Annotated in this window: 56 protein-coding genes (2 of these 56 cut by a window edge); 14 read left to right on the top strand and 42 right to left on the bottom strand. The window is 72.3% G+C overall.

Annotation, left to right across the window (positions count from 1 at the left end):
* Positions 1-86 carry the 3' portion of an Rrf2 family transcriptional regulator gene (locus M5362_RS00510; RefSeq protein WP_260225187.1) on the top strand. The gene continues 376 nt to the left of window position 1, outside the view, so the window shows 86 of its 462 coding nt (coding positions 377-462); its start codon lies beyond the left edge, outside the window; the stop codon is at positions 84-86.
* A gap of 12 nt (positions 87-98) precedes the next feature.
* On the opposite strand, the gene M5362_RS00505 is transcribed toward M5362_RS00510, so the two are convergent.
* Both M5362_RS00505 and M5362_RS33090 read right to left on the bottom strand, forming a co-directional pair.
* A complete protein-coding gene (locus M5362_RS00505) occupies positions 99-395 on the bottom strand; it encodes an antibiotic biosynthesis monooxygenase (RefSeq protein WP_260225186.1) in 297 nt (98 codons plus the stop codon).
* Positions 396-481: 86 nt separating this feature from the next.
* The gene (locus M5362_RS33090; protein ID WP_308354838.1) at positions 482-1,678 is read right to left on the bottom strand and encodes a M28 family peptidase; all 1,197 of its coding nucleotides are present in this window, start codon (positions 1,676-1,678) and stop codon (positions 482-484) included.
* Positions 1,679-1,847: 169 nt separating this feature from the next.
* Here M5362_RS33090 and M5362_RS00490 point away from each other — a divergent pair, with 169 nt between their 5' ends.
* Together M5362_RS00490 and M5362_RS00485 are read left to right on the top strand one after the other, a co-directional pair.
* A complete protein-coding gene (locus tag M5362_RS00490) occupies positions 1,848-2,393 on the top strand; it encodes an EF-hand domain-containing protein (RefSeq protein WP_260225185.1) in 546 nt (181 codons plus the stop codon).
* Positions 2,394-2,461: 68 nt separating this feature from the next.
* Positions 2,462-2,683: a hypothetical protein gene (locus M5362_RS00485; protein ID WP_260225184.1), complete on the top strand. Its 222-nt coding sequence runs from the start codon at positions 2,462-2,464 to the stop codon at positions 2,681-2,683.
* Here M5362_RS00485 and M5362_RS00480 read toward each other — a convergent pair.
* Together M5362_RS00480 and M5362_RS00475 are read right to left on the bottom strand one after the other, a co-directional pair.
* The gene (locus M5362_RS00480; protein WP_260225183.1) at positions 2,680-4,479 is read right to left on the bottom strand and encodes a S8 family serine peptidase; all 1,800 of its coding nucleotides are present in this window, start codon (positions 4,477-4,479) and stop codon (positions 2,680-2,682) included. The two genes, M5362_RS00485 and M5362_RS00480, sit on opposite strands and share 4 nt — an antisense overlap.
* A gap of 699 nt (positions 4,480-5,178) precedes the next feature.
* Positions 5,179-5,457 (bottom strand): hypothetical protein, encoded by a 279-nt coding sequence (locus M5362_RS00475; protein WP_260225182.1) that lies wholly within the window; start codon positions 5,455-5,457, stop codon positions 5,179-5,181.
* A gap of 181 nt (positions 5,458-5,638) precedes the next feature.
* Between M5362_RS00475 and M5362_RS00470 the strand changes: the two genes are divergently transcribed.
* Positions 5,639-5,830, top strand: a complete 192-nt coding sequence (locus M5362_RS00470; RefSeq protein ID WP_260225181.1) for a hypothetical protein — start codon at positions 5,639-5,641, stop codon at positions 5,828-5,830.
* Positions 5,831-5,861: 31 nt separating this feature from the next.
* Here M5362_RS00470 and M5362_RS00465 read toward each other — a convergent pair whose 3' ends face one another.
* Positions 5,862-7,043 (bottom strand): aromatic acid exporter family protein, encoded by a 1,182-nt coding sequence (locus tag M5362_RS00465; RefSeq protein WP_260225180.1) that lies wholly within the window; start codon positions 7,041-7,043, stop codon positions 5,862-5,864.
* A 212-nt stretch (positions 7,044-7,255) separates the two neighbouring features.
* Between M5362_RS00465 and M5362_RS00460 the strand changes: the two genes are divergently transcribed.
* Positions 7,256-7,984, top strand: coding sequence for a VOC family protein (locus M5362_RS00460; RefSeq protein WP_260225179.1), 729 nt, complete (start codon positions 7,256-7,258; stop codon positions 7,982-7,984).
* A gap of 30 nt (positions 7,985-8,014) precedes the next feature.
* Here M5362_RS00460 and M5362_RS00455 read toward each other — a convergent pair whose 3' ends face one another.
* A complete protein-coding gene (locus M5362_RS00455; protein WP_260225178.1) occupies positions 8,015-8,791 on the bottom strand; it encodes a hypothetical protein in 777 nt (258 codons plus the stop codon).
* 161 nt (positions 8,792-8,952) lie between these two features.
* Here M5362_RS00455 and M5362_RS00450 point away from each other — a divergent pair, with 161 nt between their 5' ends.
* Entirely contained in the window at positions 8,953-10,530 is a 1,578-nt protein-coding gene (locus tag M5362_RS00450) for a GMC oxidoreductase (protein ID WP_260225177.1), read from the top strand.
* A 12-nt stretch (positions 10,531-10,542) separates the two neighbouring features.
* On the opposite strand, the gene M5362_RS00445 is transcribed toward M5362_RS00450, so the two are convergent.
* Together M5362_RS00445 and M5362_RS00440 are read right to left on the bottom strand one after the other, a co-directional pair.
* A complete protein-coding gene (locus tag M5362_RS00445; protein ID WP_260225176.1) occupies positions 10,543-11,022 on the bottom strand; it encodes a carboxymuconolactone decarboxylase family protein in 480 nt (159 codons plus the stop codon).
* Complete coding sequence (locus tag M5362_RS00440; protein ID WP_260225175.1) at positions 11,019-12,098, bottom strand: dihydrodipicolinate reductase; 1,080 nt, start codon at positions 12,096-12,098, stop codon at positions 11,019-11,021. The genes M5362_RS00445 and M5362_RS00440 overlap by 4 nt, the downstream gene beginning before the upstream one ends.
* A 314-nt stretch (positions 12,099-12,412) precedes the next feature.
* On the opposite strand from M5362_RS00440, the gene M5362_RS00435 reads away from it, so the two are divergent.
* Positions 12,413-13,213 carry a VOC family protein gene (locus M5362_RS00435; RefSeq protein ID WP_260225174.1) on the top strand — a complete coding sequence of 267 codons (801 nt, stop codon included), beginning with the start codon at positions 12,413-12,415 and terminating at the stop codon, positions 13,211-13,213.
* Between the two features lie 60 nt (positions 13,214-13,273).
* On the opposite strand, the gene M5362_RS00430 is transcribed toward M5362_RS00435, so the two are convergent.
* The 11 genes from M5362_RS00430 to M5362_RS00380 form a co-directional block, all read right to left on the bottom strand.
* Positions 13,274-14,857, bottom strand: coding sequence for a hypothetical protein (locus tag M5362_RS00430; protein ID WP_260225173.1), 1,584 nt, complete (start codon positions 14,855-14,857; stop codon positions 13,274-13,276).
* A 135-nt stretch (positions 14,858-14,992) separates the two neighbouring features.
* Positions 14,993-15,187: a hypothetical protein gene (locus M5362_RS00425; protein ID WP_260225172.1), complete on the bottom strand. Its 195-nt coding sequence runs from the start codon at positions 15,185-15,187 to the stop codon at positions 14,993-14,995.
* Between the two features lie 121 nt (positions 15,188-15,308).
* On the bottom strand, positions 15,309-16,010 hold the full coding sequence (locus M5362_RS00420) for an ABC transporter ATP-binding protein (RefSeq protein WP_260225171.1): 702 nt from the start codon (positions 16,008-16,010) through the stop codon (positions 15,309-15,311).
* Between the two features lie 222 nt (positions 16,011-16,232).
* Positions 16,233-17,279 (bottom strand): ABC transporter ATP-binding protein, encoded by a 1,047-nt coding sequence (locus M5362_RS00415; RefSeq protein ID WP_260225170.1) that lies wholly within the window; start codon positions 17,277-17,279, stop codon positions 16,233-16,235.
* Entirely contained in the window at positions 17,276-18,112 is an 837-nt protein-coding gene (locus M5362_RS00410) for an ABC transporter permease (protein WP_260225169.1), read from the bottom strand. The genes M5362_RS00415 and M5362_RS00410 overlap by 4 nt, the downstream gene beginning before the upstream one ends.
* Positions 18,105-19,070, bottom strand: coding sequence for an ABC transporter permease (locus tag M5362_RS00405; RefSeq protein WP_260225168.1), 966 nt, complete (start codon positions 19,068-19,070; stop codon positions 18,105-18,107). Before M5362_RS00405 ends, M5362_RS00410 begins: the two co-directional genes overlap by 8 nt.
* Before the next feature lie 23 nt (positions 19,071-19,093).
* A complete protein-coding gene (locus M5362_RS00400; protein ID WP_260225167.1) occupies positions 19,094-20,701 on the bottom strand; it encodes an ABC transporter substrate-binding protein in 1,608 nt (535 codons plus the stop codon).
* A gap of 99 nt (positions 20,702-20,800) precedes the next feature.
* Entirely contained in the window at positions 20,801-21,877 is a 1,077-nt protein-coding gene (locus tag M5362_RS00395) for an acyl-CoA dehydrogenase family protein (RefSeq protein ID WP_260225166.1), read from the bottom strand.
* A complete protein-coding gene (locus M5362_RS00390) occupies positions 21,874-23,070 on the bottom strand; it encodes an acyl-CoA dehydrogenase family protein (RefSeq protein WP_260225165.1) in 1,197 nt (398 codons plus the stop codon). Before M5362_RS00390 ends, M5362_RS00395 begins: the two co-directional genes overlap by 4 nt.
* Positions 23,070-24,035 (bottom strand): NADPH:quinone oxidoreductase family protein, encoded by a 966-nt coding sequence (locus tag M5362_RS00385; RefSeq protein WP_260225164.1) that lies wholly within the window; start codon positions 24,033-24,035, stop codon positions 23,070-23,072. The genes M5362_RS00390 and M5362_RS00385 overlap by 1 nt, the downstream gene beginning before the upstream one ends.
* A gap of 133 nt (positions 24,036-24,168) precedes the next feature.
* On the bottom strand, positions 24,169-24,774 hold the full coding sequence (locus tag M5362_RS00380; protein ID WP_260225163.1) for a helix-turn-helix domain-containing protein: 606 nt from the start codon (positions 24,772-24,774) through the stop codon (positions 24,169-24,171).
* Between the two features lie 75 nt (positions 24,775-24,849).
* On the opposite strand from M5362_RS00380, the gene M5362_RS00375 reads away from it, so the two are divergent.
* The 3 genes from M5362_RS00375 (at position 24,850) to M5362_RS00365 (ending at position 27,715) form a co-directional block, all read left to right on the top strand.
* Complete coding sequence (locus M5362_RS00375) at positions 24,850-25,815, top strand: NAD(P)/FAD-dependent oxidoreductase (protein ID WP_260225162.1); 966 nt, start codon at positions 24,850-24,852, stop codon at positions 25,813-25,815.
* A gap of 69 nt (positions 25,816-25,884) precedes the next feature.
* Complete coding sequence (locus M5362_RS00370) at positions 25,885-26,790, top strand: SDR family oxidoreductase (RefSeq protein ID WP_260225161.1); 906 nt, start codon at positions 25,885-25,887, stop codon at positions 26,788-26,790.
* Positions 26,791-26,932: 142 nt separating this feature from the next.
* A complete protein-coding gene (locus tag M5362_RS00365; RefSeq protein ID WP_260225160.1) occupies positions 26,933-27,715 on the top strand; it encodes a VOC family protein in 783 nt (260 codons plus the stop codon).
* Between the two features lie 25 nt (positions 27,716-27,740).
* Here the strand turns inward: M5362_RS00365 and M5362_RS00360 are convergent, their stop codons facing one another.
* The 7 genes from M5362_RS00360 to M5362_RS00330 form a co-directional block, all read right to left on the bottom strand.
* Positions 27,741-28,574 (bottom strand): enoyl-CoA hydratase/isomerase family protein, encoded by an 834-nt coding sequence (locus M5362_RS00360; RefSeq protein ID WP_260225159.1) that lies wholly within the window; start codon positions 28,572-28,574, stop codon positions 27,741-27,743.
* 53 nt (positions 28,575-28,627) lie between these two features.
* Positions 28,628-29,197 (bottom strand): DUF3291 domain-containing protein, encoded by a 570-nt coding sequence (locus M5362_RS00355; protein WP_260225158.1) that lies wholly within the window; start codon positions 29,195-29,197, stop codon positions 28,628-28,630.
* A 32-nt stretch (positions 29,198-29,229) separates the two neighbouring features.
* Entirely contained in the window at positions 29,230-29,919 is a 690-nt protein-coding gene (locus M5362_RS00350; RefSeq protein WP_260225156.1) for a metalloregulator ArsR/SmtB family transcription factor, read from the bottom strand.
* Between the two features lie 133 nt (positions 29,920-30,052).
* Positions 30,053-30,805 carry a PIG-L deacetylase family protein gene (locus tag M5362_RS00345; RefSeq protein ID WP_260225155.1) on the bottom strand — a complete coding sequence of 251 codons (753 nt, stop codon included), beginning with the start codon at positions 30,803-30,805 and terminating at the stop codon, positions 30,053-30,055.
* Between the two features lie 50 nt (positions 30,806-30,855).
* Positions 30,856-31,755, bottom strand: coding sequence for an SIS domain-containing protein (locus tag M5362_RS00340; protein ID WP_260225153.1), 900 nt, complete (start codon positions 31,753-31,755; stop codon positions 30,856-30,858).
* Between the two features lie 157 nt (positions 31,756-31,912).
* Positions 31,913-33,217, bottom strand: a complete 1,305-nt coding sequence (locus M5362_RS00335; protein ID WP_260225152.1) for an alpha/beta hydrolase — start codon at positions 33,215-33,217, stop codon at positions 31,913-31,915.
* A 74-nt stretch (positions 33,218-33,291) separates the two neighbouring features.
* The gene (locus M5362_RS00330; protein ID WP_260225150.1) at positions 33,292-34,755 is read right to left on the bottom strand and encodes a cellulase family glycosylhydrolase; all 1,464 of its coding nucleotides are present in this window, start codon (positions 34,753-34,755) and stop codon (positions 33,292-33,294) included.
* A gap of 170 nt (positions 34,756-34,925) precedes the next feature.
* Here M5362_RS00330 and M5362_RS00325 point away from each other — a divergent pair, with 170 nt between their 5' ends.
* Positions 34,926-36,089 carry an ABC transporter ATP-binding protein gene (locus M5362_RS00325; RefSeq protein ID WP_260225148.1) on the top strand — a complete coding sequence of 388 codons (1,164 nt, stop codon included), beginning with the start codon at positions 34,926-34,928 and terminating at the stop codon, positions 36,087-36,089.
* Positions 36,090-36,102: 13 nt separating this feature from the next.
* Here the strand turns inward: M5362_RS00325 and M5362_RS00320 are convergent, their stop codons facing one another.
* The 7 genes from M5362_RS00320 to M5362_RS00290 form a co-directional block, all read right to left on the bottom strand.
* The gene (locus M5362_RS00320) at positions 36,103-37,089 is read right to left on the bottom strand and encodes an ABC transporter substrate-binding protein (RefSeq protein ID WP_374214381.1); all 987 of its coding nucleotides are present in this window, start codon (positions 37,087-37,089) and stop codon (positions 36,103-36,105) included.
* On the bottom strand, positions 37,065-37,739 hold the full coding sequence (locus M5362_RS00315; protein ID WP_260225146.1) for an ABC transporter permease: 675 nt from the start codon (positions 37,737-37,739) through the stop codon (positions 37,065-37,067). Before M5362_RS00315 ends, M5362_RS00320 begins: the two co-directional genes overlap by 25 nt.
* The gene (locus M5362_RS00310) at positions 37,736-38,416 is read right to left on the bottom strand and encodes an ABC transporter permease (RefSeq protein WP_260225145.1); all 681 of its coding nucleotides are present in this window, start codon (positions 38,414-38,416) and stop codon (positions 37,736-37,738) included. Before M5362_RS00310 ends, M5362_RS00315 begins: the two co-directional genes overlap by 4 nt.
* Before the next feature lie 138 nt (positions 38,417-38,554).
* A complete protein-coding gene (locus M5362_RS00305) occupies positions 38,555-38,812 on the bottom strand; it encodes a DUF6381 family protein (protein ID WP_260225143.1) in 258 nt (85 codons plus the stop codon).
* Between the two features lie 124 nt (positions 38,813-38,936).
* Positions 38,937-39,323, bottom strand: coding sequence for a VOC family protein (locus tag M5362_RS00300; protein WP_260225142.1), 387 nt, complete (start codon positions 39,321-39,323; stop codon positions 38,937-38,939).
* Positions 39,324-39,436: 113 nt separating this feature from the next.
* Positions 39,437-40,267, bottom strand: a complete 831-nt coding sequence (gene nadE, locus M5362_RS00295) for an ammonia-dependent NAD(+) synthetase (protein WP_260225141.1) — start codon at positions 40,265-40,267, stop codon at positions 39,437-39,439.
* Positions 40,268-40,469: 202 nt separating this feature from the next.
* Positions 40,470-40,820, bottom strand: coding sequence for a hypothetical protein (locus M5362_RS00290; protein WP_260225139.1), 351 nt, complete (start codon positions 40,818-40,820; stop codon positions 40,470-40,472).
* A gap of 211 nt (positions 40,821-41,031) precedes the next feature.
* On the opposite strand from M5362_RS00290, the gene M5362_RS00285 reads away from it, so the two are divergent.
* Positions 41,032-44,019: a carbohydrate binding domain-containing protein gene (locus tag M5362_RS00285; protein ID WP_260225138.1), complete on the top strand. Its 2,988-nt coding sequence runs from the start codon at positions 41,032-41,034 to the stop codon at positions 44,017-44,019.
* 63 nt (positions 44,020-44,082) lie between these two features.
* On the opposite strand, the gene M5362_RS00280 is transcribed toward M5362_RS00285, so the two are convergent.
* From M5362_RS00280 to M5362_RS00270, 3 genes are all read right to left on the bottom strand, one after another.
* Positions 44,083-44,502, bottom strand: a complete 420-nt coding sequence (locus M5362_RS00280) for an STAS domain-containing protein (protein ID WP_260225136.1) — start codon at positions 44,500-44,502, stop codon at positions 44,083-44,085.
* Between the two features lie 116 nt (positions 44,503-44,618).
* Positions 44,619-45,992: a deoxyribodipyrimidine photo-lyase gene (locus M5362_RS00275; RefSeq protein ID WP_260225134.1), complete on the bottom strand. Its 1,374-nt coding sequence runs from the start codon at positions 45,990-45,992 to the stop codon at positions 44,619-44,621.
* Between the two features lie 244 nt (positions 45,993-46,236).
* Positions 46,237-47,820, bottom strand: a complete 1,584-nt coding sequence (locus M5362_RS00270) for an SDR family oxidoreductase (RefSeq protein ID WP_260225133.1) — start codon at positions 47,818-47,820, stop codon at positions 46,237-46,239.
* 133 nt (positions 47,821-47,953) lie between these two features.
* Here M5362_RS00270 and M5362_RS00265 point away from each other — a divergent pair, with 133 nt between their 5' ends.
* Together M5362_RS00265 and M5362_RS00260 are read left to right on the top strand one after the other, a co-directional pair.
* Complete coding sequence (locus tag M5362_RS00265) at positions 47,954-48,448, top strand: MarR family winged helix-turn-helix transcriptional regulator (RefSeq protein ID WP_260225132.1); 495 nt, start codon at positions 47,954-47,956, stop codon at positions 48,446-48,448.
* Positions 48,449-48,703: 255 nt separating this feature from the next.
* Positions 48,704-50,809 (top strand): MMPL family transporter, encoded by a 2,106-nt coding sequence (locus M5362_RS00260; RefSeq protein ID WP_260225131.1) that lies wholly within the window; start codon positions 48,704-48,706, stop codon positions 50,807-50,809.
* A gap of 64 nt (positions 50,810-50,873) precedes the next feature.
* On the opposite strand, the gene M5362_RS00255 is transcribed toward M5362_RS00260, so the two are convergent.
* The 6 genes from M5362_RS00255 to pcaB all read right to left on the bottom strand — a co-directional run.
* Positions 50,874-51,788 (bottom strand): amino acid ABC transporter permease, encoded by a 915-nt coding sequence (locus M5362_RS00255; RefSeq protein ID WP_260225130.1) that lies wholly within the window; start codon positions 51,786-51,788, stop codon positions 50,874-50,876.
* Positions 51,785-52,450 (bottom strand): amino acid ABC transporter permease, encoded by a 666-nt coding sequence (locus tag M5362_RS00250; protein ID WP_260225129.1) that lies wholly within the window; start codon positions 52,448-52,450, stop codon positions 51,785-51,787. The genes M5362_RS00255 and M5362_RS00250 overlap by 4 nt, the downstream gene beginning before the upstream one ends.
* Before the next feature lie 13 nt (positions 52,451-52,463).
* Positions 52,464-53,306, bottom strand: coding sequence for a glutamate ABC transporter substrate-binding protein (locus M5362_RS00245; RefSeq protein WP_260225128.1), 843 nt, complete (start codon positions 53,304-53,306; stop codon positions 52,464-52,466).
* A gap of 39 nt (positions 53,307-53,345) precedes the next feature.
* A complete protein-coding gene (locus tag M5362_RS00240; RefSeq protein WP_260225127.1) occupies positions 53,346-54,086 on the bottom strand; it encodes an amino acid ABC transporter ATP-binding protein in 741 nt (246 codons plus the stop codon).
* A gap of 159 nt (positions 54,087-54,245) precedes the next feature.
* Positions 54,246-55,391 (bottom strand): 3-oxoadipate enol-lactonase, encoded by a 1,146-nt coding sequence (pcaD, locus tag M5362_RS00235; RefSeq protein ID WP_260225125.1) that lies wholly within the window; start codon positions 55,389-55,391, stop codon positions 54,246-54,248.
* Positions 55,388-55,556: the 3' end of a 3-carboxy-cis,cis-muconate cycloisomerase gene (gene pcaB, locus M5362_RS00230; protein WP_260225124.1), read on the bottom strand. It continues 1,172 nt past the right edge of the window; 169 of the gene's 1,341 nt are visible here — the last part of the coding sequence; the start codon falls outside the window, past its right edge; it ends in the stop codon at positions 55,388-55,390. Before pcaB ends, pcaD begins: the two co-directional genes overlap by 4 nt.

Genomic DNA, 55,556 nt, shown 5'->3' with positions numbered 1-55,556 from the left:
TCGCGGACCTGGCGTCGGGGACACTGCCGGAGCTGGTCCGGGAACGGGCGCGCGAGTACACCGACGACGTACGGACGTATCCGTAGCGCCGCGCGCGGTCACCGTCCGGGGAGCCCGAGTTCGCCGCCCAGGTAGAAGCCCTCGGTCTCCTCGACGACGTACGGAGCCATGGTCTCGCGGCGCTGTCGCTCCGCGTCCGAGGACCGCCAGGCGTCGCACGCCTCCTGCGAGTCCCAGAGCGAGACACCGGTGATCTCCTCGCCGTCGAGCGTCCAGTAGGCGTACGCCCGGTGCAGACCGTCGGGAGAGAATCCGGGGCGCCAGGCCCGCTCGAACTCGTGCAGGGCGCCGGGCTTGATACGGCGCGTGGTCACCCAGACAAAGCGCTGCTCCATGGCAGCCTCCTCGGGAACGGGGATCGGTCGAGATCGCGCTCTTCGACCACGGTAGGTCCGGAGGACCGTTTCCGCCTCTGAGGCGGCTACCGCCGGTGACGGCGGGGACGGGTCGTCGCGGGCGGGCGCCACAGCGCGGCGGTCGCCGCGGTGGCCACGGCGACGGCCGTCAGGCGCTCGTAGTCGAGGGTGTCGGGGGTGTCGGTGGGCCGGTGGTAGCGGGGGTTCCGGAAGTTCGCGGTGGTGGTGAGCAGGACGGCCGGGACGCCCGCGTTCCAGTAGGCCGCGTGGTCGCTGCGGCCGAGGTGGTTCACCGGGGGCAGGGCCAGACCGGCGAGGGCGCCCAGCGGGCCGTCGGGGCGGGGGTCGCGGAGGGTGACGGCGGGCAGCGGCGGGTCCACGACCTCCGCCGCCCTGCGCCACAGGCCGGCCGCACCGTCCGAGGACCGCCGGTGGACGACGAGGACGAAGTCGCCCCGGTGCCCTGAGGCGCGTACGGCCCCGGCCGCGCCCGGGAAGACCGCGCCGAACCCCGGCGGCATGGCCTGGGTTCCGGGCGCGGTGGCGAAGCAGCCGACGGACTCCAGGCAGAGCATCCCCGCGACACGCCGGCCATCGCCGCCGGACGCGCGGGCGGCGACCCGGGCGCCTACGCATCCGAGCTCCTCCATGTCGAAGCAGACGAGCCGGACGGCGGGCGGCCGTGGCAGTCCGCCGAGCAGCCGGGCGACTTCGAGGAGTGCGGCGACGCCGGAGGCGTTGTCGTCGGCGCCCGGGCTCCCGACGACGGTGTCCAGGTGCGCGCCGACGAGCACGGTGGCCCGCTCGCCCGGTTCCGCCGGGCCGGGGCGCGCGGGCGGTTCGATCGGCTCGGGCGGTTCGACCCGCTCGGGCGGCTCGGGCGGCTCGGGCAGCTCGGCGAGGAGGTTCGCTCCGGTGAGCCGTCGGTGGAGGCGGAAGCGGAGGGGCGACAGCCGGGCACCGCCGGGGGCGTCGGTGCAGCCCGGCCGCCACCGTACGTCGAACGGCTGCCGCTCGGTCCGCCAGCCCGCCTCGGTCAGCCGGCGCGCCACGTGGGCCTCGGCCCTGACCATGGCGTCGGGCGCGTGGATCCGGCCGCGCGGGCGGTCGGCGAGGAACTCCACGTCCTGCCGCAACCGCGCCGGATCGGCCCGCCGGGTCAGCTCCCGGACGAGCGCGGACACGTCAGGCGCGGGCACGCCGGCACCGTGCGCGTCGGGACCGGGCGCGTCGGGACCGGGGCCGTAGGAACCGGGTTCCATGGCCTCGATCGTGGCGTACGCCGGCCGGCTCCGCCCGTCGGCGGTGTCCGCCCGCCGGTTCTCGCCCGCGGCGCGGCGGCGTCGCGGCGCGCGTGGGCGGAGCCGGGCAACCACACTGGGGTTTCTGCCGTCCCTCTCCATACGATCCCCTCCCTCGAAAGGACCCCGCATGGCGACGCTCGATCCCGTCACTCGAAGGCTCAGGCGCCTCTTCGCGGTCCTGGACACCGACGACGACGGATTCGTCACCTGGTCCGACCACCGGCGGATCGTCGAGGCGTACGCCTCCGCGTACGGGCTGACGACGGACGAGCCCCGCATCCAGGCGCTGGAACGGGCCTACTGGGCACAGTGGCTGGGGCTGCTCACCCAGTCGGTGCCGGGGCGGGAACGGCTGGACCAGGACGGGTTCGTCGCGGCGCACCGCGCGGTGGGCTACGACACCGACCGGCCCGAACTCCTCGACAACCTCGCGCAGGCCATCTTCCGCATCATGGACACGAAGGGCGACAAGCGGGTCAGCGGGGACGAGTTCGCCGCCTATCTCGCCGTCTGGGGCGTCACCGACGAGCAGGACCCGGTGGTCTTCGAACGGCTGGACCTGGACCGTGACGCGTACATCTCGCAGCGGGAGATCGCGCGGTCGCTGCGCGCGTTCCACCTCCACAACGACGATCTGAACAATCCGGGAGGCGTCTTCCTCGGCGTGTTCTGACGGTCCGGCGAATCGCCCGACGGGTGCTGACCGTGCGCGGCGGGCCGGGGTGTGGTCGGATCGGCGTCATGGACGTCACAGAGGCGAACGACGGTTCGCCGGGGCCCGATGGTCCCGGAGACCGGCGTCGTGCCGCTCGGCGCGCCGTCGCGAGCCGGACGACCGACCCGGCCGAGCTGGCGGAGTTCCTCGACATACTCGACCTGCGGCCCGAGGTCGACCACCTCTACTCGGGCCAGGAGTCCGGGCGCCCCCGCCGGTCCGGCGAAGGGCGCCCGGGAAGGGCCTAGAAGGTCAGGTTCCAGGCGTCGATCTTGCCGGTGTCCTGGTTGGCGTTGTCGTTGACACGGAGTTTCCAGACGCCGTTGGCGACCTCCGAGGAGGCGTTGACGGTGAAGGTCTGGACGATGTTGTCCGTGCCGCTGCCGGTCCGGTTGTGCACGGTGTAGACGGTGCCGTCGGGAGCGACCAGGTCGACCTTCAGGTCACCGATGTACGTGTGCTTGATGTCCACGCCGACCTTGAGGGTGGCCGGGGCGTTGCCCGTTACCCCGCCCACCGTGATCGGGCTCTCGACGGTGGCGTTGTCGGAGATCGTGACGTCGGCGAGGCTCTCGAAGTACGCGCCGGGAGGCGGGGTGGAGCCGCCGACCGCCTTCAGCGCGTCGACCCGGCCCTCGCCGAAGAAGCTGTTGTTGGCCGTGGTGCCGGTGCACCGGCTGTCCGAGGGGCAGGCCAGGTCGGTGGCCTGCAGGCCCAGCTTCGCGCGGATGTCCGCCGGGGTGTGGCCCGGGTTCGCGCTCGCGAGGAGCGCGGCCACGCCCGCCACGTGCGGGGAGGCCATGGACGTACCGCTGAGCGAGGAGTACTTGCCGCCGGGGACGGTGCTGTACACCGACTCACCGGGCGCGGACACCTCGATGACGTTCCGTCCGAAGTTGGAGAAGGACGCCTTCGACGAGCCGTTGGTGCCGTTCGCCGCGACCGTGACCACGCCCGGCAGCTCGGCCGGGATGTCCAGGCAGTCGTTGGTGATGGTCCGGCTGACCGGGGTGGAGTCGTTGGGCGAGGAGGTGTCGGTGGTCTTGTTCGCCAGGTCGTAGTTGGCGTTGCCGGCCGCCGCGACCTGGAGCGAGCCCTTGCCCTCCGCGTACTTCTGGGCCCGGCCCACACCCTCCAGGATGGCCGCCTGGTCCACGTTGTTCGGGCAGTTGAACTGCCACGGGTCCGTGTAGTAGCTGTTGTTGGTGACCTTGAAGCCGTGGTCACCGGACCAGACGAGCCCGCAGATGGTGTTCTCCGCGAAGAACAGCGTGCTGCCGGGCTCGGCGATGCGGACCGAGGAGATCTTCACGCCCGGCGCGACGCCGATGGCGCCCTTGCCGTTCTTGGCGGCGGCGACCGTGCCGGCCACGTGCGTGCCGTGGGTGTCGACGTCCCGCCAGGCCCCGGCCCGGGTGTCCGGCTTGCCGTACGCGCAGGAGACCGAGTCGGCGGCGTTGAAGTTCGGCGCCAGGTCCTGGTGCTGGTCGTCGACGCCGGTGTCCAGGATGCCGACCTTGACCGTGGGCGAGCCGGTGGTGACGGCCCAGGCCTGGTCGGCCTTGATCTGGGTCATGTCCGAGCGGAGCGGCTCGGTGGACGGGGCCGCGGACTGCGACGGGTTGGTCGGCAGCGCCGGGTTGTAGGCGTCCGCCGGGACGTCGGAGGTCCGGGTCGCGCCGACCTGCTGGACACCGCCGACCCCGCGCATGGTCGAGGCGAAGGTGCCGGAGGCGGAGTGCGCCACGATCACGCCGATGGCGTCGAAGTACGAGAAGACCGTACCGCCGTTGGCGGTGACGGCCGAGCGGACGGCCGAGGAGTCCCCGGGCGCCGTGATCACCAGGTAGGCACGGGTGCCGGCCGCCCAGGCCGACGAGGTGGCGCCGCGGACGTTGCGGGCGGAGGCGGCCACCGCCGCCGCCGCGGAACCGCCGGGCACCGCGGAGACGGCCGAGGGCTCCGGGATGGTCGTCGGCGCGGCCTGAGCTGCTCCGACGGGCACGGTGAGCGCGACGGCCGGGCCGAGAGCGGCGACGGCCACGGCGGAGAGTCTCAGCCGGCTGGATATGTGGGAAAACAATGCGTCCTCCGATGGCCCGGTGACGCTGGTGGCGCCTGCCGGGCCCTGTGTTGTAGGGGGTGGGACGCAAGATCCCAGAGGACGGCATGCGGAAGGAAGTCTTCAGCCGGACAAGCTTGTTGGCGTTACAGAGTGTTGATCTGGCGAGGTGCCGGTCGGGGAGGGTTTCCGCCTCGATGCGCCGGTTCGTCAGGCGCCACGCAGCAGAAGCCGGCGTGGACGGACTGCGGCGATCTCCGGTACGCGCGTCTCACCGTCGCGACGGAGTACGCCGACGCGGCGAACGGGCGGATTCTCGTGCTGCCGGTCGCGAAAGGCGACGACGGCGAGGGCGACGACGGCGAGGGCGACGACGGCAGGGGCGACGACGGCAAGGAGGACGCACGCCGAGCCGGCGCCTGGCGCCCCGGGGGGAACGGGCACCCCCTGACCCCGCGCACCGACGCCGGCCGGGCCGGCGTCCTCGCCCAGGCAAGGCCCGCGGCGCCGCCCTGCGGCACGTCGGCACGCCGGGACACCGGGACGCTCGGGACGTGGCCCGGGACCATACGGCGTACGGACGGGCCGGCTCCTGTGTGACCGACGCCGTCGGCGTCTACCTCGTCGGGCTGGAGCCGGTCCGTCCCGGCACCAGCGCGCTGGTCCGGGCGCGGCGGCCGGTCAGTAGAGCCTCGGGGACATGACCTGCGGCTCGACGCCGGGCACTTCGAGGACGCAGCGGGGGATGCCGGGCCCGGCAGCGGCGCGGATCGTGGCCTGGGTCGGCGGTTCGGTCGGCAGCTCGATGTGCACGGTCACCGGCCGGTCGGCGGCGGTGGTGGCGTACCCCGTCTCCTTGCCGTCGACGAGGACCTCCACGACGGCCTTGTGGCCGGTCTGGACCGTGACGCTGACGGAGTGCCCCGCATGGTCGATATGGAAATGGTGGCGTCGCTTCATGGGGTCGCCTCCGACCGGTTCGCCGTCCACGCCCCCTGCTCCAGCGTAGCCATCCGGCACCGGGGCAGCCTGGCAGGCGGTGGGGCGCCCGTCACCCGAACAGCCGCCCTCCGGGCGTGCAACAGGCCTTCCTTCGGGTGCACTGGAAGGGCAAGAGAGTCCGCCGAGCATGGAGACGACCATGTACGAAATGCACGTCGGCATAGCGCCCCGTGACGGGATCTTCGTCTGGCACGTGGCCGCCATCGGCACCGCGATCGCCCTGTGCGGGCAGTCGCTGCACGAGGAGCCGCTGGAGGAGCGCGACAGGACCGACCGTCACTGCACCCCTTGTATGAGTTCGTTCCAGGAGCTGATGAACGACCGGCGTTGACAGCCGGACTTTCCGATATCCCCGATGCCCCTCACACACCCAGTCGGTCGCGGAGCGCCGACAGTCTCGGCCGTCGCTCGGCGCGCTCGCGCGAGTGGCGGTCGAGCTCTTCCATGAGGCGGCGTCCGCGGTGTTCGAGGTCCAGTTCGTCGAGGATCCGGTCGATCTCGGCGAGGAGCGCTCCGTACAGCTGCCACTGGCGGGGGTCGCGCTGGACGACCTGGAGCAGCAGGTCCGCCGCGTGGTCGCGGACCGCGCGGGCCGCGCGGAGTTCCCCGGCGAGCCGTTCGTCCGCGGCGTCGGCGTCCGCGCTGACCTCGGTGGTGACGAGGACGGCGAAGCTCACGAGGGTGTCGGCGACCCGCGCCAGGAGGTCTTCGAGCGCGATCGCGACGTCGTCGGGGAAGAGTTCCGTGTCCGTGCGTTCCTTGGCGAGGTCGGTGAGGGTCCGGGCGAGGACGCGGAGCACGACGGCGCAGATCTCCAGGGTGTCGAGGCCGGTGCGCAGCACGATGCGGTGCAGCACGCCCTCCTCTTCCTTGACGCGCGGGTTGAGCCGGAGGCTGTCCTCGGCCTGGCGCAGCGCCGCGTCGACCTCCGCCACGTCGTTGTCGAGGCGACGGGCCTCGTGCAGGTGCGCGGCGGCGTGGGCGACGGGCGTGGGTGTGGTGAGTTCCTCGCCGATGCCGAGCATCAGCAGGCGCATGCGCCGGGCCAGGGCCTCGATGGACTCGCCCGCCGAGCCGACCCAGACGGGCGGCACGAGGACGATGTTGAACAGCAGGCCGACGATCGCCCCGATGAGCGTTTCGAGGACCCTGTCCCAGGCCGTGTTGGTGACCTGGGTGACGCCGAGGACGAGCATCGCGCTGATCGCGACCTCGGGCACGAACTCGCCGACGCGCACGAAGCGGCCCACCACCAGCGAGGCCAGGATGATCAGCCCGAGGCTCCACCAGGTGAGACCGACCAGGGCGCTGAACGCGATGGCGATGATGACACCGACGACCACCGAGTTGACCCGGCGGATGCCGGTGGTGAGCGTGGAGTAGAGGGTCACCTGGACGACGAGCAGCGCGGTGAGCGGGGCCGTCAGCGGGGCGGGTTCGCTGCTGAGCTGGAGAGCGACGACATAGGCGATCGTGGCCGCGGCCGTGGACCTGACGATCTGCACGACCGCCGGATCCCGGCGCCGCGCAAGCAGGTCGGCCACCCCTCGTCGTAGCGCAGCGCGCACGTCCCTCACCCTGTCAGGCTTTCCTACCGGCGGACTCTTCGCACGCCGTACCGGTACGGCTCGCCGGAATGGCGATCACTCCGGGGGTACGGTGGGATGGGAAGTGATCACGCGTCCACGACGGATGGATGAAGGTTGTGTCGACCTCGAGCCATGCGGTGTCCGGCGCCCCTTGTTGGGTCAGTCTCATGGCCCGCGATCTCGGCGCCGCCGAGACCTTCTACGGGGGTGTCTTCGGATGGGAGTTCCGGTCCACCCGACTGGGTGAGGAGTTCTCCGTCGCCCTGAGCGACGGGGCCCCGGTCGCCGGGATCGGCGCGCTGGCGCCGCGCCTCGCGGTGGCCGTCGCCTGGACCCCGTACTTCGCCGTGGAGGACGCCGACGTGACCGCGGCGCGCATCCGGGAGCGCAGCGCCACGGTGGCCGTGGGGCCGCTGCGCTTCGGGACGGGGCGCGCGGCGCTCGCCTCGGACCGCGAGGGGGCCGTGTTCGGCATCTGGGAGGGCGAGGTCATCCCCGACTGGAGCGTCGGCAAGGGCGGTGCCCCCGCCTGGCTGGAGCTGCGGACCCGGAACGCCTTCGACGCGGCGATCTTCTACGCCGAGGTACTGGACTGGGCGGGTGAGCGGCCCGGCTGCTGCCAGGTCAGTTACGAGGACGACCACGTCGTCCTGAGCCACGGGGGCATCACCGTCGCCCGGCTCTTCGGGGGCGCCGTGGAGGCGGCCCCGGACCCTCAGGTGCGGCCGCGCTGGCACGTGCACTTCCGTGTCCTCGATGTCGACGAGACGGTGGAGACGGCCCTTCGGCTGGGCGGCACGACCATGTCCTCGGTCCAGCCCTCGGGCAACGGCCGGCGCGTCACGCTGCGTGATCCCGACGGCGGGCTCTTCACGGTGGCGGACAGCGTGGAGTGAGGCCCCGGCGCCGTCGCGGGACCGGGGTGGTCACTCCCCCGCGTGCGCGGCGCGCCGGATCGTCGCGTCGACGAGGGCGAGGGCCTGCTCCGCGGTGCGTCCCGGGGCGCGGTTCCAGGGGCCGATGAGGCCTGTCCAGCCCTGGGCGCGGAGCTCGGTGACGATCCAGGCGGCGGAGCGGTTCATCGTGTCGGCGCTGCCGTGGCCGAGGCGGTGGGCGGTGAGCAGGGCGCCGCAGAGGCAGCGGGCGCCCCGGGCGTCGCGGAGGCGGTACGGCTGGTTCTGCCAGCCCCATTCGACGAGGACGCGGCGGGCGTGGGCCAGGTGGACGGAGGGGCGTACGTCCTCCTGACCGATGCGGCGCCAGGAGTGCAGCCGGTCGGGAAGGACGGCGCCGAGCCGGCCGGGGAGCGGCCGTTCGGTGGGCGCCGGGGCGGTGAGCGCGCCGAGGGCCGTGGCCACGAGCTGGTCGACGGGGACCGAGAGCAGCCGACGCCACTCCTCGGAGGCGGGGGCCGAATCGGAGGCGGGGGCCGGATCAGGGCCGGAGGGCGGCTCGGAGCCGAGTACGGCATCGGGGCCGGAGGGCGGCTCGGGGGCGAGTACGGCATCGGGGCCGGAGGGCGGCTCGGGGGCGAGTACGGCATCGGGGGCGGGCACGGCATCGCGCGCGAGTACCGCATCGGGCGCGGGAGGCGCCTCGTCCGGGGTGTTCCAGTGCCGGACGATCTCCTGCCAGGCGGCGGTGGAGTGAAGCCGCTCTGCGGCGTCGTCGAGGGTCTCGGGGGCGAGGGACGGCAGGGGCATGGGGGGCTCCGGGCTGGGTGGATCTCTCACTCATCGAAATGTCGGCTTTGCACCGATCATTCTTGAGCGATCCACCCAAAAGTTACCAATCGGTATGCCGTGACTTCCCATGCGGGCGGCAGTAGAACTCGTTCCCATTCCACCCGACAGTGAGGAACAACATGGCTGTGTCGCGCCGTGGATTCATCACGGGAACAGGTTCTATTTTCGGAGCCCTCGCGCTCCCCTCCCACGCCTTCGCCTCGACCGCGCAGGCCCGCATCCCCGCTCTGGTGATCGGCACCGGCTACGGCGGATCCGTCGCCGCGCTGCGGCTCGCCCAGGCGGGTGTCGACGTACGCATGGTCGAGATGGGGATGGCCTGGGACACCCCGGGCCCCGACGGAAAGATCTTCGCCAACACCACCACCCCCGACCACCGGTCCTTCTGGCTGCGCACCCGCACCAAGCAGCCCCTCAGCCAGTTCCTCGGCTTCCCGCTCGACAAGGACGTCCCCCGGCACACGGGGATCCTGGACGCCGAGGAGTTCGGCGGCATCACCGTCTACCAGGGCCGGGGCGTCGGAGGCGGCTCCCTTGTCAACGGCGGCATGGCGGTCACCCCGCGCCGGGAGAACTTCGGCGCGATCCTGCCGTCCGTCGACGCCGGCGAGATGTACGACGTCTACTACCCGCGCGCCAACGCCGGCCTCGGCGTGAACCACGTCGACCCGGCCTGGTGGGAGAGCGCCGCCTGCTACCAGTACGCACGGGTCGGCCGTAAGCACGCACAGCGCTCCGGCTTCCCGTTCGTCTTCGTGCCCAACGTCTACGACTGGGAGTACATGAAGCAGGAGGCGGCGGGCTCGGTCCCCAGATCGGCCTTGGCCGGGGAGGTCCTCTACGGCAACAACCACGGCAAGAAGACGCTGCAGAAGACCTATCTCGCGCAGGCCAGGGCGACCGGGCGGGTCACCGTCTCACCGCTGCACAAGGTGACGTCCGTGTCCCCCGCGTCCGGCGGCGGCTACACGGTCGTCGTCGACCGCCTGGACACCGCGGGGAACACCACGTCCACCGAGACCGTCCTCGCGGACCGGGTCTTCTTCGCGGCCGGCAGCGTCGGCACCAGCAAGCTGCTGACCAGGCTGAGGGCCACCGGCGCCCTGCCCGGCCTCAACGGCGAGATCGGCAAGGGGTGGGGCGACAACGGCAACGTCATGTGCGGGCGCGCCAACCACATGTGGGACGCCACCGGGAAGCTCCAGTCCTCCATGCCGACGGCCGGCATCGACAACTGGGACGCCGGCGGGGCCTTCGCCGAGGTGGCACCGCTGCCCACCGGCATCGAGACGTACGCCTCGTTCTATCTGTCGATCACGAAGAACCCGCACCGCGCCGAGTTCTCGTGGAACCCCACGGCCGGCCGGGTCGAGCTCAACTGGCAGACCGCCTGGAAGCAGCCCTCCATCAACGCCGCCAAGACGATCTTCGACAGGATCAACGCCAAGGAGGGGACGATCTACCGCACGGACCTGTTCGGCGCGTACAAGATCTGGGGCGACCACCTCACGTACCACCCGCTCGGTGGCGCCGTGCTGGGCCGCGCCACCGACAACTACGGCCGCCTGCACGGCCATCCGGGCCTCTATGTGATCGACGGCGCGCTGATCCCGGGCAACGCCAGCGTCAACCCGTTCGTCACGATCACCGCGCTCGCCGAACGCAACATCGAGAAGATCATCGCCGCCGACCTCTGACCCGCCGGCGCGTCACTGGGTGGGCAGCACGCACACCGCGTCGAGCCCGAGCACCCGGTTGAGCCGCCCGAACGACAGCCAGGAGCCGATGCTCATCGTCAGCTCCACGATCTCGGGCTGGCTGTAGTGAGCGGTCATACGGGTCCAGAACTCCTCGTCGAGACCGTGATGATCCAGGGCGTACCGCTCGGCGTACTCCGCGGCCAGCCGCGTGCGGTCGTCGAAGGCATCGGTGGTACGCCACTGGGTCACCGCCTCCGCGAACGACTCCTCGACCTTCTCGCCGTCGCGGTCGGTCCGCCAGTCGAGGCAGAACAGACAGCCGTTGACCTGCGCGATGCGGAGCCGCGCGGCCTCGAACTCGCGCAGCCCCAGGGTCGTGTGGGCGTAGACGGAGAGGGAGAAGTTCGCGGCGGCCGTCCCGATCTCGGGGACGATCTCGCCCCAGACGTACTCGATCGGATGCCTTCCCTCGGGGACGTCGATCCTCATGGCCGATTCCTTCCCAGTCGGCCCACCGCGGGGCGCAGCGGGACGTCGAGCGCGTCGTAGAGGCCGGGCTTGGCGTCCACGAGCCAGTCGACGGCGTTCACGAGCCGGCCGACGGCCGTGGCGTTGCCGCCGGCGGAGCGGTTCTCGCCCTCGTCGGTGGCCTCGACCGTGACCTCGATGTGCGGGCGGCCCTCGATGACCACCCGGTGGGCGCCCGCGCCGTCGGGCGGGGTGGGCCAGTCGGGGGCACAGGAGGGGTGGATCCGGGTGACGTGCTCGATGACGATGCGGGGCTCCCCCCGGACGATCCCCTGGACCTCGAACCGTACGGCGCCCTGGGTGCCGGCCTCGAAGACGCCCATCGTGCGGGTGGTCACCGTGGTGTCGAGAGGGCGCCGCTCCAAGGTCTCGCGGATCTCGTCGAGTTCGACACCGAGGGCGCGCGCCATCAGCCGGATCTGCCCGCCCCACACCATCGTCGGAACGGACGGGGCGAGCATCAGGGGCTCGTACTCCATGGGGTGCCCCATGCCGATGAGGTGCCGGACCGAGTCCTCCTGCTCGTACGTCGAGTAGTCGAAGATCTCCTGGCAGCGGACGACGTCCACGGTGGAGCCGAGGCCGCTGACGAGCAGGGGCAGCACGTCGTTGCCCCAGCCGGGGTCGACGCCGGAGACGAAGAGGGACCCGCCGCCCTCGGCGACGGCGGCGAGCACCGGGTCCCGGAACTCGGGCGGGGCGCCGCGGTGGTCGTAGAGCGGGTAGAGCGCGGGCGTCACGACGACCGCGCCGCCGCGGACGGCCCTGGCGACGTCGGCGAGCGCCTCGTCGGGCCGGATGTCGCCGGAGGCCGCGTACACCACCGCGCGGGGACGGGCGGCGAGCACGGCGTCGATGTCGTCGGTGGCCGCCACCCCGAGGGAACGGTCGAGTCCGGCGAGCGCGCCCGCGTCACGGCCGACCTTGCCGGGGTCGTGGACGAGGACGGCGGCGAGGGCGAGCGCCGGGTGGGCCTCGACGGCCCGTATGGCCGCGCGGCCGACATTCCCGGTTCCCCAGACAACGGTCGGAATCATGCGGGGAGAGTAACCTGACGCACCGTCAGTTCCTAGAGGTGTGGTGGACGATTTCGGCGGACGCGCCCCCCTCGGAACCTCCGCCGACACCGGCGGACTCCCAGCCGGCCACCCGGGGGCCGTCGACGCTTCCGTCACCGTGCGTCACCACCCCGCCGACGGTACCGCGTGGCGCCGCCGAACGGCGTGGGGATCTTCTCCCGTAGTCCGCGGGCCACGGCCACGCTCCGTCACCGAGCGGGTCGCGTCCGCCCTGACTAGCGTGGGTTTCGGCAACCCCATCGAGACCCGTCGATCGGAAGAGAGTCACCGTCATGGCCGCACGACCTGAAGGCACACCCATCTGGGCCGACGCGATGTTCACCGACGTCGAAGGCGCCAAGAACTTCTACGGCGACGTACTGGGCTGGACCTTCGGCGAGTCCTCCACGGAGTTCGGCAACTACACCCAGGCGTACCGCGACGGCAAGGCGGTCGCGGCCGTCGTTCCGCCCATGCCGGGCCAGGACGGCGACGAGCAGTCGGCCTGGTGTCTGTACTTCGCCTCGCCCGACGCCGCCGCCACCGCCGAGAAGATCAAGAGCAGCGGCGGCACCGTCCTCATGGAACCGATGGCCGTGGGCGACTTCGGCTCCATGTGCCTGGCGCGGGACCCGGCCGGCGTCGTCTTCGGCATCTGGCAGCCGGGCACCCACGAGGGCTTCGAGCTGGAGGGCGAGAACGGGTCCTACGTCTGGGCCGAGGTCTTCACCCGGGAGCCCGCGAAGTCGGACGCCTTCCTCACGTCGGTCTTCGGCTACAACGCGAAGAAAATGGCCGACGAGACCATGGACTACATGGTCTTCGACCTGGGCGGCGACATGCCGGTGCTGGGGCGGATGGAGATGACGGCGGAGGACTTCCCGGCCGACGTCCCGTCGTACGTACAGGTCTACTTCGCCGTCGACAACTGCGACCAGGCGGTCGACAGGGCCGTGAAGCTCGGCGGCCAGAAGGTCTTCGGGCCGATGGACAGCCCCTTCGGCCGGTTCGCGGCGATCGTGGACCCCCAGGGCGCGGCGTTCGCGGTGATCGACGTCAAGACCACCGTGGGCGAGGTGCCCGAGATGACCTGAGCGGTACGTATGACGGTGCCCGGGGCCGCGGCGAGCGGCCCCGGGCACCGTCGTCGCGCCTCAGCCGCCGTCGCGGACGGCGACGATCCCGTTGAAGACGCCGACGTACGCGGTCCCGTCGGGGCCGATGGTGATCGGTGCCCAGTTGTTGTCGTACGCCGGGCCGGTGCCGGTGAGCCGCGTCCAGGCGCGCTTCCCGGTACGGAAGTCGACGGCCGTCAGGTACCAGGCGTCGACGCCGAGGCGGTTCGGCTGTTTCTCGTAGAAGTAGAGCAGGCCGTTGGCGGTGGAGAGCTTCGGGACGGTGGAGGGCGAGCGGACGTCGCTCTCCCAGACGGTGTCGCAGCCGCTGCCGTCGGGGCGGACGTCGATCCGGGCCGCGCCGCCGACCACGCTGCGGCCGAAGGTCAGGGTGGTCGGGTTCTCGTAGCCGTAGTTGTTCTCGACGACGAGGCTGTCGCCCCAGCTGATCAGGGAGTTGTCGGTGGTGGAGGCGCCGGAGCCGAAGACCGGGACCTTGCAGACCAGACGGTCCGCGTCGGCGACGTCGTCGCCGCGCCGGTAGACGAGGACGTTCATCCGGTCGTCGGCGTTGTCGGTGATGGCCACGTACTCCTCCCGGGCGCCGAAGAGGTCGGGTGTGGTGCCCGAACCCTGGTTCACCGAGCCGGGCTTGGTGCCGGTCCCCCGGTCGTAGGTCTGGCGCCACTGGATCCGCGGGGTGCCGTCGGCGTCCGCGCGGAAGCTGTACAGGGCGTGGTCGGTCACGATGGAGACGCCGTCCTCGGCGACGGAGAAGGAGTTCTGGATCTCCTCGCCGTCCAGCCGGACCGAGCGGAGCGTTCCGGTGGCGGGGTCGACGGTGCCCACCCTGCCGAGCCGTGTCACCCACCAGATGCGGCCGTCCCAGTCGGGCATGACGGAGGTGACGGGGTCGCAGACGCCGCTGGGGAAGAGGTTGGTCCAGCTGACGCAGTCGTGCGGGACGAGCGAGGTGAGGTCCCAGTCGTCCTCGACCACGAACTCCCAGCCACCGTCGGTCTTCTGACGGTGTGCGATACGCAGGATGTGCTGGCGGGAGTCGGCGAGGACGACCCGGTCCCGGTTGTCGAGGTAGAAGTAGGCGCCGCCGGAGGTGTCCTTGAAGATCTTCTCGAAGTCGAGCCGGGTGATGGCCTCGACGGTCGAGGAGCGCTGCGGCAGCTTGTACTCGGCGAGCGTGTCCAGGGTACGCGGGTCGAGCAGCTTGAGCAGGAAGCCGGAGAACGTGCCGCAGACGGTGACCAGGCGCCCGTCGGCGTCGAAGGTGACCGTGGCGCACTCGCCGCCGACGGCGGCGATCTTCTCGCTGGAGACCCGCGGGTCGCGGCCGAGCGGGCCGGAGAAGGGGTGGGTGCCGCTGCCGACGCCGTCGGCGTGCATGCCGCTGCGGCCGTTGGGGGCGAGGTACGGATGCTGGGCGGGCGCGTCGCCCGGCACGGGCCGGGCGGGCGCGGGCGCGCCGTCGTAGTGGTCGACGAGCCGGTGGCCGGGGGCCAGGGGTATCTCGTCGGCGAGGGCGACGGGGGTGGCGAACGCGAGGGCGGTCGCGGTCACCGCGGCGATCAGGGCGAGCACACGGGCTCGTCTGCGGGGGGTCGTCAATGCGGCTCCTCGGGTGCGTACGTCGGTCGCGCCGGCGGCCGACGTTAGGCCCGAGTGCGTGAGATGTACATGGAACTGCCGCTGGTTTCATGGTCACTTCACGGACGTGAAACGTTACGGCGCGCGTGGGGGATCTCAGGGCTTGAGGCTGCTGACGACGTTGGCGGTGGCGGCGACCCCGTTCTGGATGGTCGGCGCCATGCTCGTGCCCGCGAGGAAGAAGCCGAGCAGGGCGCAGACCAGCGCGTGGGAGAGCTTGAGGCCCCCGCTGCGGAGGAAGATCACCGCCAGGACGAGCAGCAGCAGTACGACAGAGACGGATACGGCCATCGCCCACACCCTCCTTGCGCCGCGCCGGAATCGCGGCGTTCGGCCGCCAGTGTGGCGCAGCGGGAGCGCCGTCCGGCCGTACGGCATGTCTGCCGAACGGGTGAGATTCACCGTCGGCGGTTCAGGAAGCCCCGAGTCGTCGTGCGCGTGCGCCTGCGGCGACGGTCCCGGGCACGCAGTCGGACCACTCGACCGTGCGGTCGCACCAGCGGTCGAGGAGGACGCGGTCGTGGCCGACCGCGAGCAGGCCCGCGCCCGATTCCGCGCGGTACGCCTCCACGGCGGCGACCAGGGCCGCCGTCGTCGAGGCGTCGAGCATGGCCGTCATCTCGTCGCACACCAGCCAGCGCGGGCGCAGCACCAACGCCCGTGCCAGACAGGCGCGTTGCAGCTGGCCGTCGCTGACCTCGTGGGGTCGGCGCGCCAGCAGGTCCTCGGTGAGACCGACGGCCGGGGCGAGCTCGGCGAGCCGTCCGGGGACGTCGGCGCGGCGGCCGCCCGCCCGGAGCGGTTCGGCGATCAGATCGCGCAGGCGCAGCCGCGGGTCGGCGGACATCCGGGGCTGCTGGAACACCACGCCGATCGCGGTCCGCAGACCGCGCGGCGCGGCGTGGCGCCAGCCCCGCACCACCTCCCCGTCGACGGTGACACGACCGGCTTCGGGCCGGTGGAGCAGTGCGGCGACCCGGGCGAGCGTGGACTTCCCGCACCCGCTCGGGCCGAGCAGGCCCACGGAGGCGCCCGGCGCGAGGGTGAGCGAGGTGTCGACGAAGACGGGGGCACGGCGGTCGTAGCCGGCGGTGACGGAGTCGAGTTCAAGCACGGGGCACTCCTGGTGCGACGGGAGCGAGGGGGCTGTCACCGGCCGCCGGGCCGGTACGGGCGGGGACGATCCCCCGACGGGGCTCACCGGGGACGAGCCGCACCGTCGGCCGCCCGGTGGCGGCGGTGCGACCGGGAGCGGCGGTGCGACCGGGGGCGGCGCGTCGGCGGGCGCGGGGGGCGTCACGCATCGGGGGCCGCGCCTCGGCGGGCGCGGGGGGCGTCACGCATCGGGGGCCGCGCCTCGGCTGGCGCGGGGGGCGTCACGCATCGGGGCCCGTCCCTCCGGGTGGTGGCAGGCCACCCCCGCGAGCGGCTCCGGAAGCGTGTCGCAGGCCTCCGTCGCGCGCGGGCACCTCGGGGCGAACGCGCAGCCGGCCGGGAGAGCCGTCAGCTCCGGGGACATACCGGGGATCGGGGTGAACGCGCGCTCGGGCAGAGCGTTCAGCAGCCCCCGGGCGTAGGGGTGGCGCGGGCCCGGCTGCCCGAAGAAGCGGTGGGCGGCGGTCGTCTCGACGATCCGCCCGGCGTACATCACGGCCACCCGGTCGGCGATGCGCTCCGCCGCGGCGAGGTCGTGGGTGATGAGCAGCAGCGCCCGCCCGTCGTCGGCGTGGCGGCGCAGTTCGTCGACCGTCCGCTCGACGAGGTCGCGGTCGAGGCCCGTGGTCGGCTCGTCGGCGAGGAGGAGCGGCGCGTCGCCGATCAGGGCGAGCGCGGTCGCGGCACGCTGCGCGAGGCCGCCGGAGAGTTCGTGCGGGTACCGGTCGAGGTGACCGGCCGGGAACGCGGCCCGTTCCGCGGCCGCCTCGGCCGCCGCCCGGCGCTCCCGCCGCGCGGCTCCGGTCAGCTCGCGGACGGACTCCTCCAGCTGGGACCGCACGGTCCGCACGGGGGTGAGGTGGGCGGCCGGGCTCTGCGGGACGAGACCGATGCGCCGTCCCCGTACCGTACGGGCCAGGGTCCGCTCGTCGGCGGCGAGCAGGTCGACGCCGACGAGCAGCGCCGTGCCGGCCGTCTCGGCGTTGCCCGGCAGGAGGCCGAGGAGCGCGGAGGCGAGCACGGACTTGCCGCAGCCGCTCTCGCCGACGAGGGCGAGGCACTCCCCCGCCGCCAGGTCGAAGTCGGCGTCGGTGACGGCGGCGACGTGGCGTCCGCCGCGCATCCGGAAGCGGACGGAGAGCCCGCGCACGCTGAGGACGGCCTGCCCTGCGCGTTCGGCCGTGACCGCTTCCAGGGCGCGGGCGACACGGGAGTCCGGGGCGTTCACAGCATCAGCTCCGATCGGCGGCGCGGGTTGAGCCGGTCCCGCCACGCTCCGGCGAGCCCGGCGATGGCCAGGGTCGGCACGATGAGGAGCAGACCGGGGAAGAGCGTCGGCCACCAGTCGCCGGCGAGCAGCGAGGAGCGCGCGGACTGGACGAGGTTGCCGAGGCTGGCCTGGTGGCTGGGCAGACCGAGGCCGAGGAAGGAGAGGGCGGACTCGTGCCACATGGCGTGCGGCACCATCAGGACGGCGGCGAGCCCGGCCTGCGGCAGGACGGCGGGCAGCAGATGGCGTACGGTCACCCGCCACCGTGAGGCGCCGCCGGAGATCGCCGCGTCGATGTACGGGCGGGAGCGCAGCGAGAGCACCTCGGAGCGGACGATCCGGGCGGTCGACAGCCAGTGGGTGAGGGCGACGGAGACGATGACCGGCCACACCCCCGGCCGGAACATGGCGACGATGAAGATGCCGAGCAGCAGGTGCGGTACGGAGGAGAAGGCGTCGACGATCCGCATCACGACCCGGTCGGTCCAGCCGCCCAGGGAGGCGGCCGCCGCGCCGACGGCGGTGCCGATGACGGTGGCGACGAGCGCGGCGACCAGGCCGACGAGGAGCGAGATCCGCAGTCCGTAGACGCAGCGCAGCAGCAGGTCGCGGCCGACGTCGTCGGTGCCGAAGGGGTGCTCCCAGGACGGGGGCAGGAGCTTCAGCGAGAGTTCGACGGCCTGTTCGTCGAGCTGGACGAGCGGTGGGACGAGGAGGACGGCGAGGAGGACCGCGCCGACGATCCCGGCGGAGGACCACAGGCGCAGTCGCCGGGTGCGCGCCTCAGCCATCGAAGCCCACCCTCGGGTCGGCGAGCCCGTACAGCAGGTCGGAGAGGAGGTTGCCTAGGAGGACGGCGGCGGTGGCGAGGACGGTGAGCGCCGCGAGCAGCGGGAAGTCGACGGAGGTGGCGGCCTGGACGGTCGCCGCGGCGATTCCGGGCCAGCTGAAGACGGTCTCCACGAGCAGGGCTCCGGTGATGAGTTCGGGGACGCGGGAGCCGACGAGGGTGAGCATGGGGAGCATTCCGGAGCGCAGGGCGTGGCCGAGCAGGACGGTCCGGTCTCGCAGACCACGCGCGCGTGCGCCGCGTACGGGGTCCTCTTCCATGGCGTCGCCGACGCCCTGGCGGACGTAGAGGAAGAACCAGGGCAGCTGGGAGATGCCGAGGACGAGCGCGGGCAGCACGAGGTGGCTCGCGACCTGGTCGAAGGTGACGGTGTCGCTCGCGGTGTCGGTGAGGCCGCCGGCGGGCAGGGCGCCGAGCTTCAGGGCGAAGAACCAGATGGCGAGCAGCCCGAGCCAGAAGGAGGGTGCGGCTTCCAGGGTGTACGCGGCGGAGCTGACGGCCCGGTCGAGCAGGCCGCCGCGACGGCGGCCCGCGAGGACGCCGAGGCCGGTGCCGAGCGCGATGGCGATGAGGAAGGCAGTGGTGGCGAGGAGCGCCGACCAGCCGATCCGTTCGGCGATGACGTCGGCGACGGGCTGGCGCATGACGCTGGAGTCGCCGAGGTCGCCGTGGAGCGCCGAGGTGAGCCACTCCCACCAGCGGGTGGTGAGGGGCCGGTCGACGCCGAGGTTGGCGCGGAGCTGGTCGAGGTTCTCCTGCGAGGCGGTGAGTCCGGCGGTGCCGGCGTAGGCCTTGACGGGATCGAAGGGGGAGGCGTCGGCGACGGCGAAGACCGCGAAGGTGACGGCGAGGAGAACGGGGACGGCGAACAGGGCCCGCCGTCCCGTCATCCGGGCCATGGCCCCCCAGGGGAGGCGTCGGCTCACTTCGCGGCGCCCTTGGGCTTCCAGGTCTCGACGTTCCACCAGGGGCCGGACGCGAGGCCGTGGTCGTGCGGCTCGGTCTGGGTGGTCAGGCCGTCCCAGCTGTCGTTCACCACGTAGAGGTGGTCGATGTGGGTGAGGAAGGTGTAGCCGGGGTTCTTCACCAGTTCGCGCTGGACGATGTCGTAGGCCGCGCGCCGCTTCACGGGGTCGTCGGTGCGGCGGCCGTCGACCAGGGCCTTGTCGACGGTCTTGTTGTCGTACCAGGCCATGTTGTTGAAGCCGTCGCCGCCGAGGCTGGAGGTCAGCAGCAGGTACTGGTCGAAGTCCGGGTCGCCGGGCGAGCCGCCGCCGGCGAGGACCGCGTCGGTCTTCATCCGCGGCTCGATGACCTCCCAGGTGCCGCCCTGGGTCTTGACGGCGATGCCGGCCTTCTTGGCATCGGAGGCGTAGGCGAGGGCGTGGTCCTGGCGGAGCTTGTCGCCGGAGAGGTACCAGAGCGGGAACTCGGCGCGGACGCCGTTCTTCACACGGACACCGTCGGGGCCGGGCTTCCAGCCCGCCTCGTCGAGGATCTTCTTGGCGGCGTCGAGGTCGTGGCGGCGCTCGGTGCCCTTGGCGAACCACTCGCTGTCGGTGGGTACGGGCCCGTAGGCGGGCTTTCCGGCGCCTTCGAGGATCTTGTCCACCATGGCCTGCCGGTCGACGGCGACGTCGAGGGCGCGGCGGACGGCGGTGTCCCCGGTGACCTTGTTGTGGGTGGGGAGCGTGACGGTGCGGTAGTCGTACGTCTTGGCGGCGTACGTCTTCTTCGCCTTGTCGCCCTTGAACCCGGCGGCGAGGTTGGGCGGCAGGATGGCGCCGTCGAGGTCACCGGCGCGCAGCCTGGTGGCGCGGACGTCGTCGTCCTTGATGATCGCCATGGTGAACTTCTTCACCTGCGGGGCGCCGCCCCAGTAGGTGGGGTTGGCCTTGAAGCTGAGCTTCTCGCCCTTGGACCAGTCGGTGAGGACGTACGGGCCGGTGCCTACGGGCTTGGTGGTGAAGGCCCCGGTGTTGACGTCCTGGCCGCCCGCGACGTGTTCGGGGGCGATGGCGAGGACGGTGCGCTCGGCGAAGGGCGCGTAGGGGTACTTCAGGGTGAAGACGACGGTGTCCTCGCCGACGGCCTTGACGTCCTTCAGGGCGTCCAGCTCGGTCTTGGAGGGGTTGTTCGTCTTCGGGTCGAGCACGGTCCTGTAGGTGAAGACGACGTCCTTGGCCGAGAAGGGCTTGCCGTCGCTGAACGTCACGCCCTTGCGGAGCTTGTACGTGTACGTCAGCCCGTCCGCGCTCACCTGGGGCAGCTCGGCGGCGAGGGCCGGGCGGAGCTGCAGGCTGTCGTCGAAGGCGAGGAGCCCGTCGAAGATCTTGGAGTTGCCGTCCTTGCCGTAGCCGAGGAGGGGGCTGAGCGTCTCGGGCTCGTAGGCGATGCCGACGACCGCGGAGTCCTTCGGACCGCCGGAGCCCGCGGCGGTGCCGCCCGGGTTCGAACAGGCGGCCGCGGTGAGGGCCATCGCTCCGGCCAGCGTCGCGGCGGCCACGCCGCGTATGGATCGGGCGGTCATCGTGCCCACACCCCTCTTCAAGATCAACTGTTGTTGCGAACGACTCGCAATTAAACAGTATGTAAAGGGGTGCGGGCACAAGGGCCCCTTACTTTCCCGTCATGCGGGCGCCGGGAGGCCGACCAGGGCGGCGATCGCGTCCTGGTGCCGCCCCGCCGAACCCAGGGCGATCTGGTCCGACTTGGCCCGCTTCAGCGCGAGGTGGGCGGGGTGCTCCCAGGTCATGCCGATGCCGCCGTGCAGCTGCACGCACTCCTCGGCCGCGTGGACGGCGACCTTGGAGCAGTACGCCTGGGCGACGGCGACGGTCAGCGGCGCGTCGGGGCTGCCGGCGGCCAGCGCGTCGGCGGCGGCGCGGGCCGCCGCCCGGGCGTTGACGACCTCCAGCCAGAGCTGCGCCATGCGGTGCTTCAGCGCCTGGAAGGAGCCGACGGGCCGGTTGAACTGGTAGCGGGTACGGGTGTGGCGGACCGTCTCCTCCAGGCACCACTCGGCGAGCCCGAGCTGCTCGGAGGCGAGGAGCCCGGCTCCCGCGAGCAGGCCGCGCCGGACGGCCGCGCGGGCCGTGGCGGCGTCCGCGAGGCGGGTGCCGGAGCCGGCGTCCGTGGTGACCCGGGCGAGCGGCCGGGTCAGGTCGAGCGGGGTCTGCGGCTCCACGGTGGCGTCGGCCGCCGGTACGGCGTGGAGGCCGTCGGCCCGTTCCACGAGGAAGACGTCGGCGAGGCCGCCGTCGGCGACCCCGTTCACGGTGCCGGTGACGGGCGGCTCGTCGTCGGGGGCCGTGGACAGCGGCTGCGCGAGGACGGCGACCGTGCGGCCGGCGGCGAGACCCGCGAGCAGCTCGGCGACCGGGGCGCTCTCGGTGTCCAGGGCGAGCAGGATCTCGGTCGCGACCACCGCGCTGGTGAGGTACGGCGCGGGGGTCACCGCGCGCCCCAGCTCCTCCAGGACCACGGCGGCCTCGCGGTGGCTCGCGCCCTGTCCGCCCAGCTTCTCGGGGACCAGCAGTCCGGCCGCGCCGATCTCGCCCGCGAGGGACTTCCAGAGGCCGGGGACGTACGGGTCGCCGCTCTCGATCCCGCCGAGGACCACACTCGGGTCGGCCCGGTCGGTGAGCAGGGAGCGGACCGCGGCCCGCAGGTCGTCCTCGGTGTCGGAGTAGAGAAGGTCAGTCATCGCGCGAGGTCCTTCCAGGCGACGTCCTTGTCGTTGCGGGGCTCGGCGGGCAGGCCGAGGACGCGTTCGGCGACGATGTTGAGCAGGACCTCGGTCGTACCGCCCTCGATCGAGTTGCCCTTGGAACGCAGATAGCGGTACCCGGCGTCGCGGCCGGTGAAGTCGACGAGCTCGGGGCGGCGCATGGTCCAGTCCCCGTACAGCAGCCCTTCCTCGCCGAGCAGTTCGACCTCCAGGCCGCTGACCGCCTGGTTGAGGCGGGCGAAGCCGAGCTTCATCGCGCTGCCCTCGGGCCCCGGCTGCCCGGCGACGAGCTGCTGGCGCAGCCGTTCCCCGGTGAGGCGGGCGACCTCGGAGTCCACCCAGAGGTCGAGCAGCCGCCGGTGGAGGTCGTGGGTGCGCAGCTCGGGGCGTTCGCGCCAGGTCGTGGAGACCGGGCCGATCATGCCGCCCTCGCGGGGGATGCGGGCGCCGCCGATCGAGACCCGCTCGTTCATCAGGGTGGTCTGGGCGACCCGCCACCCGTCGCCGGTCTCGCCGAGCCGGTGGGCGTCGGGGATACGGACGTCGGTGAGGAAGACCTCGTTGAACTCGGCCTCACCGGTGATCTGGCGCAACGGCCGGACCTCGACGCCCGGGTCGCTCATGTCACAGATGAAGTACGTGATGCCGCGGTGCTTGGGCAGGTCGGGGTCGGTGCGGGCGATGAGGATGGCCCAGCGGGCGACATGGGCGCTGGACGTCCACACCTTCTGGCCGTGGACGATCCAGTCGCCGGTGGCCTCGTCGCGGACGGCGCGGGTGCCGAGCGCCGCGAGGTCGGAGCCCGCGCCGGGCTCGCTGAAGAGCTGGCACCAGACCTCCTCGCCCACCCAGAGCGGCCGGATGAAGCGCCGCTTGACCTCCTCGGAGCCGTACGCGAGGAGGGTCGGCGCCGCCATGCCGAGGCCGATGCCGATCCGGCGCGGATCGTTGTCGGGGGCGCCTGCGGCGGCGAGTTCGGCGTCCACGACGGCCTGGAGGGAGCGCGGGGCGTCGAGCCCGCCGAGGCCCTCGGGGTAGTGCACCCAGGCGAGCCCGGCGTCGAAGCGGGCGCGCAGGAAGTCGGTGCGGTCCGTGGTGGCGGGCGGGTGCTCGGCGAGCAACCGACGTGTGCGGGTGCGCAGTTCGTCGGCGTCGATCGCGGTGGCCATCACGCGGCTCCTTCCGGCAGGACGACGAGCCGGCCGGTGGTGACGCCCTCGCTGACGCGCTGCACGGCGTCGGCCGCGCCGGCGAACGGGACGCGCTCGCTGACCAGCGGCTTGATCAGGCCCTTGGCGGCGTATTCGGTGAGCGTCTCGTGGCAGTGCAGGATCGCCGCCGGGTCCTTGAGGTTGTAGAGGCCCCAGTGGAGTCCGACGACCGAGTAGTTCTTGACGAGGGCGTGGTTGAGGGCGGCCGACGGGATGACCCCGCTCGCGAAGCCGACCACCACGATCCGTCCCTCGAAGGCGACGACCTTGGTGGACTGGGTGTAGGCGTCGCCGCCTACGGGGTCGTAGATCACGTCGGCACCGCGGCCGCCGGTGGCCTCCTTGACGGCGGCGATGACGTCCTCGGAGCGCCGGTCGACGACGACGTCGCAGCCGAGTGCCCGGGCGACCTCGGCCTTGTCCGCTCCGCCGACGACGCCGATGACGGTGGCGCCGACGGCCTTGCCGAGCTGGACGGCGGCGCTGCCGACGCCGCCGGCCGCGGCGTGCACGAGCAGGGTCTCGCCCTCCTTGAGGGCGGCGCGGCGGTGCAGGCCGAACCAGCCGGTCTGGTATCCGATGTGGAGGGCGGCCGCCTCGGCGTCGTCGAGGGCCTCGGGGGCGGGCAGCACGGCCGCCGCGTCCGCCACCGCGTAGTCGGCGAAGCCGCCGTACGGCAGGGCGGGGGTCGCGATGACCCGCCGGCCGTCCTCGGTCTCGCCGCAGATCTCCACGCCAGGGGTGAAGGGAAGCGGCGGCCGGACCTGGTACTGGCCCCGGCAGAGGAGGGCGTCGGGGAAGTTGACGTTGGCGGCGCGGACCTTGAGGAGGAGCTGCCCCTCGCCCGGTGTGGGCGTCTCCACCTCGTCGAGCTGCATCACCTCGCCCGGCTCGCCGTTCTCGTGCACTCGCCATGCCTGCATCGCGGTCCTCCACCAGCCGTCGTCCGTACTGCGCGGTCGGTCGCATACTAAGCGGTCGCTTGTGGCTGGTGGAACCATGTGCCGCGGACTTCTTGCACCCGGGGCCGGGCCTCACCCCGCGCGGCCCCTTCCCTCAGGACTGCTTCGGCCGGGCCCGTACGTGCATCCGCTCGCCCTGCGGACCGAAGAGACTCAGGAACTCCACCGGCCCGTCGGGCGTGGGGCCGAACCAGTGCGGGACGCGCGTGTCGAACTCGGCCGCCTCCCCCGCCCCCAGCACGACATCGTGCTCACCGAGGACGAGGCGCAGCTTCCCGGACAGGACGTAGAGCCACTCGTACCCCTCGTGGACGCGCGGGTCCGGATTCTCGTACGGCTTCTCCTGCACCACCTTGTACGCCTGGAGGCCGCCCGGCTGGCGGGTGAGCGGGAACATCGTCCGGCCGTGGCGCACGATCGGCTTGGCCCGGACCCGGGGGTCGCCGACCGGCGGCGCGCCGACGAGCTCGTCCAGCGGCACCTGGTGCGCGCGGGCGATGGGGAGGAGCAGCTCCAGGCTCGGCCTGCGCTGCCCGGACTCCAGCCGGGAGAGCGTGCTCACGGAGATCCCCGTGGAGGCGGACAGGTCCCCCAGGGTGGCGCCGCGGTCGCGCCGGATCCGGCGCAGCCGTGGGCCGACCTCGTTCAGCACGGCGTCGATGCGTTCGTCCCCGGTTCCGGATGCGGCTGGTTCACTCATGACTCCATCATGCCTCGCCTTGCGGAAACGGCAAGAATGTTTGTCAGCCTCCCTCCGCCGGGCAACGCTTGCGGTATGAGCGAACACACGAGCACAGGCGAACCGCCCCAGTACGACGTCGTGGTGGTCGGCGGTGGCGCGGCGGGGCTGAGCGCGGCCCTGATCCTCGGCCGGTCGCGCCGCCGGACCCTGGTCGTCGACGCGGGCGAGCCGCGCAACGCCCCCGCCGCCCATATGCACGGCTACCTCTCCCGGGACGGGATGAACCCGGCGGAGTTCCTGGAGACGGGGCGGCGGGAGATCGCCGCGTACGGGGTGGAGTGGACGACCGGGCAGGTGACGGGAGCGGTACGGGAGATCGGCGACACCGACGGCTTCGTGGTGACCGTGGACGACGGCCGTCTGGTCCGCGCGCGCCGCCTCGTCGTCACCACCGGCCTCGTCGACGAGCTCCCCTCCGTCGACGGCGTCGCCGAGCGCTGGGGGCGGGACGTGCTGCACTGCCCGTACTGCCACGGCTGGGAGGTCAGGGACCAGGCCTTCGGCGTGCTCGCCCACCCTGTCTTCGGCGCCCTTCAGGCGCTGATCGTCTCCCAGTGGTCCCCGGACGTGACCCTCTTCCTGCACACGGCCGGACCGCTTCCCGAGGAGCAGAGCGCCCAGGTGGCGGCGGCCGGCATCGAGGTGGTGGCGGGAGAGGTGGCGGGCCTCGCCGTCGAGGACGACCGGTTCACCGGTGTACGGATGTCCGACGGCCGGCTCGTGGAGCGTGACGTGCTCTTCGTCGGTACGCGGATGACGCCCCGGGACGGCCTGCTGACCGCGCTGGGCGCCAAGACCCAGGAGACGCCGCTCGGGGCGTTCGTCGCCGTGGACGAGACCGGCCGGACGAGCGTGCCGGGCGTGTGGGCGGCGGGCAACGCGATCGGCGCCCAGGAGCAGGTGATCAACGCGGCGAGCGGCGGCTACCGGGCCGGGGTCGCCATCAACATGGAGCTGATCACGGAGGAGCTGGACCGCAGGGTCGCGGCCGCGGGCTGAGGGCGGCTTCGGGCCACTCTCGTGTTGACGGGGCTTCAGTTCTCGCCCGCGACCCGCTATCGATGCGGCATGACGAACGCAGAGACGGAGACGGATCCGCCGGGACTGCCCGCCCCTCCCCCGCTCGGCACGAGCGCGCTGCCGCCGGGGACGTACGAGGGGAGGACGGTCCTGGTGACCGGGGGCGGGTCGGGTCTCGGGAAGGCGATCGCGGCCGAGTTCGCCCGGCTGGGCGCCGGGCTGATGCTCGTCGGCCGGACCGCAGCCCGCCTGGAGGCCGCACGGCGGGAGCTGACCGAGATCGGCGGGGCCCGGGTGGCGACCGCGGCCTGCGACATCCGTGAGCCCGCGGCGGTGGCCGGGGCCTTCGACGCCTGCGAGGCGGCTCTCGGCTCCCGTCCGGACGTCCTGGTGAACAACGCGGCGGCCAACTTCCCCGTACCGGCGGAGGAGCTGTCGCCCAACGGCTGGCGCGCGGTCGTCGACATCACGCTCACCGGGACCTGGTTCATGACCCGCGAGTTCGGCCGGCGCCACCTCGCCGCGCGGACGCCCGGATCCGTCGTGAACGTGGGCGCCTCGTACGCCTGGACCGGCGGCCCCGGCTTCGCCCACTCGGCGGCGGCGAAGGCCGGGGTGAAGAACCTGGTGGAGACGCTGGCGGTGGAATGGGGGCCGTACGGGATCCAGGTCAACGGCCTGGTGCCGGGGCTGATGCCGCACGACGACATGACGGGCGACATCCGGGGCGCGCTCGCGCGGGCACCCCGTCAGGACGCCCGACAGCCCGCCCTGCGCGTGGGGTACCCGCGCGAGCTGGGCTGGGCGGCGACCTTCCTGGCCTCGCCGTACGCCCGGTTCGTCTCCGGTCACACGCTGGTCGTGGACGGCGCGAACTGGCAGCGCCGGGCCCTCGTCAACGATCCCGTGGTGCCGGTGCGCGAACAGCTCGGGCGTGGACGGTTCGGGGAGTGACGCGCGCCGGTCCACCCGGATCGCGCTGGTCCACGCGGATGAACCCGGGCGGCAGCGGCTGCGGGGGCCCTGGAGAGCGGCGAGGATCGGCGAGGGTGGGTGGCCGGACGACCTCCAGACACGGAAAGGCAGGGCACACCACATGCTCGGTACGGACTTCACCAAGGGATCGCCCAGCTGGGTCGACCTGGGCAGCCCCGACACGGCCGTCGCCGCCGCGTTCTACACCGCCGTCTTCGGATGGGAGTTCGCCTCGGCCGGTCCGGAGGCCGGGGGATACGGCTTCTTCCAGCAGGACGGGCGGACGGTCGCCGCCCTCGGTCCGCTGACCGAGGAGGGCGCGAGCAGCACCTGGACGCTGTACTTCCAGACGCCCGACGCCGACGGCACCGCCCAGGCCGCCGAGAGCGCCGGCGGGTCCGTGCGCGCCGAGCCCATGGACGTGATGGACGCCGGGCGGATGGCTCAGCTGACCGACCCGGCGGGCGCCGACTTCGCGGTGTGGCAGCCGGGCCGGACGAAGGGTCTGGAGCGGACCTCCGAGAAGCACACGCTCTGCTGGGCCGAGCTGCACGTGCCCGACCCGCGGGCGGCCCTGGACTTCTACGGGAAGCTGTTCGGCTGGCGCTCGCAGGAGATGGAGGCGCCGGGCATGACCTACCGGGTGCTGTCCACCGCCGAAGGGGACCTGGAGGACACCTCCTTCGGCGGGGTGGCCGAGCTCCAGGAGGGCGGGAACCACGCCCGCTGGATTCCGTACTTCGCCGTCGCGGACGCGGACGACATCGTCGTACGGGCCCAGGGGAACGGCGGGTCGGTCCTCATGCCGGCGGCCGACATCCCGGACGTGGGCCGGATCGCCTGGCTGGCCGACCCCTTCGGAGCCCCGTTCGCCGTGCTGAAGCCCGCCCCGCAGCAGGGCTGACCCGCCGCGGACCCCCGGCGGCGTCTCAGCCGCCCTCGAAGCGCGGGGCACGGCGCGCCGCCTTCGCCGCGTAGCCCTCGCGGGCGTCGTCGGAGGAGAGGGTCAGGGCGGCGGAGAGCGCCGTACGGTCGAGCGCGGCGGCCAGACCCTGGTCCGCGAAGGCGTCGATGTTCCGCTTGATCGCGCGGACCGCGAGCGGCGCGGCGGCCGCGATGGCGGCCGCCGTCTCGCGGGCCGCGCCGTCCAGCTCGTCGCGTGGTGTGACGAGCTGGACGAGGCCGAGCCGTTCGGCGGTCGCCGCGTCGATCCGGCGGCCGGTGAGGGCCAGGTACTTGGCCCAGCCCGCGCCGGCCTCACGGGCGATCCGCAGATCGCCGCCCGCGTCGACGGCGACGCCTATGCCCGCCTCGGGGAGGGCGAAGACGGCGTCCTCGGCGGCGATCCTGACGTCCGCCATGAGCGCGAGCTCGAATCCGAAGCCGAGGCAGTACCCCTGGACGGCGGCCACGACGGGCTGGGGCAGCCGGGCGAGGACCGCGAACCGCTCGTGGACCCAGCGGATGCCTTCGTCGTACCGCCGGATCTTCTCGGCGGTCGTACGGCCGGTGATCCCGCCGCCGGGCGCGGTGACGTCGACGCCCGCGCAGAACGCGCGCCCCTCGGCCCGCACCAGCACGACCCGCACGTTCTCGTCGAAGCGGATCCGGTCGGCCATCAGCCCCAGCTGCCGACTGGCCTCCCAGCTCCAGCCGTTGAGCTTCTCCGGCCGGCAGAGGGTGAGGACCCCGATGCCGTCCTCGACCGTGAGCGTGAGTCGCTCCTCCCCCTCCGGGATCTCCGTGCCGAGCGTGTCGATCACCGCGCACCCCCTGGCTCCTCGTTTCCTGACACCTCGTCAGACGGAAGGTCAGGCTAGGGGGTCGGCACGGTCGAAGGAAGGCCGCCGGCCGGCGTCGGTACGTCGATCCGGGCGGCCTCATCGGATCGCGTCGGCACGACGGCCTGAACGTGCTCGGCGGCCTCGTCAGCGGTGTACGAGGAGGCGAAGGTGAACGCGTACGGGGACGGCCCGCGCTCCCGCAGGTCCGCCAGCCGCTCCATGGCCTCGCCGACGCTCGGGAGGTGACCGGCGGGGACCCACCAGAGCACGAGGTGGGCCTCGACGTGACGTTCGAACCATTCGCGGCGCCGCCGCATCACCTCCAGGTGCCCGCTGCGGTAGGCGAAGTCCCACAGGGCCTCCTGGGTCTCCCACACCGACAGGTTGACGATGACGTCCTCGCCCGCGGGGCGCAGGCCGGTGGCGTCGGCCGCTCCCTCCTCCACGAGCCGCCACACGAAGCCGGGCGCTCCGTCGGCGGCGGCGTTGACCGGATCGAGCATCTCGACGAAGGGCGCGACGCGCGGGTCGTCCAGGGGATGGCGGAGCGTGGCGACGTTGAGCTGGGCGAGGTGGTGAGCGGCATGCGTGGATGCGGTCATGGCCTCATCCCAGCACGTCCTGCTTTTCTATGTCAATCATCGTTGTTTTTAGAAGCCTCGACCACCACACAGCACTCTCCCGGCCGGGCGTCCATGCGGGCGCGGACGGGACCGTCCCCACCGAGCAGCCCTTCCAGCAGCGCGAGGTTCATCCCGCAGACGAGCGGCGGAAAGCGTTCGGCGACGGCGTGGAAGGGACAGTTGCGCATCCGGACGACACCTGCGGCGGCCCCGGTCCCGCCCTCGGCGCTCTCGTCGCCTTGCAGGAACGGTTCGTAGCCGCGGGCGGCCAGCATCTCCATGGCCTCTTCCAGGCCGCCGCAGGGCGCCGACGAGCCGCGCAGGGCCTCGCCCCGGCGGCGCGCGGCCGCGCAGAGTCCGGCGTCGAGGCCGGCCTGCTCGGCCGCCTCGGCGAGCAACTCGGCGGCGGTGCGGTAGTCACGGGCGGGCAGCGACACCGACCGCTCGGCCCGCGCCCGCGTGTACACCTTGGCGGGACGGCCCGCCCCCGGCCCCGAGCGGCCCGTCAGACGGCGGCTGCCGCTCTCCAGCAGCCCGGCCTCGGTCAGCCTGTCCAGATGATGCGCCGCGAGCGTGCGCGCCACCCCGGCCGCCTCGGCGGCCTCGTTGCGGCCGACCTCGCGGCCCTGTGCCGCCACGTACTCGTACAGGCGGCGCCGCACCGGATCCTGCAACGCCGCGATCGCATCGATGTCCTTCACTCCGCCATTCTAGGAACAACACCGGTTGGAGATAGAAGCGCGGGCGTTCCCGAGCGGGCCGTACGGAGCGGGTCGTCCCGGCGGGCCGTTCCCGGCGGGCCGTCCGCGCCGGGCCGTCCGCGCCGGGCCGTTCTCAGCGGGGGAACAGCTCGAAGGCGACGGCCGGCCGGTCGCCGTACCGGGCGGCGTGGCGCCGGTTGTTCCCGTCCAGGAACGTACGGACGTACTCCTCGGGGTCCTGGTCCGTCAGGGCCTCGATGTACGCGCGGTGGGCGAGCAGCGACCGGACGGAGCGCTCGGCGCCGGGCGTGGCGTCGACGGCGTGGGTCGGGGTGTTCGATCCGGCGACCGCCACCCAGCGGACGCCGTTCCACGGCTCCAGGCCCTGCTCGGTCAGTTCCGGGAAGATCCAGCGGTTGCCCGCGTCGCCCGCCGCGTCGAGCGTGGCGCGGCCGACGGCCACGTGGTCCGGGGTGTTCCAGAAGCCTCCGACGGCCGGGCCCCAGGTGTCGCGGTGGTTGAGCGTGATGACGAGTTCGGGGCGGTGCCGGCGGATGGCCGCCGCGATGTCGCGGCGCAGGCCGAGCCCGTACTCGATCACCCCGTCGCGGTGGTCGAGGAACTCCACCGTCGAGACCCCGACCACCTCCGCGCTCGCCCGCTGCTCCTGTTCGCGCAGCGGGCCGCAGGTGTCCGGGTCGAGCGAGTCGATGCCGGCCTCGCCGCGCGTCGCGAGGACGTAGGCGACCTCCTTGCCGGCGTCCGTCCATCCCGCGACGGCGGCGGCACAGCCGTACTCGAGGTCGTCCGGGTGGGCGACCACGGCGAGCGCGCGCTGCCAGTCGCCGGGCATGTCGTCGAGTTGCGTGGTGCTCGTGTCGATCATGCGCGCAGAATACGGCTCCACCGCGCCCGGAGTGTGTCCACCGGGCACCCCTAGACGCTGAGCGCTCCGGACAGGATCACCGAGCGCGAGGCGTGACGGGGGCGGTCCGGGTTCAGTCCCCGCCGGGCCGCGAGCGAGACGGCGAGCCGCTGGACGCGTACCAGGGCTGCCATCGGATCGATGGCGTCGGCGTCGAACAGCGCCCCGGTGGACTCCACTTCGTCGCGCAGGCCGCTCGGCTCCGGTCCGAGGCAGCTCACCAGACTGGTGCGGTCGCTGATGACGATCGGCCCGTGGCGGTACTCCATCGCCGCGTACGACTCCGCCCAGGCGCGCGCCACGCCGCGGAGCTTGTGCGCTGCCTCGTCGGCGAGTCCGACCGTCCAGCCCGTGCCGAGGAAGGTGAACTGGCGGCGCCGCTCCCAGGCCGAGGGCAGCGGTTCGTAGAGGGCGAGTTCGGCGTCGGCGATGGAGGCGGAGAGGTCCACGCCCAGGCCCGCGCGCAGCAGTTGGAGGGCGGTGGTGGCGAACCGGGTCTGGACGACGGAGCGTTCGTCGGCGAAGCCGAGGCCGATGACCCGGTCGGCGTGGTGGGCGGCCCGGCTGTCGGGGACGCTCGTCAGGACGAGGCTCGGGATCCGGCCGGAGGCGCGGGCGAGCAGGGTGGCGACCTCGGTGGTCGATCCGGAGCGGGTGAGGGCGACGATCCGGTCGTAGCCGCGACCGAGAGGGGTCTCGTCGGAGGCCGGGAAGGCGTCGGTCTCACCGGCGCCGAGGGACTCGCGCAGGGCGGCGTAGGCGCGGGCCATGAAGTATGACGTGCCGCAGCCGACGACCGCGATCCGCTCGCCCCGCGCGGGCAGCAGGTCGGCGTGGTCGGCGGCGGTGTCGGCGCCCCGGCGCCAGCAGTCGGGCTGGGTGGCGATCTCGGCGCTGACGTGGGTGGTCATGTCCGGTCCTCTCCTCGGAGCACTCCGTCTCGTCGAAGTGCTCCGGACGAGTTCTATCCGCTGCGCCCCGCGCGCACCATGAGCAATCGGTAGGCACTTCTTGGACTTTCACGCGCGGCCGTGGCGCGGCGCGTCCCGCTCCCCGAGTCCGCGGAGGTCAGAGGTCGCCCCGGGCGAGGGTGAGCAGCCGGTCGAGGACGCGCGGGCCGCCGGCCCGTACGCCGTCGTGCTCGAACTCGTCCGTCACCCAGGTCCGCAGGCCCCGGACGGCGCGGGCGGTCTCCAGCGAGTGGGCGGTGTCGACGTACATGTCGTCGTGGTAGACGGCCGCGGCGACGGGCACCTCGTTGGCGGCGAGCCGCGCGGGGTCGTAGAGCGGTGCCCAGTCGGTCCGTTCGGCGAGGAGGTGGGCGGTCTCGCGCAGCGGGCGCAGGGCGGGGTCGGTCTCGAAGTGCCAGGGGTGGACGGTCTCGCCGGTGAACAGGAGCGGCCCGTCCCCGGCCAGGGTCTTCTCCGCGTCGAACTCGGGGAACTCGGCGCGGACCCGTTCGGCCGCCCAGGCGGTCGGCCCCTGCCCCTGCCCCTGGGCGTAGATCGCCTCGTGGAGCACGGCGTAGAGCGGGTGTCCGGCGTACGAGAGCCTGCTCTGGACGTTCTCCAGGAACGCGTCGGAGAGGGCGGAGCCGGCGGGCGTGGGGACGAAGGCCTCCTCCAGGAGGAGGTGGAGCTCGTGGGTGCCCTCGCCGCTGCCGAGCAGGATGCCGAGGGACTGGAAGGCCTGGGCGGTGAGGAGCCCGCCGTTCGGCAGCGTCTCCGGGCGCTCCAGCAGGTGGGCGGCGATCCGGCGGGCGCGCTCGACGTCCATCGGGTAGCGGGCGTAGTGGGCCTCGACCTTGCGCCGGACACGCGGGTAGGCGGCGCGGTAGACCTCGTCCGCGGTGGCGTGCAGGGAGGGCAGACCGCCGGTGACGAGGGCCGTACGCAGTCCCTCGGGCGCGGCGGAGAGGTAGTGGGTGGCGCAGAAGCCGCCGAAACTCTGGCCGAGCACGGTCCAGGGGGCGCCGCGCGTGAGGCGCTTCCGGATGAGCTCGCAGTCCTTGACGATCGAGTCGGCGCGGAAGTGGGCCAGGTGGTCGGCCTGCTGCCGCGCGGTGCCGCGCAGGGGCAGCGTCTGGCGGTTGGCGGGGGTGGAGTGGCCGGTGCCGCGCTGGTCGAGGAGGAGGACGCGGTGGTCCTGGACGGCCCGGCCGAGCCAGGCCTGCCGCCCGATGAAGCGGCGGGCCCCGAAGCCGGGCCCGCCCTCCAGGTACACCAGCCACGGCAGGTCCTCCGCGGACCTGTCGCTCGCCACCACCTCACGGCCGTAGACCTCGATCTGTTCGCCCGCGGGGTCCGTGTGATCGAGCGGAACGGCGAAGCGGCGGTCGGTGAGGACGAGGCCGGGCTGGCGGTAGCTGGTCAATGCTGCTCCTGTTCGATGCGCCCCCGCCCGCCCAGTGCATCACATGGCCCGGGACGGGGGCGCGTCGAGGTGGTTCAGGAGGTGGGGAAGTCGTCGGCGGACCTGATCCGGTCACGGATCCAGACGCCGGCCTCCTTGAGGGACGAGGTACCGGTCCAGGGACCGTTGCTGTCGCAGGTGCCCTCCTTGAAGACGGCGCCCGAGCGGAAGTCGTCCGAGAAGTTCCAGTTGGTCCAGCTGATCTTCTTGGCGGCCATCAGGTCGATGTACCTCTGGGACATGGCGAAGTCGTTGGCGCCCTCACCGGCGTAGTCCTGGGTGCCGAACTCGGTGACGAACATGGGGATCCGGTCGGCGGCCCGGGAGAGGGCGTTCAGGTACTCGTCGCGGTGGGACATGGCGTAGAAGTGGAACGTGTACATGACGTTGCCCGCGTTGACCGGGTTGTTGACGACCTCGGTCTCGTTCGCGCCGTCCGAGACGCCGAGGGAGGACCAGGCGCGGGTGCCGAGCAGGATCGGGGCGTTGCCGTCGATGTTCCGGATGACCGGGACGATCTGCTCGTGGTAGCTCTTGATCCTCGACCAGGTGACGCCCGAGCCGTTCGGCTCGTTGGCGACCTCGTAGAAGATGTTGCTCTTGCCCTTGTGCCGGTTGGCTATGTCCGTGAAGAAGCGCTTGGCGTTCGTCAGGTTCGCGTGCGGGTCACCCGGGTCGAGCATGTGCCAGTCGACGATCACGTACATGCCGCGCGCCGTGGCCTGGTCGATCAGGGTGTGGGCGAGGTTGGTGAACTTCACCGGGTCAGTCTCGTAGCCGTCCTCCTGGACGTACGTGGAGACGCGGAGGATGTCGGCCTTCCAGTCCGTGGCGAGGGCGTCCAGCGAGCCGTTCGTGAGGCACTGCGGGTACCACTGGGTGCCGTGGCTGGACATTCCGCGCAGCTGTACGGGCTTGCCGTACTGGTTGCAGAGCTTGGTGCCGCAGACGGTGAGCTGGCCGTTGATCCCGACGGGGGTGTCGGCGACCGGGGGCGCCGTGGCGGTGTCGACCGTGAGGTGGTCGACGTTGGGGCCGCCGCCCGCGGTGGTGGCGGTGGCGCGGACGGTGTTGGCGCCGGCCTTGAGGGTGGCGGTGACCGTCGTGGTGGTCCAGCTGGTCCAGGCCCCGGTGCCGGCGAAGGCCTTGCCGGAGGCGGCGACGACCCCGTTGACGGTGATGTCCATGGGCCGGTTGGTGGTGGTGCCGTTGGCGTAGCGCAGGGTCAGGGTCGCCGGGCCCGCCTGTGCGGCGTTGACGTTCCACTGGACGTAACTGCCGACGGCGTTGTCGTAGTTGACGAATCCCGTGCCGCTGAAGCCGGCGTGGTTGGACTCGGCCACGCCCCGCGAGACCGTGGCGGTCTCCGCCTCGTGGGTGACGGGGGCCGCGACCGCGGTGGGCGATGCGGCGGAGAGGCCGAGGAGGAGTGCGGCCGCGGCGGTGCCCGCGGCACCCAGGGAACGCAGCCGGAGACGTGCCGATCGTGCCGATGTCATGGGGGTCTCCCGGAACGATGGATTGGAAGGAAACTTTCCTAACGGATGAATAGCAGTCCGGAGGAGAGCCTCGCAAGGGTCATGACAAGAGACGGTGTTCAGCGGGCTGTCGGCCCCCGGACGGTCCCGGCCCCCGTGCGCGGGGCCCCCGCGCCTCCTAGCGTGGATCCATGATCCGGTTCGAGCAGGTCGGCAAGGTGTACGCGGACGGCACGACGGCGGTCGACGGACTCTCCTTCGAGGTGGCCGAGGGCGAACTGGTCACCCTGGTCGGCCCTTCGGGCTGCGGCAAGACGACCACGATGATGATGGTCAACCGGCTGATCGAGCCGACCTCCGGACGGATCATGGTCGACGGGGAGGACATCGCGAAGGTCGACCCGGTCAAGCTGCGAAGGAATATCGGATACGTCATCCAACAGGTCGGGCTCTTCCCGCACCGGACGATCCTCGACAACACCGCGACCGTGCCCTCGCTCGTCGGATGGAAGAAGGCGAAGGCCCGGGCCCGCGCCGCCGAACTCCTCGACCTGGTCGGCCTCGACCCGAAGGTCTACGGCGCCCGCTATCCGGCGCAGCTCTCGGGCGGTCAGCGCCAGCGCGTCGGCGTGGCCCGGGCCCTCGCCGCCGACCCGCCCGTGCTGCTGATGGACGAGCCGTTCGGCGCCGTGGACCCGGTGGTCCGCGAGCACCTCCAGAACGAGTTCCTGAGCCTCCAGGCCACCGTGCGCAAGACGGTCCTCCTGGTCACCCACGACATCGAGGAGGCGGTCCGGATGGGCGACCGGATCGCCGTCTACGGACAGGGCCGCATCGAGCAGTTCGACACCCCGGCGGCCGTGCTCGGCACACCCGCCACGCCCTATGTCGCCCAGTTCGTGGGCGCCGACCGGGGTCTGAAGCGGCTCTCCGTCACCACGATCGAGCCGGACGACCTGGAACAGCCGTCCGTGGCACGGCTGGACGAGCCGGCCCCGGACGCGGCGGCCCGGCTGCGGGCCGAAGGGGCCCGCTGGGCGGTCGTCCTCGGCACGGACGGCGACCTGCACGGCTGGGTGGCAGCGGACGCCCTCGCGCTCGCGGGCCAGGAGGGCACGGTCGGCGACCTGGCCCGCCGGATGGAGGCCTGGGTTCCGGTCGGTACGCCGCTGAAGCAGGCGTTCAGCGAGATGCTCCAGCACGACGCGGGCTGGGTGGCCGTGCTCGACGGGACACACTTCCTCGGCGTCCTCACCCCGGCGAAACTCCACGAGGCACTGCGCCGCTCGGTGGACGCCGACGCGCAGGGCGTGGCACGGGACGAGGTGGAGTTCGACTCGGTCGCCGACGCGTGAGGCGGCCGTCCGGTCAGCCGCCGGGGATGAGCCTCTTCTCCTGGAGGTAGGTACGCGCGACGTCCTCCGGGAGGCGGCGCCAGTTGTCCACCTGTTCGTTCATGTTCGCCAGATCGGCCGTGGTCAGGACCGTGTTGAGCCGTCCCAGGGCCGTGGTGGCGCCCTCGCTCCCGGCCCGGGAGCGGTTGACGACGGGGACGATGTGATCGGCGTTCTGGAGGTGCTTGTCGTCGGCGAGGAGCACCAGGCCGAACTCGTCGAGCGTGGCGTCGGTGGTCGTCGTCAGGACCATCTGGTCCGCACCGCTCTGCACGGCCTGCTTGGCCTGGGTCGTGCCCACGCCCTTCGGGTCGACGGCGGTGATGTCGATGCCGTACGTCTCCCTCAGACCGGGTGCGCAGTACGGTCGCTTGACGCACTCGTCGCCCGCCGCGAGCCGCACGGGCAGCTTCGCGTCGCCCAGGTCGCTCAGGGTCTTCAGCCGGTGCTCGGTGGCGTACGCGCGCGTGACGGCGAAGGCGTTCTGGTCGACGGCCCGGCCCGGGTCGAGGACGGTCAGTCCGCGGGGTCCGGCGAGACCTCGCAGGGCGGTCATCGTGGTGGTCAGATCGGGCGAGCCGACCGTGGGCGCCTCGGGCCCGTTGGCCTTGGCGTTCAGCCAGTCGGCGAAGGTGGCCGCGTACTCCGGTACGACGTCGATCTGGCCGCTCTCCAGAGCCGGCTCGTAGATCTCGCGGTTGGTGACCGAGAGGATCTTCGTGCCGTAGTCGGCGTCTTCGAGCAGCAGCGCGTACATCTGGGCCAGCAGATCGCTCTCGGTGAAGCCGGCCGAGCCGATGGTGAGATGACGGCTGTCGCCGGGCGGGGCGGTGACCTCGCCCTGGTTCTCCAGGGAGGGGCCCGTGGAGCAGCCGGCGAGGGCCAGAACCGCCGTCACGACGACGGCCGGCGCTCCCGTCCGGCGGCTCCGCGTCCTCACCCCGCGCTCCCCCGCGCCCATGCCGGGGCGAGGCGCTGCGCGCCCTCGAAGACGCCCTCGACCACCAGCGCGAAGAGGGCGACCAGTACCGCGCCCGCGACGACCTGCGGGGTGGAGGCGAGGTTGAACCCGGCGGTGATGATCCGGCCGAGGCCCCCGCCGCCCGCGAGCGCGGCGATGGTCGCGGTGGCCACGAGCTGGACCGCGGCGATGCGGACGCCGGTGAGGATCAGCGGGAGCGCGAGCGGCACCTCGACCCCGAAGAGCATCTGCCGGCCCGTCATTCCCATCCCCCGGGCGGCCCGTACGACGTCGGCGTCGACGCCGCGCATGCCGACGTACGCGTTGGTGAGCAGCGGGGGGATCGCGAAGAGGACGAGGGCGATGATCGTGGGCCACTCCCCGTACGCGCCGATGGGGCTGAGCAGCAGGAGGACGAGGACGGCGAAGGTGGGCACGGCGCGGCCGACGTTGGAGAGGTTGACGGCGAGGGCCCCGCCCTTGCCGAGATGGCCGAGGACAAGCGCGACCGGGAGGGCGATCGCGCAGCTCAGCACGAGGCAGACGGCGGTCAGGAAGAGGTGCTCGGCGAGGCGGTTCCAGACCCCGTTGTCACCGGACCAGTTGGCGGCGGTGGTGAGCCAGTCCCAGGTGGCGGAGAGGGTGTTCACGCGGCCTGCCTCCGGGTCCAGGGCGTGAGGAGCCGCTGTGCGCCGAGCAGCAGCAGGTCGGCCGCGACGGCGATGATCACGCAGAGGACGGAGGCGGTGAGGACCTGCGCCTTGAAGTAGGTGTTCATCCCGGCGTAGATGAGGTTGCCGAGGCCGCCGTGGCCGACGATCGCGCCGATGGTGACGAGGGAGACGGCGGAGACGGTGGCGATGCGCAGGCCTGCCATCGAGGCGGGGAGCGCGAGCGGCAGCTCGACGGTGAGCAGCAGCCGCACCGGCCCGTATCCCATGCCGCGCGCGGCCTGCCGGGTGTCCTCGGGGACGGCCCGGAGGCCGGCGAGGATATTCCGTACGAGCAGGGTCAGCGAGTAGAGCACGAGTCCGGCGATGACGATCGAGGCGCTGAGTCCGTAGACGGGCAGGAGCAGCGAGAACATCGCGAGGGACGGGATCGTGTAGAGGATCGTGGTGACCCCGAGGACGGGACCGGCGGCCCAGCGCCAGCGGCGGGCGGCGACGGCGAGGGGGACGGCGAGCAGCAGGGCGAGGGCCACGGAGACGAAGGTCAGCTGCAGGTGCTGCACGACGGCGTCACCGAGGATCTCGCTCCGGGAGGACAGATAGGCGCCGCAGATCCACTCGTTGCGCGCGAGGCAGTCGTCGGGAGGCGCGGTCATCCCCCCATTGCAGGCGGGGCCCGCTCGGGTCGCACTCCGGGCGGGCCGTTCGGGCGCCGCGCCCGGGAAGGCCGCCCGCCGAGCGGCCGGGCCCGTTCTGTGGCCCGCCCCAGCCCGGACGCCCTCGGCTCTGTCGCCCTAGCCGGGATACGGCTCGTGAAGGTCGTCGGGCCGGGGTTCGTGCTCCTCGCGCAGGGCCTGTTCGCTGCGCTCCTTGAGCTGTTCGCCCTGCTCGCGGAGCCTGGCGGCCTCCTCGGGGTCGGCGCTGCGCCGGGCCCGCTGGAGAAGGTTCTCCGCCTTGTCACGCTGGTACTGGGCATGGGCGTGAGCGCCTTCGCCCTCCCTGCGGCTCTGCTCTCCCCCGCCTTCGCGCGCCCTGCTGTCGCGTCCGGTCATGGCACACCTCCTCGGCGTGCGGCTTCCCGCGCCGCGCGGGGGAAAACCCGGCAGCCTGTACCCCGCGCCGCGCGGGGGAAAACCCGGCCCCTCGCTCGGGGCCGGGCCGTCGCCGTACCGCTCGCTACTCCTGGATGAGGGAGAGGACGTTGCCCGCCGGGTCGGTGAACCAGGCGATCCCGGCCGGCCCCCCGGGCACCCTGACGACGCCCTTCGCGTCGTGCTCGAAGTCCGGGTAGCGCTCCAGGCTCACGCCCCGCTTCACCAGCTCGTCGACGGCCACCTCGATGTCGTCCACGGGGAAGTTCAGGATCGTGAAGGACGCGGGCGTGTGGTTGTCCTTGGGGTAGACGAAGACGTTCGCGCCGCTTCCCAGCTTGATGGTCAGCATCCGCATGTCGCCCTCTCCGGTCTCCTCGACCTGGAGGCCGAGGGTGTCGCCGTAGAACTGGCGGGCCTTGCCGAGATCGTCGACCGAGAAGCCGCTGAACGCCTTCGACTGTCCGAACATGCCGGTGTCTCCTTCGCGTGTGCCGTTCGGGATTTCCGAGGGCACACCCAGCGGACCACCATCCGGACGCCCGCCACGCGGGCTGACGTCCGGATGGTCGCCGCCCGTCACCCTCAGGGAGCGATCGGCAGCCGGCGCTTGTGTTCGGTGAGCTCGTAGCGGCGGACGATCGTGGCGAAGGCGGCCTCGGTGACCGGCTCGCCCTCCAGGAAGTCGTCGATGTCGTCGTACGTGACACCGAGCGCGTCCTCGTCGGGCTTGCCCGGGTCGAGGGTCTCCAGGTCGGCCGTCGGGGTCTTCCACACCAGCTCGGCGGGGGCGCCCAGGGCCTCCGCGCAGGCCCGCACGCGGCGCTTGGTCAGACCGGTCAGCGGGACGACGTCGGCGGCGCCGTCGCCGTACTTGGTGAAGAAGCCGGAGACCGCCTCCGCCGCGTGGTCGGTGCCGACCACGAGACCGTCGTGGGCGCCCGCGACGGCGTACTGGGCGATCATGCGCTGCCGGGCCTTGATGTTGCCCTGGACGAAGTCCTGGTGGTGGGCGTCCCGGAAGGTCACCCCGCCGGCCAGGGAGGCGTCGAGCGCGGCGTCGCTCGACGCCTTGACGTCCACGGTCAGGACCCGGTCCGCGGCGATGAACTCCAGGGCGAGCTGGGCGTCCTTCTCGTCGGCCTGGACGCCATAGGGCAGGCGCATGGCGTAGAAGGTGGCGTCGTGGCCCGCCGCGCGGGCGCGCTCCACGGCGAGCTGGCAGAGCCGGCCCGCGGTGGTGGAGTCCACGCCGCCACTGATGCCGAGGACCAGGCTGCGCAGTCCGGTGGAGGTGAGGCGCTCGGCCAGGAAGGCCACCCGGCGCTCGATCTCGACGAGGGGGTCGAAGGTCGGGGACACCTCGAGTTCCCGGGCGATCTGCTGCTGCAGGGCGGTGGACGCCACGTCGGTCACGGAGTGCTCCTCGGGATGGTGCGACGGTACGGGGGCGGGCGCGGGGTCCGGTACGCCGGTCAGGCGCTCGTTCCCGAGCCGGTCCGACTCTATGCAACGCGCCCGGGACGCGGTGCGCGGGCCCGGCTCCACGGTGCCGCCGCCCGTGCGCGCCGGGGCCTCAGGCGCGCCGCTCCCTTCACCCCCGCCCGTGCGCGCGGGCTCAGGCACGGCGCGCCCTTCGTGCCGCCCGGCACTCCCGTACGCACAGGCGAGCGAAACTCACCGCCGCCCAGAGCATCGAGACGTTCACGAGGGCGCCGGCGACGGCGAGCACCGGGAACCCGAGGGCGGCCCCCTCGCCGGCGGGCGGTTCGCCGGAGCCGAGGAGCGACGACGCCAACTGGAGGAGCACGGCCGCCACGGCTGATCCGGGGAAGGCCACGACGTACGGGGCGGCCGAGCCGCCCGGGGAACCCTCGGCGAGAACGTCGACGAGGCCGAGGACGGCCACCGACCCGACGTAGGCGACGGCAGCGCACTGGGTCAGGACACGCGGGCGAGGGAAGCTCATGAACGCATTATTGAACACGTTCAAGGCTCTTGCGCCCCCCACCCCCGCACAAGCTCACCCCCGTCCGCCACAGATGCTGCCGCGACTCTTTACGCCTCTGTCATGCACGGGTAACTTTCGGCCTCGCAAGCGCTTGCAGCAAGTTACCGACCGATCTTTCAGCGCCCGCCGCGTCCTCCCCAGCCGCGGCCCTGCTCCGGAGAAGGAACGCATGCGACGCACCCCCACCCCACGGCTCGGACGCGCCCCGACGGCGGCCGTGGCCGCCGCCTGTCTGCTCGGGCTGCTCTCCGCCACACCCCCGGCCGGCCCGGTCGCCGTCCCCACGGCGCCCGTCGCGGCCGCGGAGAACACCGCGACGGTCTTCTACTACACGAAGACGAAGAACTGGTCGGCCCACCACCTCCACTACGCGCCCGACGGCGGAGCCTGGACCACCGTCCCCGGCGTGGCGATGGAGGCGGCCTGCACGGACTGGGTGAAGAAGACCGTCACCCTGGGCTCCGCGGCGGGACTCCAGGCCACCTTCAACAACGGCACCGGCACCTGGGACAACAACGGCGGCCAGAACTACGACCTCGGCACCGGCACCCTCACCGTCAAGGACGGCGTGGTCGCCCACTCCGACCCGTGCGCCGACGACCCGGACGAGCCGGGCCCCGGCAACCAGGCCACCGTCTACTACTCCACCGCCGCGCTCGGCTGGACCACCGCCAACCTGCACTACGCCCCCGTCGGCGGAGCCTGGACCACCGTCCCGGGCATCGGCATGGAGGCCGCCTGCACCGGCTGGTGGAAGCGGACCGTCGACCTCGGCACGGCCACGGCCCTGAGCGCCGTCTTCAACAACGGCAACGGCGTCTGGGACAACAACAACGGCGCGAACTACGCCCTCCTGGCCGGCACGACGACGGTCAAGGACAAGACCGTCACGGGCAACGCCGCGAACCCGTGCGCCGCCGAGGTCCCCGACACCCAGGCACCCGCCGTGCCCACCGGGGTCGCCGCGCGCGCCGACGGCACGTCCGTCGTCCTGACCTGGGAACCGGCCACCGACAACAGGGCCGTGACGGGCTACCAGGTGACGCGTACCGGCGGCACGCGCGGCACGACGGTCACCGACGTCGGCTCCACCGTCCTCTCCGACACGAACCTGGAGGAGAACACCGCCTACACGTACACCGTCAGGGCCCTCGACGCCGCGGGCAACATCTCCGCCGTCTCCGCCCCCGCCCGTGCGACCACCGGCACGGCGCCCCCGGCCCCCGAGCCCGGCCGGCCGCTCGGCACCGACCCGCGCAAGGACCCGATCTACTTCGTCCTGACCGCCCGCTTCAACGACGGCGACACGTCGAACGACCGGGGCGGCAGCCAGCACACGAAGTCGGGGAACGCGGCCAACGGCGACCCCATGTTCCGGGGTGACTTCAAGGGCCTCGTGAACAAGCTCGACTACATCAAGGGGCTCGGCTTCTCCGCCGTCTGGATCACCCCCGTGGTGCTCAACCGGTCCGACTACGACTACCACGGCTACCACGGCTACGACTTCTACAGGGTGGACGCCCGTCTGGAGTCGGCCGGCGCCTCCTACCAGGACCTGATCAACGCGGCCCACGCCAAGGGCATGAAGATCTACCAGGACGTCGTCTACAACCACTCCTCCCGCTGGGGCGCCAAGGGGCTGTTCACCCCCAAGACGTACGGCGTCCGTGACACCCAGTGGAGCTGGTACTACGACGAGCCGAACTCCTCCTTCGAGTACGACGGGCTGACCGTCGAACCGAAGTCCGGGAAGTCCTACTACAACGGCGACCTGTGGTCGACGGCCGAGCCGACCGGCAACACCTGCGTCAACTGGGGCACCCCGACCCAGTACACCTCCCCGGAGGGCTACCGGATCCACAACTGCCAGTGGCCCAGCCCCACGTCGGGAATGTTCCCGAAGTCGCTCTACCACGCCTGCTGGATCGGCAACTGGGAGGGCGAGGACTCCCGTTCCTGCTGGCTGCACGACGACCTCGCCGACTTCAACACCGAGTCCGCGGCCGTGCAGAACTACCTGATCGGCGCCTACGACAAGTACATCGACATGGGGGTCGACGGCTTCCGCGTCGACACCGCCGTGCACATCCCGCGCACCACCTGGAACCGCCGCTTCCTGCCCGCCATCCAGGAGCGCGTCACCCAGAAGTTCGGCGCGGAGGCCGCGAGGAACTTCTTCGTCTTCGGCGAGGTCGCCGCCTTCGTCAACGACAAGTGGAACCGCGGCTCGGTCAACCACTCCGCGCAGTTCTACACGTGGAAGGAGCGCAAGGAGTACGACGCCGACGACGCCAGGGCCGCGCTGGAGATGTACGACCACGAGCAGCAGCTCGGCCCGGCCGGACAGCCCACGTCGAACAACGCGTTCCTGAACGGCAACAGCTACCACGAGCCGGACCACAGCAGGTTCTCCGGGATGAACGTCATCGACATGCGCATGCACATGAACTTCGGTGACGCGCGGAACGCCTTCGGCAACGGCAAGGACTCCGACGACAGCTACAACGACGCCACGTACAACGTCGTCTACGTCGACAGTCACGACTACGGGCCCAACAAGAGCAGCGAGCGGTACTCCGGGGGCACGGACGCCTGGGCGGAGAACATGTCGCTGATGTGGACCTTCCGCGGCATCCCGACGCTGTACTACGGCTCCGAGATCGAGTTCCAGAAGGGCAGGAAGATCGACTGCGGGCCCACCTGCCCGCTGGCGACCACGGGCCGCGCCTACTTCGGCGACCATCTCGCCGGGGACGTGAAGGCCTCCGGCTTCTCCACCGTCGAGTCGGCGAACGGGGCCGTCGCCCAGACCCTCGCCCAGCCGCTGGCCCGGCACCTCCAGCGGCTCAACCAGATCCGCCGGGCGATCCCGGCCCTCCAGATGGGCCAGTACTCGACCGAGGGGATCAGCGGATCGATGGCGTACAAGCGCCGCTACACCAGCGGCACGACCGACAGCTTCGCGCTGGTCACCGTCTCCGACGGGGCCACCTTCAGCGGTGTCCCGAACGGCACGTACACCGACGCCGTCACCGGCGACCAGCGGGTCGTCGCCAACGGCAGCCTGAGCGTCGCGGCGCCGGGGAAGGGCAACCTGCGGGTGTACGTCCTGAACGGGCCCGGCCGGATCGGGACCGCGGGACCGTACCTGAAGTAGCGGTCCCGGAGGGAGGGACGAGGTGCGGGCGGGCCGCGGCATCGTACGCCGCGGCCCGCTCCGTCACCGCCTTCCGCCGGTCCTGCCGCCGCTCCTTCCGCCGGGCAGCCGATCGGCCAGGGTGCCGGCGGCGGCCCTCAGCAGCCTGAGCACGACGGGCGGGGGCGCGTCGATGCGGTAGCGGCGGCCGAGCCGGGACCACAGGTCCAGGACGCCGAGCAGGCCGGAGTCGCAGAAGGTGACCCGTGAGGCGTCGAGGATCAGGTCGGTGCGGCCGTCGGCCGCCGCGGAGAGGAGTATCGCCCGCAGCGGTGCGGCGCTGTGGTGGTCGATCTCTCCGGTCAGCCGGACCAGGAGGGTCGCGGGACCGACATGGGTGCAGGAGTGGACGACTATGCCGCCGGGCGCGGTGTCCGCGCCCGGGTCGGGCACGGGCGGCCGGGGCGTCTCGGTCAGTATCGGTGCGGTGCTCGCGGTACTCACGTACCCATCAACGGCCCTTCGGCACGCTCGGGCGAACGTGGCACGCCGTCCGGTCACCCCACCAGGCATCAGTGATCCACTTACGGGGGACACCGGGCACGTCGGGACGGCCTCTTTCAGCCCTGTCCCCGGGCCTGGCGGAAGCGGGCGAGACCCTCCGGGAGTCCCACCACGGGGTCCGGATAGTCGTACCGGGCCCGCTCGCGGGCGGGCAGCTTCCACGGCTCGTGGACCGCGCGGCCCTCCAGGCCGGCGAGCTCCGGCACCCATCTCCGTACGTACGCGCCCTCGGGGTCGTACCGCTTGCCCTGGGTCACCGGGTTGAGCACCCGGTTGGGGCGGCTGTCGGTGCCCGTGCCGGCCATCCACTGCCAGTTGAGCTGGTTGTCGGCGAGGTCGCCGTCGACCAGCAGATCGAGGAAGTGCCGGGCGCCGACGCGCCAGTCGATGTACAGCGTCTTGGTCAGGAAGGAGGCGGTGAGCAGCCGCCCCCGGTTGTGCATCCACCCCTCGTGGGCGAGTTGGCGCATGGCCGCGTCCACGACGGGATACCCGGTGCGGCCCTCCTTCCAGGCCCGGAGGTCGGCCTCGGCCTCCTTGCCGCGCCGCCAGCGGTCGGACCGGCCGCGGTAGTCGTCGGCCGCCGCGTCGGGGCGTGCGGCGAGCACCTGGTGGTGGAAGTCGCGCCAGCAGAGCTGCCGTACGAAGGCCTCGGCGCCCGGCCCGCCCCTGGACCGGGCCCGGTGGACCGCCTCGGCCGCCGAGACCGCGCCGAAGTGGAGGTACGGCGAGAGGCGGGAGGTGGCGTCGCCGGCCAGGTCGTCGTGGCGCTCCTGGTACGCGTCGGCGTGCCGGCCGAGCCAGGCGGTGAGCCGCTTGCGTGCCTCCTTCTCGCCGCCGGTGGCCAGTCCCGCGGCGACGGACGGGACCGCCGCCCGGGACGGCAGGTCATCGGAACGGATCCCCGCCGGCACCCGGACCGCACGGGGCGCCGTGAGCGGCTCACGCAGCCGCTCCTGCGACCAGCGCCTGAAGTAGGGCGTGAAGACGGCGTAGTGATCGGAGCCGGCCGGTGTCGCGGCGCCGGTGGGCAGGGCGGTGACGACACCGTCATGGACGTACAGACGACGGCCGTCCGCCTCCAGGGCATGGCGCAACCGGTCCTCACGGCGGCGGGCGAAGGCGCTGCCGCCGGCCGCCATGTGCACCTCGTCGGCGTCGGACTCCCGTACGACGGCGCACACCTCGGCGACCGGGTCGCCCGTGCGCATCACGAGCCGGCCGCCGCGCTCGCGCAGTCCGGTGTCGAGGTCGGTGAGACAGTCCGCGAGGAAGGCGAGCCGGTTCGGCGCCGCGAAACCGGCGCGGTCCACCGCGGGGTCCCGTACGAAGAGGGGGACGGTCTCGTTCCCCGTGCCCAGCGCGGCGCGCAGGGGCGGGTGGTCGTGGACCCGGAGGTCCGAGGTGAACAGGACGACCGAGACGTTCATGGCACCGCTCCTGGAGTCGGGGCACCGGGTGGCTGCTCGACGTGCCGCTCCGGTGTCGGCTGCGCTGACCTTGCGGGGGCATTCGCCGCGTGGTGCCGGGCCGGATGCGGCCCGGACGCCCTGGATGCCGGCCGCCGCCGGGGCCCGGCGGTGGCCCCGCCCACCCCGGGCCTCGCCCTCGGCTTCACCGCCACCCTCACCCTCGACCTCACCTTCACCCTCGCTCTCACCCTTGCCCCCGGCCTCACCGTCCGCGGTCGGTCTCCGTGCCGGACGGGGTGCGGTCCAGGGGCGCGGCCGACGGTTCGCCGTCGGCTCGGCCGGAGTCCTCGCTCGCCTCCGCCTTCAGCGCGATGTTGCGGGCCATGCCGCCGAAGACGAGGGCGTGGAACGGCGAGACGCTCCACCAGTAGGCGTGACCGGCCAGTCCGCGGGGGTGGAACAGCGCCCGCTGGCGGTAGCGGCTCCCCCGCTCGCCGTCGCTCTCGGCGTACATCTCCAGCCAGGCGAGTCCCGGGAGCCGCATCTCGGCACGCAGGCGCAGCAGCCTGCCGCGCTCGATCTCCTCCACCCGCCAGAAGTCCAGCGAGTCCCCGACCCTCAGGCGCGTGGCGTCGCGCCGGCCGCGGCGCAGCCCGACGCCGCCGACGAGCCGGTCGAACCAGCCGCGGACGGCCCAGGCGAGCGGGAAGGAGTACCAGCCGTTCTCGCCGCCGATTCCCTCGACGACCCGCCAGAGCGCCTGCGGTGACGCGTCGACGGTGAGTTCGCGCACGTCGGTGTAGAGGCTGCCGCCCGCCCAGTCGGGGTCCGTGGGCAGTGGATCGCTCGGCGCCCCGGGCACGGACGCGGAGGACCAGCGGGTGATGACCTGGGCGTCGCGGACCCGCTGGAGGGCGAGGTCGAGCGCCCGGTCGAAGCCGATGGGGGTGCCGGGGGGATCCGGTACCCAGGCGGCGATGTCGTGCTCGTCGCAGACGACCTCGTACTTGAGCGACTCCGCGAGCGGGCGGGCGATGGCCCGGGGCACCGGGGTGACCAGGCCGATCCAGTGGCTGGACAGGCGGGGGGTGAGGACCGGCACGGGGACGATGAGCCGCCGGGACAGTCCGGCGACGGCGGCGTAGCGGCGCATCATGCCGAGGTAGGTGAGGACGTCGGGGCCGCCGATGTCGAAGGCGCGGCACACGTCCTCGGGCATGCGGGCGCTGCCGACCAGATAGCGCAGCACGTCCCGGACGGCGATGGGCTGGATCCGGGTGCGCACCCAGCTCGGGGTGACCATCACCGGCAGACGCTCGGTCAGATAGCGGAGGATCTCGAAGGAGGCCGAGCCGGAGCCGATGATGACGGCGGCGCGCAGCACGGTGGTGGGGACACCCGACTCCAGGAGGATGCGCCCGACCTCGGACCGGGAGCGCAGATGCGGGGAGAGGGACGCGTCGGGCACGTCGCGGGGGGTGAGTCCGCCGAGGTAGACGATCCGGCGGACGCCGGCCGCGCGGGCCTGCTCGGCGAAGGTCCGGGCGGCGAGCCGGTCGGTGCGCTCGAAGTCGTGTCCGCCGCCCAGTGCGTGCACCAGGTAGTACGCGACGTCGACGTCGCGGAGGGCGGGCGCGAGGGTCTCGGCGTCGGTGACGTCGCCGCGTACGGTCTCCACCTCTCCGGACCACGGCTGGTCGCGCAGTTTCGCGGGGGTCCGGGCCAGGCAGCGGACCCGGTGCCCGGCCTCCAGGAGTTCGGGGACCAGGCGGCCGCCGATGTAGCCCGTGGCGCCGGTGACGAGGCACCGCAGTCCCCGGGTCTCGTGCCCTTGTACGTCCGTCATCGAGGTACTCCGTTCCGCTGCCGGGGAGAAGTCGTGTCCGCGTCGCGCTCCGTCACCGACCGAGTCCTTCGTCGGTCTCTTCCCGGAGCGCGGTCGCCGCGGATGCACGGACGGCTATCTATAGGCTGATCGTGTGGCCAGCACAGAAGAATCCGAGACCGGTGGCGCCGCGCCCGAGAGCGCACCCGGCGATCTGCAGAGTTTCGCCGTCGAGCTGCGGCGGACGAACGGAGAGATCAACCGGCTGGTCCACGGTTTCGCACTCGCGCAGGGACTGCATCCCACGGACGTGCAGGCCCTCTCCGTCGTCCTGGACAGCCCCGAGCCTCTGACCCCCGGCCGCCTGCGCGAGCACCTGGGGCTGACCTCGGGGGCGGTCACCGCCTGTCTCGACCGCCTCGAACGGGCCGGGCACATCCGCCGCTCCCGAGAGAGCGCGGACCGCAGGGTCGTCCACGTGCACTACGTCGAGGGGGCGAAGGCCGCCGCGCGCAGCTACTTCATGCCGCTGGCCCAGGCGGCCGAGCGGGCCCGGGGCCGGTTCGACGCGGACGAGCTGGCCGTCGCGCTGCGGTTCCTGAGCGCGCTCAACGAGGAGCTCGGCGAACTGCGCGTGCCCCGGCGCTGACCGTACGGGCGCGCACCGCGCGCGCCGTCGGAACCGCCCTACGATCCGCCGTCCGCTCCGCCGTCCGCCGGACGGGTGTCGCCCTGACGGGTGCATCCGCGCGTGGCCGCGCGTCGGAAGAGGCGTCCGAGCGGGGCGTCTCCCTACCCTCACGTGCCCCCTGCCTCCGTGGCCGTACGCGCATGGTTCAATCTCTCTCAATCATTAAGATTCTTTGCACTTGAGATACTTTCGAGCTACCCGCCTGGAGTCCGTATGTCCAGCCCCACACGATGGGCCGGCCGTCTGCTGCCCCTCGTCCTGCTCGTCGTCTGGCTCGCCGTCGGCGGCGGCCTCGGCCCGTACGCCGGAAAGCTCGGCGAGGTCGCCACCAACGACCAGGCCGCCTTCCTCCCGCGCAGCGCCGAATCCACCCGGGTGATCGACGCCCAGCGCGCGTTCCGGCAGGACGAGACGCTCCCCGCGCTCGTCGTCTGGACCTCCCCCGGCGGCGGCCCGATCGACGCCGGACAGCGGTCCGCGGCGACCCGCGCGCTGGCCACGCTCACCGAACTGCCCGGCGTCGTCGGCACACCGTCCCCGGCTCTGCCCTCCGAGGACGGCGAGGCCCTGCGCGGTGTCGTCCAGCTCCGCCCGGACCTCGGTGAGGAGCTGACCCCCACGCTCGGAGCGATCGACCGGGCGGCTTCCACGGTGCCCGGGACGACCGTCTGGCTCGCCGGTCCCGCGGCCACCCAGGCCGACCTCTCGGACGCCTTCGCCGGCATCGACGGGCTGCTCCTCGTGGTCGCCCTCGTGACGGTGCTGCTCATCCTGCTGCTCGTCTACCGCAGCGTGCTGCTGCCCCTGGTGATCATCCTCGGCGCGGTGTTCTCGCTCGGACTCGCCTGCGCCGTCGTCTACGTCCTCGCCGACCACGGCGTCCTGCGCGTGGACGGCCAGGTGCAGGGCATCCTGTCGATCCTGGTCATCGGGGCCGCCACCGACTACGCGCTGCTCCTGGCCGTCCGGTACAGGGAGGAGCTCGCCCTCCGCGCAGGGGACCGCGTCCCGGCGATGCGCGCCGCGCTGCGCCAGTCCGTCGGACCCATCACGGCCAGCGCGGCCACGGTGGCGCTCGGCCTGCTCGCGCTGCTGTTCAGCGATCTGACCAACAACCGGGCTCTCGGACCCGTGGGGGCCATCGGCATCGTCTGCGCCGTTCTGAGCGCCCTGACCTTCCTCCCGGCCGTCCTGGTCCTGCTCGGCCGCGCCGCGTACTGGCCCGCCAAGCCGCGGTCCTCGGAGTCCGAGGCCGGCGGCCACGGTATCTGGCGCCGGGTCGCCGCGCTGGTGGACCGTGCGCCGCGCAAGGTGTGGGCGGCGTCCCTCGCCGGCCTCCTCGCGTGCGCCGCGTTCGCCCCGGCCCTCGACTCCAGGGGTGTCCCGCTCGACGAGATCTTCGTGAACGACGCCCCCTCCGTCGCCGCACAGCAGACCCTGGGCCGTCACTTCCCCGGCGGGGCGGGCAACCCCGCCGTCGTGATCACCGAGGCCGGCACCCTGGCCAGGGTGGTCTCCGCGGCCGAGGCCGTCGAGGGCGTGGACTCCGCCACCGCCGTCACCGCCTCCGGGCGCCCCGGGGCCGGGGCGCCCCTGGTCGTCGACGGGCGGGTCCGGATCGACGTCACCCTGGCCGACGCCGCCGACAGCGACGCGGCCAAGGACACCGTCGCCCGGCTCCGTACGGCCGTGCACGCGGTCCCGGGGGCGGAGGCCCTGGTGGGCGGCTACACCGCACAGCGGTACGACACCCAGCGGACCGCCGAGCGCGACCGGATGCTCATCGTCCCGGTGGTGCTGGCCATCATCCTGGTCATCCTCGTCGGCCTGCTCCGCTCCCTGCTCCTTCCGCTGCTGCTGGTCGCCACGGTGGCCCTCAACTTCGTGGCCACGCTCGGGGTCTCGGCCCTGGTCTTCCAGCACGTCTTCGGCTTCACCGGCACGGACTCGTCCGTGCCGCTCTACGGGTTCGTGTTCCTGGTCGCCCTCGGCGTGGACTACAACATCTTCCTGATGTCCCGGGTACGGGAGGAGTCGGTGCGCCACGGGGTCCGCGAGGGCGTCCTGCGCGGGCTGACCGCGACCGGCGGCGTCATCACCTCCGCCGGTGTCGTCCTGGCCGCCACGTTCGCGGCGCTGGGCGTCATTCCGCTCGCGTTCCTGGTGCAGATCGCCTTCATCGTCGCGTTCGGCGTCCTGCTGGACACGCTCGTCGTCCGGTCGCTGCTGGTCCCCGCGCTCGTACGGGACCTCGGCCGCCACGCATGGTGGCCCGGCGCGCTCAGCCGGCGCCCGGAACCGGACTCCGCCCCCGTCTGACCGACGCCGCCGCCCGGCTCCGGGAGCCGGGCGGCGCGCCCGCGGAGATCCTCGGGCCCGCCGGTCACCTGGTCCTGTCGGTGGGTCCGACGTGTTCGCCGGGGGTCGCGAGCTCCTCCACCGCGTCGGCGCCGACGACCGCGCCGGTCGACTTCTTCGCGCGCCGCAGCCTGCGCTCCAGCCATCCGGCGAAGGTGGTGAGCGCGAAGTTGAGGATCACGAAGATGACGGCGACGACGGTGAAGCTGGCGATGGTGTTGGCGCCGTAGTTGGCGCTCATCGGGCGCACGGAGGCGAGGAGTTCGGAGAAGCCGAGCATCGCTCCGCCGAGCGCGGTGTCCTTGACGATGACGACCAGCTGGCTGACGAGTGCCGGGAGCATCGCGGTCACCGACTGGGGCAGCAGGACGTACGTCATGGTCTGGCCCTTGCGCATGCCGATCGCCTTGGCGGCGTCGGTCTGGCCGTTGGGCAGGGAGATGATGCCGGCCCGGACCACCTCGGCCAGGACCGAGGCGTTGTAGAGGACGAGACCGGTGACGACCGCGTAGAGGGGCCGGCTCTCCGGGCTGATGTCGGTGAACTCGGAGTACGCGGCGTTGGCGAAGAGCATCAGGATGAGGACCGGGATGGCGCGGAAGAACTCCACGATCGTCCCGGCCACGCCACGTATCCAGCGGTGGTCGGAGAGCCGGCCGATGCCGAGGAGAGCCCCGACGGGCAGGGCGATGACCACGGAGAGCGCGGCGGCGACGAGCGTGTTCTTCAGGGCGGGCAGCAGGAACGTGGTCCAGGTGCGGGGGTCGGTGAAGAAGGGGGACCACTTGGCCCAGTCGAGCTGCCCCTGGTCGGCGAGGGTGGTCAGGACCCACCAGATCAGCACGCCGAGGCCGAGCAGGAACAGCAGGGTGTAGAGGACGTTGCGCCGCTTCGCACCCGGTCCGGGGACGTCGTAGAGGACGGTGGGCTTGGTCTTCATCGCTTCACCGCCACCTTCTTGCTCACCCAGCCGAGCAGCAGCCCCATGGGCAGCGTGAGGCAGATGAAGCCGACCGCGAAGATCACCGAGATGAGGATGAGCTGGGCCTCGTTCTCGATCATCTCCCGCATGAGCAGGGCGGCTTCGGCGACGCCGATGGCCGCGGCCACGGTGGTGTTCTTGGTGAGGGCGATCAACACGTTCGCCAGGGGGCCGACCACCGAGCGGAAGGCCTGCGGCAGCACGATCAGGCGCAGCACCTGGGGGAAGTTGAGCCCGATCGCGCGGGCCGCCTCGACCTGCCCGAGGGGCACGGTGTTGATGCCGGAACGCACCGCCTCGCAGACGAACGCGGAGGTGTACGCGGTCAGTCCGAGCACGGCGAGCCGGAAGTTGATGGTGGTGAAGTCCTCCGCACCCATGTTGACGCCGAGCGTCTGGAACAGACCGAGCGAGGTGAAGACGATGATGACCGTCAGGGGGATGTTGCGGACGATGTTGACGTAGGCGGTGCCGAAGCCCCGCATCAGGGGGACGGGGCTGACGCGCATGGCGGCCAGCAGCGTCCCCCAGATCAGGGAGCCGATCGCGGAGTAGACGGTGAGCTGCACCGTCACCCAGAAGGCTCCCAGCAGGTCGTACCCTTCGAGGAAGTCGAACACGTCGGCCTGCCGCTCACTTGACGACGACGCCGACCTCCGGCGCGGGCTCGTTCTGGTACTCCGCCGGTCCGAAGTTCTTCTTCACGGCCTCGTCCCAGGATCCGTCGGCGACCATCTTCTCGAGGGCGTCGTTGATCTGCTGCTTGAGTTCGCTGCCCTCCTGGACGCCGATTCCGTAGTTCTCGTTGCTCATCTCGAAGCCACCGAGCTTGAACTTGCCCTCGAACTCGGGCTGCGAGGCGTAGCCGGCGAGAATCGCGTCATCGGTGGTGACGGCGTCGATCACGCCGTTCTCCAGGCCGGTGAGGCACTCCGAATAGCCGCCGTACTCCTGGAGCTGCGCGTCGGGGGCGATCTTGTCCTTGACGTTCTGCGCGGACGTGGAACCGGTGACCGAGCAGAGCTTCTTGTTGTTCAGGTCCTCGGGCTTGGTGATGGAGTTGTCGTCCGCGCGGATCAGCACGTCCTGGTGCGCCAGGAGGTACGGGCCGGCGAAGTCGACCTTCTTCTCCCGCTCGTCGTTGATCGAGTACGAGGCCGCGATGAAGTCGACGTCGCCGCGCTCCAGCATCGTCTCGCGGTCGGCGCTCTTGGCCTCCTTCCACTCGATGTCGCCGGGATCGCGGCCGAGCTGCTGGGCCACATAGGTCGCCACGTCGACGTCGAAGCCGGTGTACGTGCCGTCCGGCGTCTTCAGCCCGACGCCGGGCTGGTCGTACTTGATACCGACGGTGATCTTCTCGTCGTCACCGCTCGACCCGTTCCCGCCGTCGCCGCCGCAGGCGGCCAGGGAGAAGGAGAGGGCGAGAGCGGCGGCGGCCGCCACCACGGCTTTGGTGAGCTTGCGCGGGTTCATGTGATCACCCCTGGGGCTGCTGTGAGCGACGGCCGCGGTTCAGTGGTGCAGGATCTTCGAGAGGAAGTCCTTGGCGCGGTCGCTGCTCGGATTGCTGAAGAACTGGTCGGGTGTGGTCTCCTCCACGATCCTGCCGTCCGCCATGAAGACCACGCGGTTGGCTGCGGAGCGCGCGAAGCCCATCTCGTGCGTGACGACGACCATGGTCATCCCGTCACGGGCGAGCTGCTGCATGACCTCCAGTACCTCGTTGATCATCTCGGGGTCCAGCGCGGAGGTCGGCTCGTCGAAGAGCATGACCTTCGGCTCCATGGCCAGCGCCCGGGCGATCGCGACGCGCTGCTGCTGGCCGCCGGAGAGCTGCGCGGGGTACTTGTCGGCCTGGGACGCGACCCCGACGCGGTCGAGCAGCTCGCGGGCCCGCTTCTCGGCGGCCTTCTTGTCCTTCTTGCGGACCTTGACCTGGCCGAGGGTGACGTTCTCGAGCACGGTCTTGTGCGCGAAGAGGTTGAACGACTGGAACACCATGCCGACGTCGGCGCGGAGGGCGGCGAGCTCGCGACCCTCGGCGGGCAGCGGCTTGCCGTCGATCACGATCTCGCCGGAGTCGATGGTCTCCAGGCGGTTGATGGCCCGGCAGAGGGTCGACTTCCCGCCGCCGGAAGGGCCGATGACCACGACGACCTCGCCACGGCCGACGGTCAGGTCGATGGACTGGAGCACATGGAGTTCGCCGAAGTGCTTGTCGACGTCCTTCAGAACGACGAGCGCGTCGGGCATGGCAGCCTCCTGGTTCGCCGCCCCCACCCTCCTCACGTTCATGCTCCGCCCTTGGCCCGTGTACTGCACGCCGGGCGCTTCGGAGGGGTGGAATCAGAACATGATGAAAACGATTGTCACGTCGAGCCGGCTCGGTCCGCCGCGGCCGGGCGGTCCCGGTCACTCCCCGGGCGGGGTCTCCTCCTCCAGGACGCGCCGGGCCGCGGCGAAGGCCGCGTTGGCGGCCGGAACGCCGCAGTAGACCGCGGTCTGGAGCAGGACGGCTCCGATCTCCTCCGGCGTGAGTCCGTTGCGGCGGGCAGCCCGGACATGCATCGCCAGCTCGTCGAGGTGGCCGTGGGCCACCAGCGCCGTGAGGGTGACCATGCTCCGCTCGCGCCGCGACAGGGTGGGGTCCGTCCAGATCTCGCCCCAGGCGTAGCGGGAGATGAAGTCCTGGAACGGAGCGGTGAAGGCCGTCTGAGCCGCCTGCGCGCGGTCCACGTGCGCGTCGCCGAGCACCTGGCGGCGGACCTCCATGCCCCGCTTCGCGCCGCCGCCCGCGAAGTGGCCGCGCAGCGCGGCGCTCACGGCCTCGGGCCGTTCGGCCGGCGCCAGATGCGAGGCCCCCGGGATCTCGGTGAGCGCCGCGCCGGGGACCGCGTCGGCGATCTCCCGCAGCTGCGCGGGCGGGGTCGCCGGGTCCTCGCGGCCGGCGACGAGGAGCGTGGGCGCGGTGATCGACGAGAGCCGCTCCCGCAGGTCGAAGGCGGCGAGCGCGTCGCAGCAGGCGGCGTACGCGTCGGGGTCGGCCCTCCGGTGGTCCTCCACGAGCCCCGGCACGGTGAAGCCGGGGGTGAACCAGCGGGCGTCGGCCGACTCCGATAGTGCGGCGAGACCCTCGCGGCGTACGGTCGCCGCGCGCTCCACCCAGTTCTGCGGCGGGCCGAAGTGGGCGGAGGAGCAGAGGACCGCGAGCCGTTCCACGCGTTCGGGATGGTGTGCGGCGAGGTGCAGGCCGACCGCGCCACCGAGCGAGACCCCGGCGTACGAGAAACGGTCGGCGCCGAGCGCGTCGGCGAGGTCGCGTACGAGACGGGCCAGGTCGGCGACGGTCGCTCCGGGGCCGATGAGGGAGGCCGGCGAGCCTCCGTGGCCGGGCAGGTCCCAGCGCACGACCCGGTGGGTGACCGACAGTTCGGGCGCGACCGCGTCCCAGAGGGCGGTGGAGGTGCCGAGGGAGGGGCCGAGGATCAGCACGGGCGCGGTGGCCGGCCCCTCGACGCGGTGGTGCAGCCCCGCGTACTGCGCTGGGGTGGGGGTCATGGTCGCTCCAGGGCGCGGTCGGTCAGGGCTCGGGCGGAGCCCGTGTAGCGGGTGGGGTCGGTGAGCCCGTCGAGGTCGAGTTCCTTCAACTCCTTTGTCTCGGCGAGTAGTTCGGCGAGAGTTCGGCCCTCGGCGCGGGTGCGCCGGGCGAGTTCGGTGAGGAGC

It is taken from the genome of Streptomyces sp. Je 1-79 (assembly GCF_025195125.1).
Lineage (GTDB): Bacteria > Actinomycetota > Actinomycetes > Streptomycetales > Streptomycetaceae > Streptomyces.
This window is presented reverse-complemented; position numbering and strand designations above follow the sequence as displayed.

Excerpts from the sequence above, each read along its gene's own strand:
- M5362_RS00270 (WP_260225133.1), bottom strand. The coding sequence starts at position 47,820 with ATGACGGACGTACAAGGGCACGAGACCCGGGGACTGCGGTGCCTCGTC.
- M5362_RS00305 (WP_260225143.1), bottom strand. The coding sequence starts at position 38,812 with ATGACCGGACGCGACAGCAGGGCGCGCGAAGGCGGGGGAGAGCAGAGC.
- M5362_RS00435 (WP_260225174.1), top strand. The coding sequence starts at position 12,413 with ATGGCCGCACGACCTGAAGGCACACCCATCTGGGCCGACGCGATGTTC.
- M5362_RS00460 (WP_260225179.1), top strand. The coding sequence starts at position 7,256 with ATGGCCCGCGATCTCGGCGCCGCCGAGACCTTCTACGGGGGTGTCTTC.
- M5362_RS00275 (WP_260225134.1), bottom strand. The coding sequence starts at position 45,992 with ATGAACGTCTCGGTCGTCCTGTTCACCTCGGACCTCCGGGTCCACGAC.
- M5362_RS00330 (WP_260225150.1), bottom strand. The coding sequence starts at position 34,755 with ATGACATCGGCACGATCGGCACGTCTCCGGCTGCGTTCCCTGGGTGCC.
- M5362_RS00425 (WP_260225172.1), bottom strand. The coding sequence starts at position 15,187 with ATGGCCGTATCCGTCTCTGTCGTACTGCTGCTGCTCGTCCTGGCGGTG.
- M5362_RS00260 (WP_260225131.1), top strand. The coding sequence starts at position 48,704 with ATGTCCAGCCCCACACGATGGGCCGGCCGTCTGCTGCCCCTCGTCCTG.
- M5362_RS00320 (WP_374214381.1), bottom strand. The coding sequence starts at position 37,089 with ATGGGCGCGGGGGAGCGCGGGGTGAGGACGCGGAGCCGCCGGACGGGA.
- M5362_RS00365 (WP_260225160.1), top strand. The coding sequence starts at position 26,933 with ATGCTCGGTACGGACTTCACCAAGGGATCGCCCAGCTGGGTCGACCTG.
- M5362_RS00450 (WP_260225177.1), top strand. The coding sequence starts at position 8,953 with ATGGCTGTGTCGCGCCGTGGATTCATCACGGGAACAGGTTCTATTTTC.
- M5362_RS00290 (WP_260225139.1), bottom strand. The coding sequence starts at position 40,820 with ATGAGCTTCCCTCGCCCGCGTGTCCTGACCCAGTGCGCTGCCGTCGCC.
- M5362_RS00380 (WP_260225163.1), bottom strand. The coding sequence starts at position 24,774 with ATGAGTGAACCAGCCGCATCCGGAACCGGGGACGAACGCATCGACGCC.
- M5362_RS00355 (WP_260225158.1), bottom strand. The coding sequence starts at position 29,197 with ATGACCGCATCCACGCATGCCGCTCACCACCTCGCCCAGCTCAACGTC.
- M5362_RS00300 (WP_260225142.1), bottom strand. The coding sequence starts at position 39,323 with ATGTTCGGACAGTCGAAGGCGTTCAGCGGCTTCTCGGTCGACGATCTC.
- M5362_RS00390 (WP_260225165.1), bottom strand. The coding sequence starts at position 23,070 with ATGGCCACCGCGATCGACGCCGACGAACTGCGCACCCGCACACGTCGG.
- M5362_RS00440 (WP_260225175.1), bottom strand. The coding sequence starts at position 12,098 with ATGATTCCGACCGTTGTCTGGGGAACCGGGAATGTCGGCCGCGCGGCC.
- M5362_RS00410 (WP_260225169.1), bottom strand. The coding sequence starts at position 18,112 with ATGGCTGAGGCGCGCACCCGGCGACTGCGCCTGTGGTCCTCCGCCGGG.
- M5362_RS00285 (WP_260225138.1), top strand. The coding sequence starts at position 41,032 with ATGCGACGCACCCCCACCCCACGGCTCGGACGCGCCCCGACGGCGGCC.
- M5362_RS00395 (WP_260225166.1), bottom strand. The coding sequence starts at position 21,877 with ATGACTGACCTTCTCTACTCCGACACCGAGGACGACCTGCGGGCCGCG.
- M5362_RS00400 (WP_260225167.1), bottom strand. The coding sequence starts at position 20,701 with ATGACCGCCCGATCCATACGCGGCGTGGCCGCCGCGACGCTGGCCGGA.
- M5362_RS00485 (WP_260225184.1), top strand. The coding sequence starts at position 2,462 with ATGGACGTCACAGAGGCGAACGACGGTTCGCCGGGGCCCGATGGTCCC.
- M5362_RS00370 (WP_260225161.1), top strand. The coding sequence starts at position 25,885 with ATGACGAACGCAGAGACGGAGACGGATCCGCCGGGACTGCCCGCCCCT.
- M5362_RS00455 (WP_260225178.1), bottom strand. The coding sequence starts at position 8,791 with ATGCCCCTGCCGTCCCTCGCCCCCGAGACCCTCGACGACGCCGCAGAG.
- M5362_RS00240 (WP_260225127.1), bottom strand. The coding sequence starts at position 54,086 with ATGCCCGACGCGCTCGTCGTTCTGAAGGACGTCGACAAGCACTTCGGC.
- M5362_RS00470 (WP_260225181.1), top strand. The coding sequence starts at position 5,639 with ATGTACGAAATGCACGTCGGCATAGCGCCCCGTGACGGGATCTTCGTC.
- M5362_RS00340 (WP_260225153.1), bottom strand. The coding sequence starts at position 31,755 with ATGACCACCCACGTCAGCGCCGAGATCGCCACCCAGCCCGACTGCTGG.
- M5362_RS00405 (WP_260225168.1), bottom strand. The coding sequence starts at position 19,070 with ATGGCCCGGATGACGGGACGGCGGGCCCTGTTCGCCGTCCCCGTTCTC.
- M5362_RS00245 (WP_260225128.1), bottom strand. The coding sequence starts at position 53,306 with ATGAACCCGCGCAAGCTCACCAAAGCCGTGGTGGCGGCCGCCGCCGCT.
- M5362_RS00255 (WP_260225130.1), bottom strand. The coding sequence starts at position 51,788 with ATGAAGACCAAGCCCACCGTCCTCTACGACGTCCCCGGACCGGGTGCG.
- M5362_RS00325 (WP_260225148.1), top strand. The coding sequence starts at position 34,926 with ATGATCCGGTTCGAGCAGGTCGGCAAGGTGTACGCGGACGGCACGACG.
- M5362_RS00345 (WP_260225155.1), bottom strand. The coding sequence starts at position 30,805 with ATGATCGACACGAGCACCACGCAACTCGACGACATGCCCGGCGACTGG.
- M5362_RS00475 (WP_260225182.1), bottom strand. The coding sequence starts at position 5,457 with ATGAAGCGACGCCACCATTTCCATATCGACCATGCGGGGCACTCCGTC.
- M5362_RS00385 (WP_260225164.1), bottom strand. The coding sequence starts at position 24,035 with ATGCAGGCATGGCGAGTGCACGAGAACGGCGAGCCGGGCGAGGTGATG.
- M5362_RS00310 (WP_260225145.1), bottom strand. The coding sequence starts at position 38,416 with ATGACCGCGCCTCCCGACGACTGCCTCGCGCGCAACGAGTGGATCTGC.
- M5362_RS00505 (WP_260225186.1), bottom strand. The coding sequence starts at position 395 with ATGGAGCAGCGCTTTGTCTGGGTGACCACGCGCCGTATCAAGCCCGGC.
- M5362_RS00490 (WP_260225185.1), top strand. The coding sequence starts at position 1,848 with ATGGCGACGCTCGATCCCGTCACTCGAAGGCTCAGGCGCCTCTTCGCG.
- pcaD (WP_260225125.1), bottom strand. The coding sequence starts at position 55,391 with ATGACCCCCACCCCAGCGCAGTACGCGGGGCTGCACCACCGCGTCGAG.
- M5362_RS33090 (WP_308354838.1), bottom strand. The coding sequence starts at position 1,678 with ATGGAACCCGGTTCCTACGGCCCCGGTCCCGACGCGCCCGGTCCCGAC.
- M5362_RS00445 (WP_260225176.1), bottom strand. The coding sequence starts at position 11,022 with ATGAGGATCGACGTCCCCGAGGGAAGGCATCCGATCGAGTACGTCTGG.
- M5362_RS00375 (WP_260225162.1), top strand. The coding sequence starts at position 24,850 with ATGAGCGAACACACGAGCACAGGCGAACCGCCCCAGTACGACGTCGTG.